Raw genomic sequence first — 57,671 nt, 5'->3', positions numbered from 1 at the left:
CGCTGCCGGTGACGATGGCGATCTTCTGGCCTGTTGCGGTGGTCATAATGGCTCCTTGCGTCCGATTGCTGTCCCGTTACAAAACTACCTGAAATAACCGGCCCTGTCGTGTGCATCGTCGGGCATCGTCGGGCCAACCGCCGATTGTGGCTGTCCGCTCGTAGGCCGCGCACCCGTTATGCGAGCACCCTCTGCGGCCGCTACTCCTCGGCGACCAGCTCGAGGTACGAGTCGTTCCACAGGTCCTCGTCACCGTCGGGCATGAGCAGCACGCGCTCGGGGTTGAGCGCCTCGACCGCGCCCTCATCGTGGGTGACGAGCACGATCGCGCCCTCGTATTTGGCGATGGCCTTGAGGATCTCCTCGCGCGAGGCCGGGTCGAGGTTGTTCGTGGGCTCGTCGAGCAGCAGCACGTTGGCACGCGAGGTCACCAGCGTGGCCAGCGCCAGACGGGTCTTCTCACCGCCGGAGAGCACCCGAGCCGGCTTCATCGCGTCGTCGCCGGAGAACAGGAACGAGCCGAGGATGGAACGGGCCTGCGTGTCGTTGAGCTCCGGCGCCACATGCGTGAGGTTCTCCAGCACGGTGGCGTTGAGGTCCAGCGTATCGTGCTCCTGCGCGAAGTAGCCGATCTTGCATCCGTGGCCGTAGTCCACCGAACCGGTGTCCGGCTCCTCGATATGCGCGAGCAGGCGCAGCGTGGTGGTCTTGCCGGCGCCGTTGTAGCCGAGGATGACCACGCGCGAGCCCTTGTCGATGGCGAGGTTCACGCCGGCGAACACGATGTTGGAGCCGTACGCCTTGGAGATGTCCTTGGCCATGATCGGCGTCTTGCCGCAGGGTGCGGGCTCCGGGAAGCGGATGTCCGCCACCTTCTCCTTCTTCTCGGCCGTCGAGGTGTTCTCAAGCAGCTTCTCGGCGCGGCGCATCATGTTCTGCGCAGCCACGGCCTTCGTGGCCTTGGCGTGCAGGCGGATGCCCTGCTTCATCAGGCGTTCGGCCTTCTTCTCGGCCACCTCGCGCTCGCGGCGGCGGCGCTCCTCGTCCACCACGCGCTGGTGCAGGTAGCCCTTCCATCCCAGGGAGTACATGTCGATCTGGCCGAGCTGCGCGTCCAGATGCCACACCTTGTTCACGGTCTCATCAAGCAGTTCGGTGGAGTGGGAGATCACAAGGAATCCGCCCTCGTACTTCTTGAGGAAGCCGCGCAGCCATTCGATGGAATCGGCGTCCAAGTGGTTGGTCGGCTCGTCGAGGATGAGCGTATCCGCGTCGGAGAACAGGATGCGCGCCAGCTCGATGCGTCGGCGCTGACCACCAGACAGGGTGCCGAGCTTCTGCTCCATGACCTCCTGCGGCAACCCCAGCGATGCCGCCATCGCGGTGGCCTCGGACTGGGCCGCGTAGCCGCCGGCCTTCTCGAAGTCCTGCATGGCCTTGTCGTAGCGGTTCATGGCCTTGCTCATCACGTCCGGGTCCGGGTCGGTCATCTCCTTCTCGGCCTTGCGCATGCGGCTGATGATGGTGGCGATGTCGCGTGCGCTCATCATGCGGTCGAGCGCGGACTGCTCCGGATCGGCGGCATGCGTGTCCTGCGGCAGGTAGCCGAGCTTGCCGGAGACGTGCACCTTGCCGGCCGTGGGCAGCATATCGCCGGTGATCACGCGCGTGAGCGTGGTCTTGCCGGCGCCGTTGCGCCCGACCAGACCGATCTTGTCGCCCTTCGCGACGTGGAAGTCGGTGGGATGCAGCAGCGTACGCGCGCCGATCTGAATCTCCAGACCTTGTGCATCAATCGCCATGCCTCACCTAACGCTTTCCTTGAATCATGAATCCCGAAATAAACCAACGCACCATGGTAGCGGAAGGCGTGAAGAATGGGCAAGACACCGCCATCCCGGCGCTCGGCGAGCCACTAGAATCGTCAAGGGAACATGTGTTTTTCGAAGGGGGTTGCCATGGAATACGCCGATGACGCCGATCGCCGCGAACTGCTGCTGCACAGCGCCTATGCCGCCGAGCAGGTGAGGGTCATGGAACGGCCGCTGTTGGACAGGGGCGTGCCGCTGATGCGCATGGCAGCCCAGGCCGTGGCCCATACGGCCGCCGGGATGCTGGATGACGAGGATCTGGCGCTTGAGGACACGTCGATCGTGCTGCTCGCCGGCGCCGGCGACAATGGCGGCGACGGTCTGTTCGCCGCCGCCGCACTGGCCCAGGAGGGTGCGGCCGTGACCGCCGTGGCCGTGGGACGCACGCTGCACGAGGAGGGGTTCGCCGCGTTCGTGCGTGCGGGAGGCAAGGTGCTGGTGCTCGACCCGGAGGCGGGGATTCCCGGATGCGCGTCCGGATTCTCCGCCGGCGAGGCAGGGGAACGGCTGCAGGCCGCCGTCTCCTTGGCGTCGAAGTCGCATCTCATCATCGACGCGATGACCGGCATCGGCATTCATGGCGTGCTGCGCGGCATCCCCGCGGCGCTGGCCTCCGCGTTGGGCCTCGATGGCGAGGTGCCGGACGAATCCGCACTGCCGGGCCGCGAATCGTCCGGCGACTTCCCGCTGGTGCTGGCCGTCGATACGCCATCCGGCGTGGGCGTGGACGATGGCTCGCTGCCGGGACCGTATCTGCCGGCGAATGTGACGGTGACGTTCGGCGCGATGAAGCCGTGCGCGGTGCTGCCGCCGGCCACGTTCGGCTCCGGACGCATCGAACTGGTCGATTTCGGTTTCGACATCGACGACGTGGAGCCGGCCGTGGAGGTGGTGGACAACACGTTCGCCTCCGATGCGGTGCGCCTGCCGCATGTCGATGACGGCAAGTATTCGCGCGGCGTGGTGGGCCTCGTGACCGGCTCCCAACGCTACCCGGGCGCCGCAGTGCTCACCGCCCGCGCCGCGGCCCGCGCGAACACCGGCATGGTGCGTTACCTCGGCCCCGAACGTGCACAGAACATGGTGCTTGCTGCCCTGCCCGAAGCGGTGCTGGGCAAGGGGCATGTGCAGTCCTGGGTGGTGGGTTCCGGCGTGCCGTCGGGCGACGCGGACGGCGCCGACGCCGACCTCCAGCGCCAGACCATCGCCGCGCTGCTCAGGCACTATGCGTTGGACGGCGAGCCGGCGGTGGACGACGCCGCCTACGACATGCCGCCGGTGGTCGTGGACGCCGGCGCGTTGGATCTGCTGCCTGACCGCGTGCCCGGTCAGGTGGTCATCACGCCGCACGCCGGTGAGATGGCGGCGCTGCTCAACCGGCTTGAGGCCGGTCGGGCCGGGACCCGGGCCGATGACGCGTCGCCGAAGGCCGGCGGCTACGCCGGAGCGGCTGATGCAGAGGATGCCCACGACACCGTCGGCTTCGATGGCAACGCGGATTCCGGCATCGACTCCGCCAGTACCGGTACGGGCACCGGCAGCCCTGAAACCGCTGAATCCAAGTCCGATGGGACTGAATCCAATACCGTCTCCTTCCCCACGGCCGACGAATCCGAGCCCGACGTCACCGGCGATTCCCGTGCCGCCTCCCCCGCGACCGATACGCCGTCATCATCCGTAACGCCGGACGAACCGGCTGCCGCCTTCACCGCGCGCGACGTGACCGCGTATCCGCTGGCTTGCGCGCGTCGTGCCCATGAGCTTACGGGTGCGACGGTGCTGCTCAAGGGCGCCGTGACCATCGTGGTGGATGAGGACCACACCTACGTCTCCGGCAGTGCGCCCGCATGGCTGGCCACGGCCGGTGCGGGCGATGTGCTGGCCGGTCTGGTCGGCGCCCTGTTGGCGCAGCAGGATGACGAGATCACCACGGCCGAAACGGTGGCCGCCGCCGCGTATCTGCACGGCATGGCCGCGGCGATCGCTTCGGAATCCGAACAGCAGGGGTGGCAGGAGCCCGATTTGGTCGGCCACGGCCGCCGTCAGCGGTTCATGACCCTGGGCCACCCCATCGTGGCCGGCGACGTGATTCGCGCCATCCCGGAGGCCATCGCCGACGTCGTCGCGTGACGCATCGGCCGGCGCGCAGGCCTTTTCCGTCTTCCGTCGCGACCGCATCGCCGTGGCAGAAGCACCACACAGGCTGGTTTGGGACGGTAAGTATGCGGCCCGACGATATGGCCGCGTACTTACCGTCCCAAACCAGCCTCAAACAGACGGTATGTACGCGGATACCTCGTCACGCCGCATACATACCGTCGAAAACGGCCGTCGAACGGCCTCCAAACGTACCGAAACGGACGATGTGTGCGTCCGGTCCGTCATGATGCGGCCAAACGAGGTACGGTGCGACGGACCAGACACGCACGCACCAGCGAAAACCCTCACACCTCGGGTTCGCCGTCGGTGTCGAGACGGTAGCCCATGCCGGTTTCGGTCTTGAGATACTTCGGGTGCGCGGGATCGGGCTCGATCTTCTTGCGCAGCTGCGAGATGTACAGACGCAGGTAGCCGGTGTCCTTGACGTGCTGCGACCCCCAGATCGAGGTGAGCAGATCCTGACGGGTCACCAGCTTGCCGGCGTTGCGCACCAGCACCTCGAGCACCTTCCATTCGGTGGGCGTCAGGCGCACACGCACCTCGCGTCCCTTGCCGCCGCGGAACACCGCGTGCGCGTTGAGGTCCACGGTCACGTCGCCGAAATGCACCAGCGGCGTCTCGCTTTCCGCCGCGTTCTCCTGCGTGACGCGACGCAGCAGGGCGCGGATGCGGGCCAGAAGCTCGTCGATGGAGACGGGCTTGGTCACGTAGTCGTCGGCGCCGGCATCCAGCGCGGCCACCTTCTCGCGCGCGTCGGTGCGGCCGGACACCACCAGAATGGGGGCCTCGGTCCATCCGCGCACGCCCTGGATCACGCCCATGCCGTCCATGCGCGGCATGCCGAGGTCCAGCACGAACAGATCGGGATGCTCCTCGACCGCCACCGTGATGCATTCGACGCCGTCACGCGCGGTGACGATGTCATACCCCTGTGAATGCAGGGTGATCTTCAGCGCCTTGAGGAACTGCGGATCATCGTCCGCCACCAGAATCTTCATCACCTTGCCTCCTCTCACGAATCCTGTGCCGAACCGTCACCGCCTGCGGCGGGCCGTCCGGCTCCATCGGCGTCATGACCGGTATGCCCGGCATGACCGTCGTCCTCGTCCGCACCGTTCACCGGGATGGGGACCGGCGCGACTATCTCGTCGTCATGATCGTCCACCGGCGACGGCTCCTCGGCGGAATGCGTCTGCCTCCCCGCTGCGTCGCCGTCCCGGTCCTTGCCGTCGGAGCTGGCGCCAGAACCCTTCCCGCCGTCGGCATCAGCGGCATCGTGGGCACCGGCCCCGGACTTCCGCCCGTCGGCCCTGTCAACGGCTGCGGACTCATCCTTCCCGCCCTTCATGATGCCGTAGGTGATGAACCGGTCAAGTCCGCGTTCATCGGACCGCCCACGCCCGGGCAGCGGCAGAATCACATCGGAGACGGCATCCGACACGTTGAGCGTGTCCTTCTCGAGGATGTCGGCCGGGTTCGGCCGTTCGGCGGGCGGGATCACCTGGCCGGCGAGCAGCTTCGAATCGGCCTCGCGCAGCGTGATCACGATGGTCAGACCGCCGCCGGGCGTGTCCTCGGGGCTGATCGAGCCACCCATCGATTCGACGAACCCCTTCGACAGGGCCATGCCGAGTCCGAGGCCGGTGGTGTTGTCGGTATCGCCCAGACGGTGGAACGGCAGGAAGATGTCGTCCTTGCGCGAGTCGGGCACGCCCGGTCCCTGATCGGCGACGCGGATTTCGACCACGCCGTTGAACGACGAGGCGGACAGGCGTACGCGCTTGTCCGACGGACTGAACCGCATGGCGTTGACCAGCACGTTGGACAGCGCGCGACGCAGCAGCGCCGGATCGGCCACCACCAGCGGCAGGTCGGGGGCGATGTCAAGGTCGATGGACCAGGGGCCGATGCCGAGTTCGTCGAACAGCGGGATGATCTCCTCGCCCACATCCGTGGCGACGAGCGACAGCGGCAGGGCGCCCTCGCGGATGCGCGAGACGTCCAACAGGTCGGTGACGAGCTTGGTGAGGTGCTTGAGGCCGTTGGAGGCCACGGCGAGCAGATCACGCCGGTCGCGTTCGCTCATCGTGTCGCCCATGCGCTGCAGGCCGGAGATGGCCGCGGTGGCGGAGGCGAGCGGCCTGCGCAGGTCGTGGCTGACCGCGTTGAGCAGACCGGTGCGCACCTTCTCGGCGGCGGCAAGAGGGCCGATCTCGCTGGCCTTGCGTTCCAGATCCTTGTGCTCGAGCACGGTCTGGATCTGGGAGAGGATGGCCAGCAGCATGCGCTGGTCGGAAGCCTCGATGGTCTTGCCGTAGAGTTTGAGCGACGGCCCATGGTCGGACAGCGAAATCGTCTCCGGCTCCTCGATGGGGGTGGTGATGTCGGTGCCGGTCTCCTCGCTCGCGCGGGTTCCCGGTTCGCCGTCGGAGATGATGACCCGGTTGTCCTGCACGACGCGCACGCAGGAGAAGCCGAAGGCCTCGCGCGTGCGGTGCACGATGGCCTGCAACGGGTCGTCGCTGCGCAGCACGGCCCCGGCCACGCTGGCCAGCGTCTCCGATTCGGCGCTGGCGCGCTTGGCCTGACGGGCGATGGTGTCGGCGCGGTCCACCACCGCGGAGACGATGATGGCCACCATCACGTACAACACGATGGTCACGAAATCCTGCACACGCACCACATGCAATGTGCCGATGGGCTCCGTATACAGGAAGTCGAGCAGCAGTCCGGAGAGCACGGCGGACAGCACCGCCGGCATGAGCCCGCCGATGACGGCCGAGACCACCACGATCAGCTGCAGCAGCAGGGCATCGCGCTGGGCGAACTGCACGTCGCTGAACAGGTACAGCAGCCATCCGGTAAGCGCCGCGGACAACACGGCGAATGCGAACCCGGCGGCACGTCGCGTCCAAGCCATCGGCGTATGGTTCGAGGAGGGCATGCGGATGCCCCGGTTGACGAACGAATGGGTGACGATGTGCACGTCGATGTCGCCGGACTTCTCGATGATGCCGTTGGGCGTCGAGGGCCGGCCGAGCCAGCGCGCAATGGCACCGCGCCGCGAGACGCCGACGATCACCTGCGTGGCGTTGTTGGCGCGCGCGTAGTCGAGCAGCGCCTCGGAGATGTCCTCGCCGACGATCTGATGGTAGGTGCCGCCAAGCTCCTCGACCAGCTCGCGCTGTTTGATGAGCAGCGCCGGGTTCGAGCCGGCGAGCCCGTCCTCGGGGGTGACGTGCACGGCGATGAGGTCGCCACCGCCGGATGCACGCGCCACGCGGGCGCCACGGCGCAGCAGCTGCTCGCCCTCGGGCCCACCGGACAGGGCGACGATCACACGCTCGCGCGTCTCCCACTTGGCCTTGATGTGGTGTTCCTCGCGGTAGGTCTTCAGCGCCTCGTCCACGCGGCCGGCGAGCCACAGCAGGGCCAGCTCACGCAGGGCGGTGAGGTTGCCCACGCGGAAGTAGTTGCTCAGGGCCGCGTCCACGCGGTCCGGCTTGTAGACGAAACCGGCGGCGAGGCGTTCGCGCAGGCCCTCGGGCGGCAGATCGACCAGCTCGACCTGCGAGGCGGAGCGCAGCACCTTGTCCGGCACGGTCTCCTTCTGCGTGCTGCCGGTAATCTCGCGCACCACGTCGTTGAGCGATTCGATGTGCTGGACGTTGATGGTGGTGATCACGTCGATGCCGGCGTCAAGCAGGTCCATGACGTCCTGCCAGCGCTTCTTGTGCACGGAGCCGGGCGCGTTGGTGTGCGCCAGCTCGTCGACGAGGGCCACCTGCGGGTGGCGTTCGATGATCTTGAACAGGTCCATCTCCTCGAGCCACATGCCGCGGTAGCGCACATGGCGGCGCGGCACCGTCTCGAGTCCTTCCGCGGCCTTAGCGGTGGCGGTGCGCCCATGCGTCTCGAGCAGGGCGATGACCACGTCCTTGCCATCCTCCTGCAGGCGATGCCCTTCTTTAAGCATCGCGCAGGTCTTGCCGACGCCCGGCGCCGCACCCAGCAGCACCCTGAACGTCCCTCTCGCCTCTGCCATACACTCTCCCCTGTTCGATTCGTCGACTGGTCGCCATCCGCGGCCATCGCGCGGACGTCCCTGTATACGACTGTATACGATAAACGCCATCAGGGGTGATGGCGCAGACACTTCACGCCATCACCCCCGATGAACGGTTGCAACTCGTTACTTGGTTGGTAACCGGTTACTTGAGCTCGTCAAGAGCCAGATTGAGCTTGACCACGTTGACCGTGGACTCGCCGATGAAGCCGAGGCCACGACCGGTCGTGTTCTCCTTGACCAGCTGCTCGACCTGCTCCTCCTTGAGGCCGCGCTCCTTGGCCACGCGCTTGACCTGGATGGCCGCGTACTCCGGGCTGATCTCCGGGTCGAGGCCGGAGGAGGAGGCGGACACGGCGTCGGCCGGGACGTCCTTGACACTCACACCCTCACGCTTGGCGATGGCCTCGCGCAGTTCGGTGGTGCTCTTGATGAGGTCCTCGTCCTGGTGGCCCTTGTTGGTGCCGGAGGAGGCGCCGCCGTAGTAGCCCTGGTTGTCCTCGTCCTTGTTCGGGTCGGAAGCGGCCGACGGACGGGACTGGAAGTACTGCGGCAGGGCGTCGCCGTTCTCATCCGTGAAGGACTGGCCAATCAGGGAGGAGCCGACGACCTCGCCCTGGGAGTTGGTGATCATCGAGCCGTTGGCCTTGTCGGGCATGCCGAGCTGGCCGATGCCGGCCATCACGAACGTGTAGACCACGACGATGACGGTGAAGACGATCACGGCCTTGAACCCGGCCCAATAGCTGCGCAGGTTCAATGAGATGGTGTTCTTCATAACATTCACTCTTTCCTAATGTCCGTAAGCGGGAATCAGAAGCCCGGGATCAGACGGACGAACAGGTCGATGATCCAGATGCCGATGAACGGCGCGATGATGCCGCCCAGACCGTAGACCTTGAGGTTGCGGCCCAGGATCTTCTCGCTCGCCTCGGCGCGGTACTTGACGCCCTTCAAGGCCAGCGGGATGAGCAGCACGATGATGATCGCGTTGAAGATGATCGCGGACAGCACGGCGGACAGCGAGCTGTGCAGGCCCATGATGTTGAGCACGCCGAGGCCCGGGAACTTCTCCATGAACATGGCCGGGATGATGGCGAAGTACTTGGCCACATCGTTGGCGATGGAGAAGGTGGTCAGGGCGCCACGGGTGATGAGCAGCTGCTTGCCGATGGCCACGATGTCGATCAACTTGGTCGGGTCGGAGTCGAGGTCGACCATGTTGCCGGCCTCCTTCGCGGCGGAGGTGCCGGAGTTCATGGCCACGCCGACATCGGACTGGGCGAGGGCAGGGGCGTCGTTCGTGCCGTCGCCGGTCATGGCGACGAGCTGGCCCTTGGCCTGCTCCTTCTTGATGTAGGCGAGCTTGTCCTCAGGCTTGGCCTCGGCGATGAAGTCGTCGACGCCGGCCTCTTGGGCGATGGCCTTGGCGGTGAGCGGGTTGTCGCCGGTGACCATGACGGTGCGAATGCCCATCTTGCGCAGATCGGCGAAGCGCTCCTTCAGGCCCTTCTTGACGACGTCCTTGAGCTGGACCACACCCAGCACCTTGACCTCGCCGTTCGCGTACTGCTCGGCGACGACCAGCGGCGTGCCGCCCTGGCCGGAGATGGCGTTGACCTTCTCGTGGAGGGCGTCGCGCACCTCCACGGGCATGGCGCCACCTTCCTTCTCGATCCACGCCTCGACGGCGGAGGTGGCACCCTTGCGGATGCGGTCGCCGTTCGGCAGGTCGAGGCCGGACATGCGGGTCTCGGCGGTGAAGGGCACATCGAGCGCGCCCGGCACCTCTTCGAGGTCGAAGCCCTCGGACTTGGCGAGGGCCACGATGGACTGGCCTTCGGGGGTGGAGTCGGCCAGCGAGCTCAGGGCCGCGGCCTTGGCCATCTCGTCGTGGTCCACACCGGGCAGGGCGTGGAATTCGGATGCCTGACGGTTGCCGTAGGTGATGGTGCCGGTCTTGTCGAGCAGCAGCGTGGTCACGTCGCCGGCGGCCTCGATGGCGCGGCCGGAGGTGGCGAGCACGTTGTGCTGGACCAGACGGTCCATGCCGGCGATGCCGATGGCGGAGAGCAGGGCGCCGATGGTGGTCGGGATGAGGCAGACGAGCAGGGCGATCAGGACCGTGAGGCTCACGGAGGTGTCGACCGAGGAGGCCTGCGGGTTGATGCACAGCACGACGACCAGGAAGATGATGGTCAGGGAGCTCAGGAGCACGTCCAGAGCGATCTCGTTCGGGGTCTTCTGGCGGTTGGCGCCTTCGACCAAGGCGATCATCTTGTCCACGAAGGACTCGCCGGGCTTCTGGGTGATGCGCACCACGATGCGATCGGAGAGCACGCGGGTGCCGCCGGTCACGGAGGAGCGGTCGCCGCCGGACTCGCGGATCACGGGGGCGGACTCACCGGTGATGGCGGATTCGTCCACGGAGGCGATGCCGGAGATGATGTCGCCGTCGCCGGGGATGAGCTCACCGGCGGAGACGATCACCACGTCGCCGAGCTTCAGGTCGGAGCTCGGAATCTCCTCGACGTAGGTCGGGCCCTCGCCGCGCTCCGGGGCGCGCACGTCCGGGTCGTTCTTCTCGTCATAGCCACGCACGATGCGGGCGGGCGTGGTGGTGCGGGTCTTGCGCAGCGCGTCGGCCTGCGCCTTGCCGCGCCCCTCGGCCACGGCCTCGGCGAGGTTGGCGAAGAGCACGGTGGCCCACAGCACGATGGCCACGATCCAGGTGAAGTACACCGGCTCGCCGTTGGCCAGGGCGGGGACGAACAGCTGGCAGATGCCCAGCAGGGTCAGGAACGCGGCGCCCACCCACACGATGAACATGACGGGGTTGTGCCACATGTTGCGGGGGTCGAACTTGCGGAACGCGTCCGGCAGGCTCTTGCCCAGCATGGCTCCAAGCGACTTGTTGTTGGAGTTCTTGACGTCGTTCGCGATGGAGCTCGCGTTGTTCGCGACGTCGTTCGCAGTTGCGGAAGTCATATCACGCCACCAAACCTTCTGCCAACGGTCCCAGAGCAAGCGTCGGGAAGAACGTCAGCGCGGAAATCAGGAAGATAACGAACACCAGGAGGACGACGAACAGGCCGTTGTCGGTCTTCATCGTGCCGGAGGTCACCGGCACCTTGTCCTGCTTGGCAAGGGAGCCGGCGAGTGCGATTACCAGCGCGATCGGCAGGAAGCGGCCGAGCAGCACGGCCAGACCCAGCGCGGTGTCGAGCCACGGGGTGTCGGCGGTGATGCCGGCGAACGCGGAACCGTTGTTGTTCGCGGCCGAGGTGAAGGCGTACACGACCTCGGAGAAGCCGTGGTTGCCGCTGTTGTTGAGCGAGGTGTCGAAAATCGACTGGCGGGCGAACGGCAGGGCGAAGCTCAGGGAGACGCCCACGACCACGGTGATCGGCATGACCAGGAAGTAGAGCGAGGCCATCTTCATCTCGCGAGGGCCGATCTTCTTGCCGAGGTATTCAGGAGTGCGGCCCACCATGAGGCCGGCGATGAACACGGCCACGACGGCCATCACGAGGATGCCGTACAGGCCGGCGCCCACGCCGCCCGGGCTGACCTCGCCGAGCATCATGTTGAGCATGTACATCATGCCGCCCAAGGCGGTGTACGAGTCATGCATCGAGTTGACGGCGCCCGTGGAGGTGGAGGTCGAGGTGGTGCCGAACAGGCCGGACCACACGATGCCGAAGCGGGTCTCCTTGCCTTCCATCGAGCCGCCGGTCAGGGCGGTGATCGGGTCGTTGGAGAAGGACTCGGCGGTCACCACGCAGAAGAAGCTGATGCCGAAGAGGATCACCATGGCGCCGAGCAGGGCGTAGCCCTGGCGGATGTCGCCGACCATGCGGCCGAAGGTGCGGGTCAGGGCCACCGGGATGCACAGCATGAGCAGGATCTCGATGATGTTGGTCCACATGTTCGGGTTCTCGTACGGGTGCGAGGAGTTGGCGTTGAAGAAGCCACCACCGTTGGTGCCGAGCTCCTTGATGACCTCCTGGGAGGCCACCGGGCCCTGCATGATGGTCTGGGTGCCGCCGGCGACGGTGTTCACCTGCACGAATCCGGCGAAGTTCTGCGCCACGCCGAGGGCCATGAGGATGATGCCCATGACGATGGCGATCGGCATGAGGATGCGCAGGGTGCAACGGGTGAGGTCGACCCAGAAGTTGCCGATGGTCTCGGACTTGCGCCAGGCGAAGCCGCGCACCAGCGCGATCGCCACGGCGATGCCGACGGCCGCGGACACGAAGTTCTGCACGGCCAGGCCGGCGAACTGCACGGTGTAGCCAAGGGTCACGTCAGGCGAGTAGGACTGCCAGTTGGTGTTGGTCACGAACGAGGCCGCGGTGTTGAACGCCAGCGGGCCCTCGACGTTCGGGAAGCCCAGCGAGAACGGCAGCCACTGCTGCACGCGCTGGAGCAGGTAGAGCACCAGCACGCTCAGGAGGGAGAAGCCGAGCACGCCGCGCAGGTATGCCTTCCAGGTCTGTCCCTTCTTGGAGTCCACGCCGATGATCTTGTAGATCCACTTCTCGAAGAAGAGATCCTTGTCGGTCGTGAACACGTTGTACATGTAGTCACCCAGCGGCTTGTAGATCGCCGCGAGGATGATGGCAATCAGCGCGAATGCCATGATCGCAAAAAGATATACCATGTGATGAACCTTTGATTCCTAAGATCTCTCAGTACAGTTCAGAACTTCTCGGGACGGCACAGGGAATAGAACATGTATGCGATTCCCGCGATACCCAGCACGACACCCAGCACAGTGAAGAACGTGGTCATAGCCTGTCCACCAGCTTTCCGAACAGGTCAACGAGAACGAAAAACGCCACTGTGCCCACAACGTAGGCAACATCTACCCACCAGGGCATGTCTTTCTCCTTATCATCGAACAAACCCGATGCCGCGTTCCGCCTCCCCTCTGGGGCTGCGCGACGACGTCATCGGGTCATTGCGATTCTTAATCGTATGGATTCGGTGCAGGAATTGTGACGGTTTTTACGGCTTGCATACGTACCTATGCGAAACTGGCGGCGATTTGCTAACACTTTGCTAACACCGCCGCTTTCGCGCCGGCAACTGTTGGTCAGACAGGTTGGTCAGACGGCCGCACATTGCCTGTTTTCTCCGCTTTTCGGCGGCGTGCAAATGCTTCTGTCTACCCGCAGTGCCACCCACACTGCCATCCCGCAGTACCACCCGCAGACACCCCGCAACCGCAATGGGACCACCAGCGCCCGCCGGATATCCGCCGCATCCGTACACTGGTTTGCGGACCACGATAGTCCCGGATACCCGGATATATAAGGAGCTTGTATGGCTGACTCCCCCACCACCATCACCGATGTCATCTTCGACTTCTGCGGCGTGCTGCTCGACTGGGACACCCGCGCGTGCCTGACCGGCCACTTCCCGGACGACGTGGTCGCCGCGATCTGCGCGCCCGACGATCCGCACGGCTTCTTCCGCTATGAGGACCGTATGGACGCCGGCGAGGACTTCGACAGCATCTACCCGGATGTGGTGCGCGAGCAGGGCGAGGACATCGCGGCGATCTTCCGCTATTACATCGAGCACTACGCGGATGCGCTGCCGCGCACGCTGCCGGGCATGACCGAACTGCTCGCCGATCTCAAGCGCCATGGATACGGCGTGTGGGGTCTGACGAACTGGTCGCACGAGACCTTCCATCTCGCCTTCGAGAAGTTCCCGCGCCTCGAGCAGCTGCTGGACGGCACGGTGGTCTCCGGCGTGGAGAAGATGCACAAGCCGAACGCCGACATCTACAACCTGACCATGGAACGCTTCGGCCTCACGCCCGAGCGGTGCGTCTTCTTCGACGACACCGCCAAGAACATCGTGGGCGCCAACGAGGTGGGCATCCACGGCATCCTCTTCTCGGGCGCCATCGCGGCGCGCGACTCCCTCGCCTCCCTCGGCGTGCGGCTGTAACGCTGCAACGATATAACGCTGCAACGCTGTAACGCTTTAGGCCGTGTCTACCGGCACGGCCCTTCCCCTCACCCCTTGAGCCCGGTGTACAGCGTGTAGTACCGCCCCTTCAAGGCGATGAGCTCGTCATGGGTGCCGCGCTCGATGATGCGCCCGGACTCGATGACCATGATGCAGTCGGCGTTGCGGATCGTCGAAAGGCGATGCGCGATAACGAACGTGGTGCGCCCCTTCATCAGCTCGTCCATGCCATGCTGGACCAGCGATTCGGTTCGGGTGTCGATTGACGAGGTCGCCTCGTCGAGGATCAGCGCGGGCGGATCGGCGACCGCGGCGCGCGCGATGGCGAGCAGCTGCCGCTGCCCCTGGCTCAGGGCCGCGCCATCGGCCGCAAGCTGCGTCTCATAGCCGTCGGGCAGCTTGGCGATGAAGGTGTCGGCGTTGGCGAGGCGCGCGGCGGCCTTCACCTCCTCGTCGGTGGCGTCAAGCCGTCCGAAGCGGATGTTGTCCATGATCGACCCGGAGAACAGGTGCGTATCCTGCAACACCATGCCCAGCGACCGGCGCAGATCGCCCTTGCGCATGTTCCGGATGTCGATGCCGTCGTAGGTGATCGAACCGGAGTCGATGTCGTAGAAGCGGGTGATGAGGTTGGTAATCGTCGTCTTGCCGGCGCCGGTCGAACCGACGAGCGCGATCTTCTGGCCGGGCTTGGCGAACATCGTCATGTCGTGGAGCACTTCCTTGCCCTTCACGTAGCTGAAGTTCACATGGTCGAGCCGGATATCGCCGCGCATCGGCGTGATATGCCCGTCGGACGGGTCCTTCCACCCCCAGTCGTCGGTGCGTTCCTGCGATTCGACCGTCCGTCCGGAGTCGTCGCGCGTGACGTTGACGAGCGTGACGCGGCCGTCGTCGCCCTCGGGCCGCTCGTCGAGCAGCGCGAAGACGCGCTCGGCGCCGGCCAGCGCCATGACGATGGAGTTGAGCTGCTGGGAGACCTGGGAGATCGGCATCGTGAAGCTCTTGACGAACGTCAGGAAGCTCACGAGCGCGCCCAGCGTGAGTCCCGTGGCACCGGTCATCGCGAGCGCCCCGCCGATGAGCGCGCACATCACATAGCCGATGTAGCCGAGCTGGTTGTTGATGGGCCCCAAGTATCCGGCGAACTTGTTCGCCTTGTTGGAGGCGTCGTACAGCTTCTCGTTGACTTCGCGGAAGTCGCGTTTGGCGGCCTCCTCGTGCGTGAACACCTTGACGACCTTCTGCCCGCTCATCATCTCCTCGACGAAGCCGTTGAGCTTGCCGACCGATTTCTGCTGCTGCGAGAAATGCGCGCCTGAGCGGCCGGTGAGCACCTTGGTGAGCAGCACCATGACCGCGGCGATGACGAGCATCACACCGGTCAGCGGCACGCTCAGGTAGATCATCGAGACCAGCACCATGGCGAGCTGAAGCACCGAGGTGAGGATCTGCGGGATGGACTGGGAGACCATCTGGCGCAACGTGTCGATGTCGTTGGTGTACAGGCTCATCACGTCGCCACGCGAGTTGGTGTCGGAATAGCCCAGCGGCAGCTTCTGCATGTGGCCGAACATGCGGTTGCGCAGCCGGCGCATGAATCCCTGGGTGACGAACGCCATGAGCACGGATTGCACCGCCGTCGCCGCGACGCCTACCGCATACAGGCCCGCGAGGCCGAGGATGGCCCCGAGCAGCGGGCCGAAGTCGCGTTCGGCGGGATTCGCGTGGACGAGCGGCATGATGTAGTCGTCGATGAGCCGTTGGATGAACAGGTTGCCACGCACGTTGGCGAACACGGTGGCGAGGATGCACGCCATGATGAGCGCGTATTGCACGCCGTAGTGCGAGAAGAGGTCGCCCATGAGACGCGTGAACGTGCGCCACGGGTGGCCCATCTTCAGGTAGTCCTTGGCTGCGGCCGCGTTCCTGCCCGCGTTGCCCCTTGGTCCCGGCATCACTTCACCTCCGATTCATTGTGCGATTCATCGTGCGATTCGTCATGGTCGCCCATCGCGGCTTCGTCGAAGTCGCCGCCGCCCTTGGTCTGCAGTTCGACGATGCTCGCGTAGATCTCGTCGCTCGCCACGAGTTCGGCGTGCGTGCCGACGCCGTGGATGCGCCCGTCGTCCATGACGACGATCATGTCGGCGTCCTGCACGCTGGAGACGCGCTGGGCGATGATGATCTTGGTGACCTCGGGCATCTCGGTGGCGAAGGCGCGCCGGATGCGCGCGTCGGTGGCGGTGTCTACCGCGGAGGTGGAGTCGTCGAGGATGAGCACCTTGGGGTGTTTGAGCAGGGCGCGGGCGATGCACAGGCGCTGCCGCTGGCCGCCCGACAGGTTCTGTCCACCCTGTTCGACCACGGTGTCGTAGCCGTCGGGCATCCGGTCGATGAACTCGTCGGCGCATGCGATATGGCAGGCGCGGCGCATGTCCTCGAGCGTCGCGTTCGGGTCGCCCCACTTGAGGTTGGAGGCGATGGTGCCGGAGAACAGCACGTTCTTCTGCAGGACGACGGCGACGTTGTCGCGCAGGGTGTCGAGGTCGTAGTCGCGCACATCGACGCCGCCGACCATGACCTCGCCGCCGGTCACATCGTAGAGGCGAGGGATGAGGTTGACGAGCGACGTCTTGGCCGAGCCGGTGCCGCCGATCACGCCGACGACCGCGCCGGAGGGGATGTGCAGGTCGATGTCGTCGAGCACGCGCTCGCGTCGTCTCGTGCCGGTGATCCTCGAGGCCATGTCGGCGCGACGTTTGGCGGTGGGGTCGTTTTCGGAGAGCGTGACCTCGGGGTAGCTGAAATCGACGTCGTTGAAGTCGATGGCCCCGTCCTTGACGACCATGACGGGATGCTCGGCCACGGGCATGTCGGCCCGTTCGGTGAGCACCTCGGCCACGCGGCGCGCGGAGGCGGACGACATCGTGATCATCACGATGGTCATCGACAGCATCACGAGGCTCATGAGGATGTTCATGCAGTACATGAGCAGGGAGGTCAGGTCGCCGGTAGTGAGGTCGCCCGCGACGATGAGGTTCGCGCCGAACCAGCTGATGAGCAGCATCGAGGCCCAGACGGTGAGCTGGATGACTGGGTTGACGGCGGCGAGGGTCAGTTCGGCCTTCATGAAGATGTCGTAGATGCGCTTGGAGATCGTGCGGAACAGCTCGTTCTGCATGTCGCCGCGGTCGAACGCCTTGACCACGCGGATGGCGGTGATGTTCTCCTCGGTGTTCTCGTTGAGCACGTCGTATTCGGGGAACGCGCGGCGGAAGAAGCGTGCGGCGATGTTCATGAGCACGCCCAGGACGATGCCGAGGAAGATCACGGCGCCGAGGTAGATGAGGGCCATGCGCCCGGAGACGACGAACGCCATGCACATCGCGACGATCAGCGAGCTTGCGGCGCGCGGAACCATCCTCATGATCATCATGAACGCGTTCTGGATGTTCATCACATCCGTGGTCAGGCGCGTGACGAGGCTCGGCGTGGAGAACCGGTCGATGTTGGTGAAGGAGAAGGTCTGGATGTTGTCGTACTGGTCCTGCCTGAGGTTCCTTGCGAAGCCGGCGGCGGCCTTCGAGCCGAACACCGAGCCGAGGCATCCGACCGTCAGGCCGCACAGCACGACCACGAGCATGATAAGGGACGTGCGCACGATGACGCCCATGTCCCCCTTCTCGACGCCGTCGTCGATGAGCGTGGCCATGAGCAGCGGCACGATCATCTCGCATATGACCTCGCCGATCATCACCAGCGGGGTCAGGATGGCATCCCGCCTGAATTCCCCGATGTGCCGCATCAGCACCTTGACGGTTTCCACCCGCTCCACCTTTCGCGTTTCCGTTGTCATCCGCGGCTTTCGGGCCTGTTTCCCCATGCCGCGGATTTCGACATCAACAGGTTAGCAGTCTCCCGGCATTCGGACCGTGTGAGTCGTCGCCATCCGGTATCCCAAAGCCGCTATCTCACAGGACAGACAGGAACATGGAAACAATTGGCTATAACCGCACCCATCGGCTAGTCCCACTGCTATAACCGTTTTTTATGACTCTGCTTCAGCTCAAATACATCGTCAAAATCGTCGAATGCGGCTCGATGAACGAGGCCTCGCATGCCCTGTACGTCTCCCAGCCCGCCCTGAGCTCCTCCGTGAAGGAACTGGAGAACGAGCTCGGCATCGAGATCTTCACCCGCTCCTCGCAGGGCATCGCCCTGACCGTGGACGGCGCGGAGTTCCTCACCTACGCCCGTCAGGTGCTCGACCAGGCCGACCTGCTCGAGGAGCGCTACAAGCATGCCAAGCCGCGCAAGCAGCTGTGCCAGGTCTCCACGCAGCACTACATGTTCGCCGTCGAGGCGTTCGTGGAGATGATCAACTCCATCAAGTCCGACGAGTACGAGTTCACCATCCGCGAGACCCGCACGCGCGACATCATCAACCAGGTCGCCAACATGCTCTCCGAGATCGGCATCATCTACCTGTCCGACTTCAACAAGGACGTGCTCGGCAAGCTCCTGCGCGAGAAGCACCTCGAGTTCCATCCGCTGTTCCGCGCGCCGCTGCATGTGTTCATCTCGCGTGACAACCCGCTGGCCGCCAAGAAGGTCATCACGATGGAGGATTTGAAGCCCTACCCGTTCCTGCAGTACGAGCAGGGCGAGGAGGGGTCGTTCTACTTCTACGAGGAGGCGGTCTGGCCGGAGTACTCCCCCAAGCAGATCAACGTGACCGACCGCGCCACGATCCTCAACTTCATCATCGGTCTCAACGGCTACACGGTGTGCACCGGCATCGACAACGGCGACCTCAATAACGAGAAGATCGTGACGGTCCCGCTCGATTCCGATGAGACGATGCTCGTGGGCTGGATCACCAACGAGCGCGCCAAGCTGTCCAAGGCCGCCGAGACCTATCTCACCAAGCTCAAGTCCGTGGTGGCCTCCCACGGCTACAAGCTCATCGACTGACGCACCGACCGGACGACATCCACACGAAGGCGGTTCTCCTCCCCTGTTCCGGGAGGAGAACCGCCTTCGTCGTATACGCCAGCCGTAATCCGCGCTATCGGACCTCCCACGGACTGTAAGTACGCGGCTCGACGAACCAGCCGCATACTTACAGTCCGTTCCGGGCCCCAAACCGACTGTATGTACGCGGCACCCTCGTTGAGCCGCATACTTACCGTCGCTCCAGGGTCGCAAACGGACTGTATGTACGCGGCATCCCCGTCAGAACGCGTACTTACCGTCCGTTCCCTCTATCCGGATGGGCTCATCGCCTATCTGGACGGGATGCCAATGGCTCAGAGCTGCTTGCTCATGACGTCGGCACCGTAGCGGCCGTAGTCGCTGCTGCCGTCAGTGGCGGTCACGCTCCAGTACGTGGGGGTCACCTTCAGGCCGCGCGGATCGAATTCGTCGAATAGCTTGATCTGGCAATCGGCGTTGGGCTCGCAAGTGGTCTCGCTTTCCCCAAGCGCGTATCCCGAATGGACCACGTTGCCATCGGCATCCGTGGCCTGCACGTAGACCTCGAAGAACGAATACGTCTTGTCGGTATTGTTGTGCACTGTCATCGGCGTTTCGAAGAAGATGTACGACTGCGACGTGTCGCCGATCGCGATCACGGTTAGGACCGGGGATTTGCTCTCCCGCTGTGCCTGCTGGACCTCCTCCACGATCTTGCCGTACTTCTCGCGGTCCTTCTTGGCCTGGTCGATGGCGTCGTTGGCTTCCTTGATCTGTTTCTCGCGGTTGGCGACGTCCTGCTTGGACTCCATCAGGTCCACGTTGGCCCACTTGAGCTTCTGACTGGCCTGCTGGTACTGTGGCGTGTCCGCGACCACCACGGACTGCCCGCCGAGCCGGTAACCGGTCGAGCCGGCCCACATCAGCACACCCACGCAAACCAAGGTCGCCGCCGCTTTGGCGACCCCCGCAAGCGGTCCTTTGACGATGTCCCAACGCGCGCGGTCGGCATCGCTGGCGTTGCCTGCGGACACCCGCGACGCGGCCCGTCCGGTCTGTCCCAGCCATGTGAACGCCTTGTCCAGAATCGAGAACACCCGATCGCCCACGGTCATGGTCTCATTCGTGGGCACCTTGGCGGTCACCGGCCCGCGATGATGCAGTTGATTGGATTCCTCTCCATGCGTTTTCGTCTCACGCAATCCCTTTTCGGAGGACGTCGCCGAAGGTGACCCCGATTCCGACCCCGCGGCCCTAGCTGCATCGGAAGCCACGGCAGGACCCTTGATGCCATGCCGTTCGTCATACTGCTCGTTGCCCAGCTTGTCGTGTTCGTGCTGTTCGTCACTCATGAAATCACCGCCGTCTTGACGTCCTTGCCGAATTCGTGGCTTTCCGTCGTGGTACCGTCGGAACCGCCGCTGCCGCTCGTGTCGGGGATGGTCAGATAGTATCCGGTGGGTTTCAGCGTGGCCCCGGAAAAGCCCGTGTCCTGAATCGTGCCTTTGCACACCGCGGTCTTGCCGGGATAGAGCACGATGTTGCTCGCATACGCCGAAGCGTCGCTTTTCAGCACGGTCCCGTCCTGTCCCACGATATCGATGCGCAGACTGATGCTGTAGACCACATGACCCGAGTTGTTACGCACGGTGATCTGCGGATAGTAGTACTTATCCGCACCGCTCGCAGTCCCGTACTGCTGGTAGAACGTGTCCGGCCTCTCGCTGATCGATTCGATGGTCAGCGGCTCGGCCCCGGCGGCCGTGTTGCCACCGAGTTCGCCGAAGACCTTCTTATTGTCCTCGACTTCCTTTTGGGCCTTGGCGGCCTGCTTGCGCAAATCGTTGCGCTGTTCGGTCAGCTCCTCGGTCTTCTTGCGATTGTCGGCCACCTGCTCCTCGACCTTGGCGGCCTTGGCCTCCACGTCGAGATAGCCCTGGCTTTTCGTCGGATCCTCGGTGAACCGGCCGACCGCGAACGCTGCGACGAACACGACTACGGCGACGAGCACCACCGCGATGATTGTGCGAATGGCGATGCCACGTCCGATAGCTTTGTTTGCCGAGGAATCGTCATTCCCCGGTCCGATGCCGATGTCTCCGCCGGCCCTGGCATCGCCGTTCTTTCCGGATTGTGTCTTCTTCGGCGCCGCTCCCCCATCAAACGGCACCTGCCCCTGCGCATCATCTCTCATACTTCCACTGTATTGATGAAGGCCCCGGTGCGCAGGCTATGTCACCGAAAGTTCATCTTCACGGTCGGATGGTTGCGGGATCGATGGAACCGAATCGGGGCAAGCGCTTCTTCGCGGCCCCGATGGACGCCGATGAAAAAACGCCCCCATCGAGGGGGCGCTTGGCGGGTCTGTGTGAAAGAAACCGTGCGAGGAACCGCACAAGGAATCAAGCAGCGGCCCCGGTAATCCGCCGCCGTCAGGCGCCGTACTGCTCGAGATAGGCCTCGGCACGCTGCTTGAGCTCGTGGCTGAGCAACGGGGTGCCGTCGGCGTTCTTCATCTTGGCGGCGGCGTCGAAGATCTCGCGCACGTTGGCGATGGCGAGCACCGGGAAGCCGAATTCAGCCTCCACGGCCTTGACGGCGGAGACGTCGGAATCCTTGGTCTTCTCCATGCGGTCCACGGAAAGCACGAGGCCAACGACCTCCACGTCCGCTTCGGCCTTGAGCTTCGGGATCACCTCGCGCACGGCGGTGCCGGCGGTCATCACGTCGTCCACGAGCAGCACCTTCATGCCGTCCTTGAGCGGGGTGCCGACCATCCAGCCGCCGTCGCCATGGTCCTTCTTCTCCTTGCGGTCGAAGGTGTAGCCCACGGTCATGTTATGGCGGGCGGTCAACGCGATCGAGGTGGAAACGGCCAGCGGGATGCCCTTGTAGGCCGGGCCGAACACGGTGTCGATGTCGCGCGGGATGGTGTTGTGCACGATCGCCTGGCTGATCTTCTCGGCGTAGAACGCGCCGAGCGCGGCGATCTTCTTGCCGTCGTCGAACGCGCCTGCGTTGATGAAGTACGGGCTCTGACGGCCCGACTTCAGCGTGAAATCGCCGAATTTCAGCGCGTTGGATTCCAGCAGGAATTCGGTGAAGCGGTGTGCGAGCGTTTCTGCCATAGTGACTACCTCCAAGTCTTGTATCCGGCTGCCCTCAGACGGCTTCGCCTCCGGTTCCCCCGTAAGCAGGGAACCGGAGGCGTGCCGGTTACCTCCAAGTTTTGCCTGCGGCCAGTTTAGCAGCGAGTTCGGGACGGCTGTCCAGCAAATCGTCCAGTTCGCGGGCGATGCGCAGCGGCGCCACCGGGTCGAAGAGCGCGGCCGCACCCACCTCCACGGCGTTCGCGCCGGCGTACAGGTATTCCAGCGCCTTCTCGCCGGAGTCGATGCCGCCGATGCCGATGATCGGGATCTCCGGCAGCGCGGTGCGCGTGCGGTAAACCGCCGCGATGCCAATCGGCAGGACGGCCGGACCGGAGACGCCGCCGGTCTTGTTGGCAATGATCGGCTCGCCGGTGCGGATGTCAAGGCGCATGCCCAGCACGGTATTGATCATGCTCAGAGCGTCCGCACCGTGTTCGACCGCGGCGCGCGCCGGCACGGTGATGTCGGTGACGTTCGGCGTGAGCTTGACGACCATCGGCTTATCGGTCATCGGGCGCAGCTTGTCCATCAGCGCGGCGAGGGCCACCGGGTCGGTGCCCACGCTCATGCCGCCGTGCGTGACGTTCGGGCAGCTCACGTTGATTTCAAGCATGTCCGCGTCGGAATCGGCGAGCTTGGCCACCACCTGCATATAGTCGTCGTCACAGTGACCGGCCACGTTGGCCACGACCAGAGCGCCCGCCTGTTTGAGCGCCGGCAGGTCGTGCGCGAGGTAATGGTCCACACCGGGGTTCTGCAGACCCACCGCGTTGAGGTTCGAGGCCGGACCTTCGGCGGTGCGCGGTCCGGGGTTGCCTTCCCACGGCACCGGCGAGCAGCCCTTCGTGCCCACGGCGCCGAGCTGGCTCACGTCATAGAACCAGCGGACGGCGGCGTACTGGAACGTGCCGGAGGCGGTGCCCACCGGATTCTTCCATTCGATGCCGGCCACCTTGGTGGGGTGCTTCCACTCATGTGCCTCGTAGATGTTGATGTGACGGTCGTTGACGTTCCGGTTCGCGCACATGGTCACTCCCCCCATCCAAGCTGTTCGCGGGTGAACACCGGGCCGTCCGAGCAGACCTTGAGTCGGCCGTCCACGGTATCGACGGTGCACAGCACGCAGGTGCCGTAGCCGCAGCCCATGCGCTGTTCCATGCTGAGCTGGGCCGGAATGTCGCGTTCGGCGGCCCACTCGGCCACGGCCTTCATCATCGGCAGCGGACCGCAGCTGAGGATGATCGGCTTGCGGTCGAACGCCTTGAGGGCATCGCCCTGTTCGAGCCGGTTGAGCAGGTCCACCACGTTGCCTTCGGCGTTGTCGATGCTCCACGACCAGTCGGCGTAGCGGGAGACGTATTCCTCGGCGAAATGCTCATCGCGGTAGCCGAAGACGGCGGTGGCGAAGGAGGCGTCGTTTTCGGCGAGCTTCTGCGCGGCGTAGATGAGCGGGGGCACGCCGAGGCCGCCGCCCACGAGAATGTAGTTGGCGTCCTGTTTCAGGTCGAAGCCGCGGCCGAGGGGGCCGAGCACGTCCACGCCGTCGCCGGCCTCGAGCTCGGCGAGCTGTTCGGTGCCGTGGCCGATGACGGCGAAGATCACGCTGACCTCGTCGTCTTCGACCTCGCTGACGCCGAACGGGCGGGGCATGAGCATGAAGTCGTCGTGGGTGAACAGGTTGACGAACTGGGCGGGCTTGGCGTGGGAGGCGATGAACGGGTCACGGAAGGTGAGCCGCACCACATGGTCGGCGAGCTCGCGCACGTCGGTGACCTCGACGGTGTGCCGGGGCGGGAAGTAGCCCGCGGCCTGCGCCTCCGCCACCACGTCGTAGGTGGATGTGAATGATGATGTCATTGGTGTTGTGCTGTCCTTAGTCAAGGTTCGTATGCAGAGGATACGTCTGCGGCTGACGATGAACGATGAACGGTCGATGCCGACCGATCGATGCCGGACGCCCTGCCCCATGACCGGCTTCCGGCACCGGCGAATCACCGGTAGACGGCCACGCGCAGCGCGTCGCGCATGTCGAGCGCGGCCTGACGCGCGCTTTCGGCCACGAGGTCGAGCGCGTCGTCGGCGCTCATGGATGCGTCGTACTTGCCGCTCTTCCTCCACGCGCCGATGATGCCGCGCGAGGAGTTGACGATCGCGCCACCGCCCCGCTCGTCGAACATGCCGGCCACATCCTGCACGGTGCCACCCTGGGCGCCGTAGCCGGGCACCAGGAAGAACGTATGCGGCATGCGGGCGCGCAGCGCACGGCCCTCCTCGGGATGGGTGGCGCCCACCACGGCTCCCACGCGGGAGTAGCCGTGCCGGCCGCGGGTTTCGGCGCCCCAGCCCTCCACGAGGTCGGCCACATGTTCGTAGACCTTCGTACCGTCGGCCAGATCGAGCATCTGCAGCTCGCTGGAGGACGGGTTGGAGGTGCGCACGAGCACGAAGATATCCTTGTCAGCGGCGGTCGCGGCTTCGACGAACGGGGTGATGCCGTCGGTGCCGAGGTACGGGTTGACGGTCACGGCGTCCTCGTGCCACGGGTCGAAGACGACGGATTCGCCGTTATCGGCGGCATCGTCGCCGGTCGCGGCATCCACGCCCGCGCCGGTGCCCACGCCGCTGAGATGATGCGCGTAGGCGGCAGCGGTGGAGCCGATGTCGCCGCGCTTGACGTCGCCGAGCACGTACAGTCCCTGCTGGGCCGCGTATTCGCAGGTCATCGTGTACACGTCCACGCCGGCGGGACCCAGCGCCTCGTACATGGCGATCTGCGGCTTGACCGCGGGCACGATATCGGCCACGGCGTCGATGATGGTGCGGTTGAACTCGAAATACGCCACCGCCAGTTGCGCGGCGGGCAGTTCCTCGGGGGTCTCGACCGAATCGCGCACCTCGTCGGCGAAGCTCGCTACCACCTGCGGCGGCACCAGCGCCTCGGTGGGGTCGAGGCCGACGACGGACGGGTTCTGTGTGTTCTCGATGGCTTCGATAAGACGGTCCATTGAAGTCCTTCTCTACTTGTGGGGTGCTCCTGTGGAGGGGAGCCAGTCAGCGGAGCGCGACTGAGGGGAGCCGCAAGACAGGTTGCCTACATGCGGCTGAACATGAACTGCGAGCCGATGATGGTGGCGAGCGGCCGACCGGTCACCTGCCATCCGCTGAACGGGGTGTTGCGGGCCTTGGAGTGGAATTGCTCGGGGTCCACGGTCCAGGCCTGATCGGTGGCGAGCACCGCCAGATCCACGTTGGCGGCGTCCTCCACGCGGCTCAGATCGAGCAGACGGTTCACGCCCTCTGAATCGTCGCCGGTGGGCGCGGGCTCGGCGTAGCCCTCGACGAGGGCGGCGATGTCCGTGGGCTCGTGGCCCAGCAGGCGCATCGGTTCGACGGCCATGAGCTCGATGAGCCGCTCGTCGGAGATGTGGCCGCCGTCCACCAGCACCTTGTGGCACACGCCGTACGCGCATTCGAGTCCGATGATGCCGTTGGGCGATTCAAGGAAGCCCAACGCCTTCTCCTCCATCGTGTGCGGGGCGTGGTCGGTGGCGAGTAGGTCCACCGTGCCGTCCTCGATGGCCGCGATGGTGGCCTTGCGGTCGGCCTCGGAGCGCAGCGGCGGGTTCATCTTGGCGAGCGTACCGTATTCGAGCAGCGCCTCGTCGCTCAGCGCCAGATAGTGCGGCGCGGTCTCGCAGGTGATCGGCAGGCCTTCGGCCTTGGCGGCGCGAATCGCCTCGAACGAGATCGCCGTGCTCACGTGCTGGAAGTGCACGTGGACGCCGGTGCGACGGGCGGCCTCGATGTCACGCGCCACGATCTTCAGCTCGGTGTCCTCCGGAATGCCGGGCACGCCGAGCTTGCGGGAGACCGGGCCGTCGTTCACCGCGCCAGTGTCGTGGTGCTCGCAATGCTCGATGAGGTACAGGTCGGACGCCTTGGCGTTGGCCAGCACTTGGTCGAGAATCGGCTCGGGCACGGCGGAACCGTCATCGCTGATCGCGGTGACGGGATGCGCGTTCATCGCCTCGGTCTTGGCGTCATCCTCAAATCCGGGCACGTACCTGAGCCAGTCGGCGGTGTCGCTGGCCTCGCGTCCGGCGCGGTCCTTGGATGCGCACACGCACAGGTCGTAACGGACCGGCAGCTTCACATCATGGGTGCGATCGTACTGCTGCAGGAAGTCGATGACGTTGGTCGCGCCGGCGTCCAGCACCTCGCGCGCACCGGGCTTGCCGGCCTCGGCGTCGAGCGCGGTGACGGTCTGGCCGTCGAGCGCGGGCAGCGTGTTCGGCATGATGAGCACGGTGGTGTATCCACCGGATGCCGAGGCGCGGCAACCGGAGACCATCGACTCCTTGTAGGTCTGGCCCGGGTCGCGGAAATGCACATGCGGGTCGGCAAAGCCGGGGGCCAGCGTCAGACCGGTGGCGTCGATGTCTGCGCCGTCACGGACGGTATCGGTGTCGGCGAAGTAGGCGTCGGCGAGGCCCGGCACCGTGAGGTCGATGATCTCGCCGGTGTTCCAGACCCTGATGTTGCGTAGTGTGATGCTCACAGTTTGGCTTCCTCATCGCAGTAGTCGCAGCGGTATTCGAGACGTTCGGAGTGCACGAGATGGAACATCTGCTTGATGCCGGGCTCGGTGGTGGTCACACAGCGCGGATTGACGCACTTGATGACGCCGACGATGTGCTCGGGCAGGTTCGGCTGCTTCTTCTCCACGATCGTGCCGCCGCGCACCACGTCCACAGTGGCCTGACGGGCCACGAAGCCGAGCACGTCGAGGTCGATGTCCTTGTCGTCCTCGATCTTGATGATGTCCTTCGAACCGTAGCGCTTGGACGTGGTGTTCATGATGAGCGCGAGCTTGGTCTTGGACGGGTCGATCTTCAGGTATTCGAGCACCTTGAGCGAGGTGCCTGCCGGCACATGGTCGATGATGATGCCGTTGACGATGCTGGTGACTTCCATCAGGCGCGTACCTCCTTGGATTCGAGCGGTTCGTAGCCGGGCAGGTCGTCGCCCACCACGGAGCTTTCAAGGGCCATGCGCATGAGCATGCCGTTCTTGACCTGTTCGAAGTAGGCGGCGCGCGGGTCGTCGTCCACCTCCACGGCGATCTCGTTGACGCGCGGCAGCGGGTGGAGCACGGCCATGTCCGGCTTGGCGAGGGAGAGCTTGTCCTCGTCGAGGATGTACGTGTCGCGCAGGCGCAGGTAGTCGTCCTCGTTGAAGAAGCGCTCCTTCTGCACGCGGGTCATGTACAGCACGTCGAGGTCGCCGATCACGGAGGCCAGGTCGCGCACCTCCACGTAGGAGCAGCTCGGCGTGGCGTTGATGCGGTCGATCACGTACTGCGGGGTCTTGAGCTCGTCCGGGCTGATGAGGATGAACCGCACGTTGCCGAAGCGGCACAGGGTCTCGATCAGGGAGTGCACGGTGCGGCCGAACATGAGGTCGCCGCACAGGCCCACGGTCAGGTCGTTGACGCGGCCGAAGCGCGACTGCAGCGTGGCGAGGTCGGCCAGCGTCTGCGTGGGGTGCATGTGGCCGCCGTCGCCGGCGTTGATGACCGGCACGGAGGCGGCGCGGGAGGCCACCAGCGCGGCACCCTCCTTCGGGTGGCGGATGGCGACGACGTCCACGTAGTTGGACACGGTCTTGAGCGTATCGGCGATGGACTCGCCCTTGGTGACGGATGCCAACTGCGCTCCGGCGAAGCCGATGACCTTGCCGCCGAGACGCAGCATCGCGGTCTCGAAGCTCAGGCGCGTGCGCGTGGAGGGCTCGTAGAAGAGCGTGGCCAGCACCCTGCCCTCGCAGGTGTGCGATACCTCCTTGCGATGCGCGTCGATGTACTGCGCCTTGTGCAGCAAATCCCGAATCTGTGCAATGGAGAGATCATCAAGCGAGATGACGCTTTTACCGATCATCGGCGTCTCCGCCGGCTCTTGTGGAGTTGACACGGCTCACCTTTCGTGCGTGAAGCGGATAAGGTGGCCACTAACGTGACCTCTCCGACTATAGACCATTTCCACGACGCGCGCCGCACTCCCCCGCCACCCGCGCGTCACCTCGCGTTCATGTTGCAAGTAGCGTTGGCATGGCTGGCATCCTGCACCAGAAGTTCGTTGATTATATTTTTGGCTCCCCTTGAATATAATCAACGAACTTCCGACGCGGGCCACTACCGCTGGGCGCGGCGACGGTTGGCGGCCAGACGCGGCGCGATGACGTGCATGCGCGGCTTTGCCGGTGCGACCGAACCGATCGGCCCGGCGCCGGCCCGTCCGACGCCCGCCGCGCCGACCTCCTCCTCGATCTGGCCGTAGAAGAGCCGCTGGCACACGTCGCGGCATTTGCGCATGACGCCCAGCAGATCGTTCTCGAAGTGCTGGCCACGATGTGCGCCGTAGCCGAGGTACACGGCGATGCCGCCGAGCGAGTAGATGTCGTCGGGCAGGATGTCGGCCTGATTGGCGCGGCCGGACCACAGGTAGTTGCCGTTGCGGGCCGCGGTGCACAGCGTCCAGGCCTTGCGCAGCTGGATGGCGTCCACCGCGCTGATGAGCTTCTTGGCCTCGAGCACCTCCAGCGCCTCGAGCGTGCCGTTGACGCGCAGGTCGCGGATGTCGCCGGCGTGCTGCAGCTGCAGGAGCTGCACGGTCCATTCCACGTCGGACAGCCCGCCCTTGCCGAGCTTGAGGTGGCGTTCGCGACGCACGCCGCGCGGTAGACGCTCGGCCTCCATGCGCGCCTTGAGCCGGCGGATGTCCTGCACCTCCGTGTCGGTCAGCGGCGTGGTCGGGTAGCGCAGCGGGTCGGCGATGTTGATGAGGAAGTCGCGGGCCAGTTCGGCGTCGCCGGCCGCGTACCGGGCGCGCAGCAGCGCTTGGCGCTCCCATGTGGAGGCCCAGGACTCGTAGTACTCCTCGCAGGAGGCGTAGGAGCGCACGATCGGCCCGTTCTTGCCTTCCGGGCGCAGGTCCAGATCGAGCTCGATCTTGGGTTCGAGCGTGGTGGGGCCCTGCAGGATGTTGCGCAGGTCCTCGACCACCTTCTTGGCGAAGGCGTTGGCCTCGGCGTCCCCGGCGTCGTCAGCGGGCCGGTAGATGAGGATTGCGTCCGCATCGGAGCTGAAGTTCACCTCGCGTCCACCGTACCGGCCCATCGCGATGACGGCGATGCCCGCCGGGGCCCTGTTCACGCCGAATTCGGCGGTCCTGTGGCGGATCGCCCATGTCAGCGAGGCGTCGATGATGGCGTCATAGACGTCGGTCATGGCCTTGAGGCTGGCGTCGTCGGTCATGACGCCGCTCATCCAGGCCAGTCCGATGCGTTCGATCTCGTGACGGCGCATGGCGCGCATGGAGTTGGCGAACTCGTTGATGCTCGTGCCGAACCGCTCCAGCGAGGAGTGGGTCTGCACGTCCAGGGCCTCGCGGGTGCGGGCCTTCAAGTCGTCGTCGTTGCCGAGCCAGCTGATCGATTCGACCGACTTGTTGAGCGCGTCGCCGAGGAACCTCGAGTTGGACAGCACATGGCACAGGCGCTGGGCGGCGGAGGTGGAGTCGCGCAGGAAGCCGAGGTAGCCGGATTCGGTGCCGAAGTTCTCCTCGAGTTTGCGCCAGTTGAGCAGGCCCATGTCCGGGTTCTGGCCTTCGCCGAGCCATTGCAGCACGGCCGGCAAGATGATGCGGTTGATCTTGGCGGCGCGGCCCACGCCGGCGGTGAGGGCCTGTACGTGGCGGATGGCGGCCTGCGGGTCGCCGAATCCGATGGAGGCGAAACGCTCCTGCGCGGCCTCGACGCTCAGGCCAATCTGGTCGTCCTCGAGCTGGGCGTTGACCGGCAGCATCGGACGGTAGTAGATGTCAAGGTGCAGGTGACGCACCTCGCGGCGCACGTCGTCGTACTTTTCGACCAACTCCTCCGGATGCATGCCGAACGCGCGGGCCAGACGGCGCAGCTCGGGGTTGCGGTTGAGCTCGTCCACGTCGATGTCGCGCTTGCGCTCCAGCCCGCCGACCGACGCGCGGCCGAGGTCCGGGAACAGGTGGGTGCGCTTGAGCGACCAGATCTGCTGGCGATGCTCCATCACCCGCTCGAACCGGTAGTCCTGGGACATGCGCACGGCCTGTTTGCGCGAGATGTACCCGCCCTCGGACAGGCGGTGCAGCGATTCGAGCGTGTCGCGTGTGCGCAGCGTCTCATCGGTGCGGCCGTGGACCAATTGCAGCATCTGCACGGTGAATTCCACGTCGCGCAGGCCGCCGCGGCCGAGTTTGATCTCGCGGTCCTTCAGGGGCGCGGGGATGAGGTCCTCGACGCGCTGGCGCATTTTCTGGCAGTCGTAGACGAAGTTCTTGCGCTTGGAGGCGCTCCAGACGAACGGACGGGTCATGTCCATGTACGCCTGGCCGAGCTCGGGGTCGCCCGCCACGGGACGGGCCTTGAGCAGCGCCTGGAACTCCCAGTTCTCCGCCCACTGCTCGTAGTAGGTCTTGTGCGAGTCGAGCACGCGCACCAGCTGGCCGTCCTTGCCTTCGGGGCGCAGTCCCCCGTCGATCTGCCACAGGGGCTGTTCGGCCACGCCCATGATGGCGGACTGGCAGACGCGCTGCAGCGTGGTGCCCATCTTGGTGCCCACGCGGATGAGGGTCTGGTGGTCGATTTCCTTGTCCGCCGGTTCGACCACGTAGATGAGGTCCACGTCGGATACGTAGTTCAGCTCCTGGGCGCCGAGCTTGCCCATGCCGATGACGGTGAAGCGCACATGCTCGCTGCCGTCCACCTCGTGCCGGGCGATGGCCAGCGCGCCTTCGAGGGCCGCGTCCGCGAGGTCCGACAGTTCGCGGCTGATGGTCGGCTGGATGGCGGTGGGGTCGTCGGCGACGGCGTCCTGGGCGATGATGGCCGCCAGCTGGCGACGATAGGCGGCGCGCAGGGCCGTCGCCGCCTCGGCGAGGTCCTTGGAGGCCGTGGGATGGGCGGCGTCGTCGGGATCGGCGCCCACCGCCTTGAGCAAGCGCGCGCGCCGCTGCGCATGGTTAAACAGGTGACTGTTGCATTCGTCGGTGGCCGCCGCGGCGACGAGGTCCGACCTGAAGCGCATGAACTTGCCCAGCGCGTCGGAGACGCCGAGCACGGTGACGAGACGTTTGAGGGCCGCACCATCGGGAATCACCTGTTCGAGGTCACGGCCCGAGGACTGCATGGCGTTGACGATGTCCACGAAATTGCTCAGCGCCACGTCCGGGTCGCCGGCGTGGGCCAGCACGCCCAGCAATTCGGCTCTACGATTGTCGGGGATGTCGTCCGCCTTGAGCTGGTCGAACAGCGAACGTGCCTTGTCGAGATCCTGCAGACCCGCCCTGATGAGGTCCATGGAGCCGGGATTGAACGTCGTCTTGAGTTCCATGGAATTCCACTATATACGCTTGGGGCCGTCATCCCCGGCGTTCTCCCAAACTCGCGTCGCACGGCACCATCTGCGGCGTCATCTGCGGCAGTGGCGGGCGGTGGTGGGCGACGTCCGCGGACGGGCCGTCGATGGACGGGGACGGGCCGTCAGACGGCGAACAGCGGCTCCACGTTGCGCCAGATGCGGCGGGTGGTGGCCGGGTGGTTCATCGAATACAGGTGGATGCCGTCCACGCCGTGTGCCACGAGGTCGGTGATCTGTTCGGAGGCGTAGGCGATGCCGGCCGCGCGCATGGCGTCGGCGTTGCCCTCCCAACGGTCGAGCATCACGGCCAGATGGTCGGGGATGCGCGAGGCGTTGCGTTCGGCCATGCGGCGCACGGACTTGGCGCCGCGCACCGGCATGATGCCCGCCTCGATGGGCACGTCAATGCCGGCCGCATGGGCCTTGTCGAGGAACCGGTAGAAGTCGTCGTTGTCGTAGAAGAGCTGGGAGATCAGGTGAGTGACGCCAGCATCCACCTTGGTCTTCAGGTTGGTGATGTCCTCGTCGAGCGAGGAGGACTGGTAGTGGCCTTCCGGATAGCATGCGCCGAACACCTTGAGCTCGGGCTTGCGTTCGCGGATGTAGGCGACGAGGTCGCTGGCGTGCTCGAAGACGCCGACCGGCTCCTCCCCCTCGATGTAGTCGCCGCGCAGGGCGAGCACGGCCTGGACGCCGGCCTGTTCGAACATGTCGAGCGCCTCGTCCACCTTGTCCCGGTCAGAATAGAGGGCGGTCAGATGGGCCACGGCCGGGATGCCGTATTCGTTGCGGATGGTGTTGGCGATGCGGGCGGTGGCGGTGCGGTCCGTATGGGTGCCATGCCCGTAGGTGACCGAGATGAAGTCCGGCTCGAGACCCTCGAGGCCGTCGAGCGTGTCATAGATGGTGCCGACCGGCGCATTGCGCTTCGGCGGGAATACCTCCAACGAAAACATCGGAGTATGCATATTGGCTTCCTTACAAGCATTACGGCTCCCCTCAGTGAGGGGAGCCATCACGAACCCCGGCGTGCGAACAACCAGCAGGAGCATGACTCCCCTCAGTGAGGGGAGCCGTCGCCATAGGCGACTGAGGGGAGAGCCCGATACTGAGTCAACGCCCCTCAGTCAGTTTCACTGACAGCTTCCCTCACTGAGGGGAGCCCAATAATGACTACTTCTCCAGCTTGGCGCGCACGGCCTTGGCCGCGGCGACCAGATGCTCGAGGCTCGGCCAGGTTTCGGCGTTGCCGCGGGTCTTCAGACCGCAGTCGGGGTTGATCCACACCTTCTCGACCTCCATCTTCTTGAGGATCTCGTAGATGCGGTCCTCGATCTCCTGCTCGGAGGGGATGCGCGGCGAGTGGATGTCGTAGACGCCCGGGCCGGCCTCGGTCTCGAAGTGGGCGTCGTGGATGGCGTCGAGCACCACCAGATCGCCACGGGACGCCTCGAAGGAGATCACGTCGGCATCCATCGCGTCGATGTCGCGGATGATGTCGTTGAACTCCGAGTAGCACATGTGCGTGTGGATCTGCGTGGTGGGCTTGACGGCGGAATGCACCAGACGGAAGGCGGGCACGGCCCAGTCAAGGTACTTGACGTGCCAGTCGCTCTTGCGCAGCGGCAGCTTCTCGCGCAGGGCGGCCTCATCGATCTGGATGACCTTGATGCCGGCGGCCTCGAGGTCGAGCACCTCGTCGCGGATGGCGAGGGCCAGCTGCTTGGTCTGCTCCTCATGGGTGATGTCCTCGCGCGGCCAGGACCAGTTGAGGATGGTCACCGGGCCGGTGAGCATGCCCTTCATCACATGGTTGGTGCGGGACTGCGCGTACGCGGACCATTCCACGGTGATCGGCTTGGCGCGGGAGACATCGCCCCAGACGATCGGGGGCTTGACGCAGCGGGTGCCGTAGGACTGCACCCAGGCGTTCTTGGTGAACAGGAAGCCGTTGAGGTTCTGGCCGAAGTACTCGACCATGTCGTTGCGTTCGAATTCGCCGTGGACCAGCACGTCGAGGCCGATCTCCTCCTGATGCTTGATGCAGGCGTCGATCTGACCCTTGATGAATTCGTCGTAGGCTTCCTTGGTGATCTCGCCCTTGCGGAACTTGGCGCGTTCGGCGCGCACCTCCTTGGTCTGCGGGAAGGAGCCGATGGTGGTGGTGGGCAGCAGAGGCAGGCCAAGGGCCTCGCGCTGCAGCTTCTGACGCTCCTCGCGGGCGGGCTGGCGCACGAAATCGTCGGCGGTCAGGCCGGCCACGCGCTGGGCGACCGCCGGATCGGAGGCCACGCGGGTGCCGTCGAACAGGGCCTGGTTGGCGGCGAGGGCGGCGGACGCCTTCTTCTCGTCCTCGGTGGCGTCGGCGAGGACCGCCACCTCCTTGAGCTCGCCGAGCTTCTCGACGGCGAACGCGAAGTGCTTGAGGTCGTCGGCCGGGATGCCGGTCTCGCCCTCGGTGCTGAACGGCACATGCAGCAGGGAGGATGCGGTGGAAACGGCCACGTTGGCGGTGACCTGCTTCAGGGCGTCCACGAGGCCGAGCGAGGTGGCATAGTTGTTGCGCCAGATGTTGCGGCCGTTGATCACGCCGGCGAAGAGGGTGGTTCCGGAGGCCACGCCGTACTTGGCCACGGCCTCGAGGTTCTCCTCGCGGCCTTCGTTGAGGTCCAGGCCGATGCCATCGAAGCCGAGCAGGTTCACGGTCTCGTACACGTCGGCGATGTGGCCGAAGTAGGTGTTGAGCAGCACCTTGACCGACGCCTTGGCGGCGAGGATCTTGGTGTAGAGGGTCTTGAAGAGCTCCACGTCGCCCGGCTCCTTGTCGAGCACGAGGTAGGGCTCGTCGAGCTGGAGCCACTGGGCGCCGAGCTCGTTGAACTTGGTGAGCACCTCGGCGTAGACGGCGGCCACGGCGTTGACCAGGCCCTTGTCGTAGTCGAGCTTTTGGGCGTTGGCACCACGGGCGAGCTTGAGGAAGGTGTAGGGGCCGATGAGCACCGGCTTGGTGAGGATGCCGAGCGTCTTGGCCTCGTTGAACTCGTCGAACGGCTTGGTGGAGTTGAGCTTGATCTCCTCGCCGGGCTCGATCTCGGGCACCAGATAGTGGTAGTTGGTGGTGAACCACTTCTTCATCGGCAGAGCGGTCACATCGCCCTTGTCGCCCTGATAGCCGCGGGCCATGGCGAAGAGCGTGTCCTCCGGGTCGGCGAAGGCCAGACGCTCGTAGCGCTTGGGGATCACGTTGAGGAGGATGGCGGTGTCCAGCAGCTGGTCGAAGTAGCTGAAGTCGTTGCTCGGAATCAGGTCGATGCCGGCGGCCTGCTGCAGCTTCCAGTGCTTGGCGCGCAGTTCGGCGGCGGTGGCCTTGACGGCGGCGAGGTCGTTGGCGCCCTTCCAATAGCCTTCGATGATCTTCTTCAGTTCGCGGTTCTGCCCGATGCGCGGGAAACCGGAGACGGAAGTCAAAGTGGACATGAATCCTCCAATGTATGCGTCAGTAACCCGATTAGGCTACCAAACCATTGGCTTTTCGGACCCATAAGAACGGTTTGAGTGTCGTTATAGACGGAGTTTATAGCGGTGCTTTCCGGAGCGCCTCACCGCGATGCGTCTCACGACGCATGTGCCTTGCCACGCATGCGCCCCGGTAACCCGGTAGCGATAACCCGCACGGCACGACCTCGCTCACCGCGGAAAATCAAGGACGCCCGCAAATCCGCAAGCCTGCAAGCCCTCAGGCAAAGAACCGAGCTCTCATAGCCCACCTTCGCCCGAGGTCAACAGGAACACTAGTCGAAGTCCTTCACGTTGATCACGGCGAGCAGATCGCCGCTGTGGACCTGCCACTCGTCGAACGGTTTGTCCGAACCGAGAATCACCACGGATGCCGGCGAGAGCCCGAGATTAAGCAGATCGAGGCATTCCGGGTCGGATTCGGCGGAGGACAGCCACTGCGCGCTGATCGAGATGGTCGGCTCGTGGCCCACCACCATGAAGACGCGCATCTTGGGCTTGACGTGGGACAGCTCGTCGAAGACGGACTGCACGCCGCCCTCGTACAGGCTGATACGGTAGTCCACAATCGGTTTGTCGCCGAAGGTCTTCATCATGCGGTCGAGGGTCTGACGGGTGCGGACGGCCGACGAACAGGAGATTTGGTCGGGCACCAGACCGAGCGCTTCGATGCCCTTGCCGACGGCTTTGGCCTGCTTCAGACCCTTGTCCGTAAGCTGGCGTTCCATGTCGCCCGTCCCGCCGAACGGCTCGGCCTTGGCATGCCGCATGATGATGAGGATGTGCTCATATTTCTTTGCGGCCTTGGCTACCTTGTTGAGCTTGATGCCCATGTCGTTCCTTCCCGAACCGGATGGCGCGATGTGCGCGAAACCGGCTGATTGTCACCAGTATAGGCGCGCGGACATGCGCCGGCCCGTATTATTCGGCCGGATGTTCCAGCGCACCCACCTGACGGTCGAGGTCGCGCAACACCTTACGTAGTTTGTGGTCGGAGATATCGCGCAGTTCCAGCTCCTCCAGGCGGGCCTCGCGCTGCTCGTCGGTCAGCGAGTCGACGTCGGTCTCGGTGTCCTTGGTCACGCGCTCGCGCTTCTTCAGCGCTTCGAAGCCGGGTGCCATCGCACGGGATACCACAAGGAATCCGGTATGGCCGATCATCTGATGATCGGGACGCACGGCAAGCCCCTGAGCCTTCCATGTGCGCTCGAGGGTCTCCTCGATCTGCGGCTCGGTCCAGCAGCCCGCGTCGCGCAGGGCCTCGGCCATACGGCTCATCTGCGTGGTGGTGGTTACGTAGCTGACGAGCACGCCGCCGGGGGCGATCACCCGGTACGCCTCGGCGAGTCGATTCCACGGGTCGAGCATGTCGAGCATGATGCGGTCGAACCAATGCTCCGGCAGGCCGGCGGCCACGCTGTCGAAATCGCCGGTCTTCAGATCCCACCAGCCGGGCTGCTCGCCATAGTAGAGCGTGGCGTTGGCCTGGGCCACGCGCGCGAAGTCGGGGCGCAGCTCGATGGTGGTCAGATGGCCTTCGGGGCCCACGGCGTCCAGCAGGTTCACGCTCATGGCGCCCGAGCCCGCGCCGGACTCGAGCACGCGCATGCCGTTGCGGATGTCGCCGAGCTGGATCACCTGGGCGATGTCCTTGGGATACATGATCTGCGCGCCGCGCGGCATGGAGAGCACGTAGTCGGCGAGTCGGGGGCGCATGGCCGCGTATTCCCATCCGCCGATCACACGCGACGACTTCCACGGCTTGTTCCGGTCGCGTTCGGGGTGGACCGCGTTGATCTGCGCCTCGCGCTTGGCATGCACGGTGGCGATGACCGTGCCCTCGAGGCTGCCGATCACCTCGTCATGGAGGATCAGCCCATGCTCGGTCTGCGTGGAACCGCCCGGTACCAGCTGGTCGGTAATCTTCTTGCCCTTGCGGTCGGTGAACTGCACCTTCTCCCCCGCCGCGAACGGCCCCCGCCTCGGATTCATGGGTCTCCTTCCCTGCAACATCTCGCGTCACGCCCATACGGCCGCGCTCAGGCGCAACCGACTCAAACCGTTTCAGTGTAATGCATGGAATCCCATCAGCGACACCCTCCGTGGGCATCGACCGTCGGCATCAGCCGTCGGACCGGTCGCGCTGGTAGACGACGGAGAACTCCCTGACCTTGCGCAACTGCTGCTGGCGCGTCATCGGATTCAACCATGAGGTGTCATACTGCTGGAAGATGTCGAGGCCGCGTCCGAGGATGACGATCCATCCCGTGTCGGTCACGATGGAACGGTCGTGAGCGGTGTCGCTGAACTCGTAGGTGACGATGATGCCCAGCTGTCCAAAGGCATCCCGCACCTCATCCAAGCTCGCAATCTGATTGTCGACATGCTGCTCATCCGTGTATCGGGTGACGAGATGGACGTGCACCTCCTCGGTCCGTTCCGTATAGGCGAGCACCGTTTCCAGGAATTCCGCGAAGTTGCGGATCTGCCAGGGAAGCCGGATGTATGGGTCCACGAGGGTGATGTCATGCGCCCCGGCCACGAACGCGCCGAACAGCCTGTTATAGGTGACTCCGCGCTGGTCCTCGGCAAAGGTGAGGCGGCCTTCCCGGGCGGCCGCGGCGGCGCGCTCGATGCGACTGAGCTTTGGCTGCGGGGCCGATGCGGCGGACGGTTGCGTTGAGGTCAACGGTCGTGACGCTACTGACGCCGCTTCGGCCGGCTGGGACTGGACAGACGCCCCGGACTGAGCGGGCGGCTCGGTTTGGGAGGATCGCTCGGTCTGTCCTGCCGGCCCGGCAACCGCGGACTCGCCGATCCGCCCGGCCGTCTCCACGGCAGACGACGACTCCTCGGCATCATCCAGCCGGTGATGCCCGTCCCGCCAATACAGTTCCGGGTACTCGACCTCCTCCAGCGTCTGCACGGCGATAGGCTCGGCATCCCCCACGCGCGTATACGAGAAGTCGACCTCGGCCATGGTGGAGTCGATGCGGCACAACTGGTCCTTGACCCGCTTGCGCCCTTCGATGGCGCAGCGCAGCAGCGGCTCCATCTCGTCCATCGTCGCCTCGCCGGAGGGATAGATGAGCTTCATGAGGCCCGAGAAGGTCTTGCGCACGCCGTCCTTGTCGCGCGTGGAAAGCGTGGGCGATAGCGTGAAATACCGCTCGAACGCCGAACCGTAGTCCACGTTGCGCAGGTTGTGCAGGATCTCGGCCAGATAGTCCACCACGAAGCCGTACCCCCGCGTGAACATCTCGGAGCGAATCTGCTCGAATTCCCAGCCGGGCAGGTAGTAGTGGATGCGGTCTAGGAAGGCCGGATCATGGTATTGCGCCGGCAGCTCCTCGAACAGATCGGAGTTCTTGAGCATGTAGGGCACGTTGTGGGACGTGTTGCCGACGAACACCATGGACGCCTCGGCCTGCATGGTGTTGCGTCCGCGCGAGAACGACTTGTTGGCCATGTAGTTCTTCATGATGTCCACGAGCGCGCGGTCGGCCTTCTTGGCCTTCCCGGCGAACTCGTCGAACGCCACGGTGTCCCAGTAGCCGACCAATCCGATCTGCCCGCTCGAATTGTTGACGAACAGCTTTGCTGCCGTCACCTCGCCGCCGGAGATGAGCATGCCGTGCGGGGAGAATTCCGAGTAGATATGCGATTTGCCGGTGCCCTTGGGACCGAGTTCGATGAGATTGTAGTTGCGCTCCACGAAGGGAATCATGCGCACGAGATGCAGCAGCTTCGCCCGCCTGCCGAACAGGTCTGGATTGAATCCGACCGACTGCATGAGCAGGTCGATCCACTCGTCTGAAGTGAACTTCTCGCGCATGGCAAGGTAGTTCTCGCGGTCGTCGTGCGACATCTGGACGGGCATGAGCCGCTGCAACCGCCACGGCACGTCCTTCGGGTCGCCGGAGTAGGCGTAGACCAGCGTGCACATGCACCAGATGCCGGTGACCATGAGCTTCGGATTGTTTTTGACGGTCTGTGAATCGACGACCACGCGGCTGATGCCGAGGTTCTCGAACGTGGCCTCGTACTGGTCAAGCCTCTCGTTGAGCGCCACCTGCACTTTGTCGATGACGCTGTACCGCCCCTTTTCGCGGATCTTCGACTGGATGAGGTTGGCCTCCTCGCGGTGCACGTAGTTGTCCGCGAGAATGGCCCGCACACGGTCCACGCCGACCTGCACGCTGCCCTCGTCGGTGGTGGTCGCGTATTTGCCGAGCAGGTATTCCAGCACGTACGAGGGCACGAGGGCATTGCCCTTGACCTTGCTGACCAGGTCCTTGCGAACCGTGTACCCGGAGAATTCAGCGGTCACCTTACGGTCGAGGTCGTTCATCACCGGAATGGCGTTCTCCGCAGTCTCCCTAGGCTCGCCCGAAGCTTGACCCAGCGTCTGTTCCATGTGCTCTTCGTCTGCCATGTTCCCACCTTACCTGTTCGCCTGATCCTCGGCTTCCCACTAGAAGTCGAATCCATCATCGATCACGAATCCGCGCTGCAACCGATACTCGGCCTTGATGTCCAGTCTGCGCATCTGGCTGGAGCCGGGAATCCGCTCGGTCAGACGCAGCTCGATCACGGTGTTGTTGAACCGGTCCGCCTCGCCGGCGAGCAGGAACGTGGCCGGAACGTGGCGGTCGGCTGCATCGTTGGATGTGGACGCGAACGCCAAAGGCACCTCATTGGAGATGAGCGTGGCCTTGCCGCCGGGCTCCACGCCCCACAGTCCCGCGAGCACGGTCCGTTCGGATATCTTGCCGCCCACGGGTTCGGTCTGCAGGAAGTCAACCGTGATCTGCCCGGTGGTGATGCGGTCGGTGTTCTGCAGGATGCGGAATTCCACCGCACGCGCGTCGCCAGCGGCCGACCGCCCTTTGTTGATGTGCACGACCGGCACCACGATCTCGGGCAACGCCGCGCCACCGTGCACATACCGCACGCCATCGCCCGAGATGCGCAGCCGATGGATGCCGTTGGGCACCTGAACGGTCACGCCCTCGTCTTCCGGGTCTCCCAGACCGACGCGAGCGGCGGGGAATATGGTGAACGCGGGCTTGGGAGCGAGATTCGAGCCGATGACGAACCGGCGCTTCTTCACCCAGACCGCGTCGCCGGAGGGGCCGACGCTCAGCCATTCGGCGTCCGCCACATCGTGGTCCTGATAGAGGAATCCGTGGTCCGCGGTGACGATCATGTTGGTCACGTTCGCATTGGCCAGCCGCTTGACGACGGCATCAAGCTCGTCGATCGCCCGCGCGCAGGCATCGAAGACGCCCGCTTCGCTGGCCGCCTTGTCACCGACGGCGTCGATGACGTTGTGGTAGACGTAGAGCACGTTGCAGGATTTCACCAGCTCGCGGTACTCGTCGCGCTTCATCTTGAGCAGGTCCTCAGCGTCCACCGCAGCACCGCCCACGGAAGCAAGGACCGCCTCGCGTGCAGCCAATCCCATAGTGGAGTCGCCGTCCGCCAGCACCCCGTAGTGGTCTGAGGGGTTCAGCGCCAGACTCGTGTGTGGCAATAGCGCAGCCATGCCGAGCTGCGTATAGGAGGGCAGCACGCCCAACTGGGCCTCAATCGTGGCGTTCCAGCGGCTCTGCGCATCCAGCCGTTCGCGGAATTCCTCGGCCACCTCGTAGCGCAGCGCATCGGAGATGATGACCGCGATCTTCCTCCCGGCATCGGTGACCTTCTTCACGTTGCGCGCGTAGAAGTCGGTCTGTGCGGGAACGCCGTCGATCGACCACTCGTCGAGCTTGTTGACCTGCGTCTGCCACTGCACGCCCAAATCGGCCTGATAGAGGCCGTATTCCTGTTCCAGGCTTTCGGCGACCATGTTGCCGCTGAACTGGCCTCCGACCTTCCATGCGGCGATGAACCGGCGGTAGCAGGCATCGACTTGGTACAGGTCGTTCGCATACAGGCGGAAGCCCTCCTGCGCGGACGACATGGATTCCATGACGGACCGCGCCGCGCGCAATCGGGCGCGTAGGGCGCTGGCCGAGGCGATGATGGCGTAGTCCTTGGCGAATTCGTCGTACCACAGACCGTATCGGCGTGAGGCGACTATGCGCTGCACGTCGTCATCGGTCACGCTCTCGTTGCCGAGACCCGTGTACAGCAGTTCCACGAGCTGTTCGTCGACCGCACGGAACAGGTCGTGCGACGCCAGTTCGTCAAGGCCCATGCCGATGATGTCGTCGGTGAGCGAGAGGTCCGCGAACGCATCCTCCGCCAAGGTGCGGACCACCGGGGCGAATCGGGGATCGTTGCGCCACAGATCGAAGTCACGGCGGATGTTCGCGTAGTAGTCCAAACCGTGTTCGGCGTCGGCGAATCCGTTCCATGCCAAACGGAACAGCCATAGCGCGAAGTCCTTCACCGTGGGGTGTTCCAGTTCGCGGGCCGCGTCGAACCGGTAGATGCCGCGGGTGCCGGACCAGTGGTAGTCAGCCAAGCCCATGGCCGCGATGTGCTCGATGCCGTCCGTATCATCCTGCGAGTATTGGGCGAGCAGCGCGCGCCAGATCGCCTGCAGGCTGTGCTCCCCCGCCGGCAGACCGAGCAGCACGGCGATCATCTTCGCCTGGAATGCCCGCTCATCGTCGTCCGCATGCAGTCGCTCGGCCAGCCCGGCCACCAGATCGTCGTCGTCGAAGAACGGCTTGGTGCGTTGCATGATGGCGAGCCAAGTGTCTCGTGTGGCGGCGGATGCCTCGCGCGGGAACAACTCGTTGACGATCATCGACAGGCGGTCGGCTGTGAACATCGGGCCGTACGCCAGTTCGAGGTCAAGCATCCAATTATCCTCGTCCGCGGGCAGTTTGCCGGTGAGGTACACGAGGAACTTCGTGGTCGGCCGCTCAAGGAGGATGCGGTGTTTGATGGCGAACGGGTTGCGTTCCAGCCGCACGACCTCCACGTCGCGCAATGCCTCGTCAGCGGCCTGCGGCCCTGCGATTTCATCCAGCAGATCGACGAATTCGCCGTGCTCGTCATGCCAGAACACCACGCGCCCCTCGCCATACACGGTGCCGTCGTAACCGGCGAACCGCGCCGCCAGCAACCGTCCAATCTGCTCAGCTGTGCTCATGCGAGTCCTTCTCTTTCTGTGGTATCCAACATGGATGACGTTGCGCTGACTTATGACAATAAGTCACTGGATAGTACCGTTTGGTCGTCGCGTAGCAGACAAGACAATAGCCTGTCGGAGATCTCCTCCATGACGGAATCCGGGGCCACGCCGACCTTCTGCGGCTCCCTCATGCTCAGATCAAGTGATTTGGTCTGTTCGACGGCTGCGTAACCGTTGATTAGCGCGTTTTCCTCGCCCATGATGAGCCCGACGTTGACATGCAACGGGTACCCGTTATCGGTGTGGGTGATGGGTGTGATGAAGGTGAGGTTGCACCGGCTGTTGAACCGGTCGTTGCCGACGACCACCACAGGCCGGCGCTTGTTCTGCTCATGCCCCAGCGAAGGGTCAAGGTTGACGTAGACGATGTCGCCGTAATGGAACATCAGATGATTTCCTCGCCTACCGGAGCGCCGGTGTTGAGCTCCTCGCCCCGGTATTCGCCGGAATACCCCTCGAACAGACGGTCCAGGTCACTGGATCGAACCTCTTTGCGCACGGGGGTAAGCACCAGTGAACCGTTCTCTATCTTCGGCGACAGCAGCGCTCCCTTCTGCACACCCAACTGGGCGAGCAGGGTCTTGTCCAATCTGATGGCGCAGCTATTCCCCCACTGGGATATCGTCACGGTCTGCATGCCGACCACCACCTTTCCGTATCTACAACGTATATCCTACTGTTGTGCAGAGTCGTCGGCAAGGACATACCGGGTTGAACGGGCCGCACCGACACGGCGCAATAGGCCGCGCCGCGTTAATTCCACCAGGATTATCTGCGCTCGACGTTCCTGAACATGCAAAAGGCTCTCTACTTCGGCAGTAGTGATACAGCCCTTCTCTTGCACATAATGAAGTACCTCTCTCTGCCCATCGGCTAGGACACCAGTATCCCGCACTCCAGACGGAGTATCCCGCACTTTTTGGGCAGTATCCCGCACTCCAGACGGAGTATCCCGCACTTTTTGGGCAGTATCCCGCACTCTTGCGCTATCAATCTGCGTATTCCACGGGACCGGCACTTGGGCTACGAACACGTCGCCTTCGGTCAGCGTGGGTGCTTTGCCGGAATACATGGCGGAGTATTTGGTGAGGTTGCGGGTACCGCTGCCCAGTTCGTCGGCCCTGCCGATTTGGTGGAAGAAGTCGGCGATGGTCGGGTTCTTGGGCGTCGGCTCGAAGTTGTCCAGCGTTATCGCGCCCGAGAACAGGGAACGGCTCGCGTTTTCGGTACGGATACCATTCCTGTCGATGATGAGCTTGGCGATGAACGGATGCGCGTATTCGCGGTGAATGAGCATGTTGGATACCAGTTCGCGGCAGATGATAGCGCGGGCGCTGACCGTCACGCCGTTCTCCAGAATGAACGGGTCGGGAAGATGCTGCGTGGCAAACGCCAACAGCTGGTCATAGGCATCGACAAGGTTGGTCTTCACGATGAGACGGTCGTCGTATCGGTCCACATTGCGCAGGCGCACGATGGCGTCGGTCTTGTATGCGGGGCACAGGTCGAAAATGAGTTCGTCCGTGCCAAGCAGCATGGCGGCGGCGAGGGTGAAACCCTTCTCACCGGTTGCATGGTCACGGCCATATAGTTTGGCAGAACGGAAGAACTCGCCATCATCCAATCCGAGCCACGGATGGTCCGGATTACGTGCCGCGATCAGGTCACGTACATGGGCAAGCACGTCAAAGCGCAGATCGTCCTTGGTGATGTACGGGTATATGCGTCGCTCAGAATAGGCGTTCTGTTTGCGCATGTACATCATGGAAATCTGTGCATCGTCGCGCACTTTGATGTCCGCATCCCCGCGACGGTCGTACACTTCGCCCTTGTACCGGTAGACGGATGGACCGACCGGCACCCACAGTTTGAGCACCAGACCGTCATCGGTCTGGATACGCTCGAATTCCGTGGCCGGAGTGGCGTTGAAGCTATTGGGATTACTGATGACGTTGACGATGTTGCGTTCGATTTCACGCACCAGCTTGGGGTTGACGCCCTCGACAGTCCCGTCGTCATTCACGCCGAGGAAGATGGTGCCACCCTGACGGTTCGCAAACGAGCACACCGTCTCAAACGTATCCCGCTCAGGCTGAGCCCCGCACCGCTTGAATTCCACCGATGCATCCTCACCCTGCGCTAATACGGCTTGAAGTTCCTGCGGAGTCATGGTCACTCCTTCTCCAGCGGGTTGGTGGGCCAGGTCCAGGATTGGACGGTTTTGCGCTTGGCTTCGATGGGCTTGATGGCGCGGACGGCTTGGCCCATGCGCAGGTAGTTGACCAGCACGCCGTCATCAAGGTCGATGGGGAGATTGGCGGTGGCGAGCGGGTAGAGGATGTCACGCTCGTAGCTGGTGCATTCGGTGATGGCGGTGCGCAGCTTTTCGCCCTTGCGGACTTCGGCCGGTTTGCCGGAGGCGAGCAGGGCTTCGGATTGGGCGTTGAGCTTGCCGGTGAACTCGCGCAGGTATTTCAGCACGGTGTTCGTGGTGGCGGGTGTGTACCGGTGCAGGTAGACGAGCGCCTTGAACGTGCCCTTGTTGTCGGTGCGGCTGGAGTACATCCAGTAGATTGGACGATTCTTGTACATCCTGACATGATCATCGTAGAAGTCGGTGGCGAAGTACTTGCGCAACGGCTTGCCGAGCACCTGTTCGATGTACGCGGTGTTCTCGTTCACATGCTGCTCGCCGAGCGCGACCGCAAGGAACGTGCGGAAGCGGACGGCGAGGTCGTCCTCGAACCATTCGTCGTCGGTAATGGGGATGACGTTGTCCGCGTCCGGCTCGAACGTGGGGTTCGGAATCTCACGCCGATAGTCGTCGATGGTTTCGCCTTGGGATGCGAGAATCAGGCCCGGCTTGTCAAGACTGTAGCGCCCGAACATGCAGCCGACCGCGTAGGAGATGATCTCCTTGACGACGTCCTCGGCCATCTTCGTGTCACGCTCGGCGGGTGTGGCCTTCGGATAAGCAAACGCCGGATTGCGCTTCAACGAGACGCGCTCGAGCGGCACATCGCACGGCACCTCGTCACGCACACCGTAAGCATCCGCCACCAGCTCGTTGTTCCTGATCTCACGCTGGCGCTGCTCTTCGGCGATCTGCTTGCAGTGGGCGATATACGCCGGAATCCTTGCACCCAGGCTCCCCTTGTCAGGGGAGCTGCCGGCGCAGCCGACTGAGGGGTAGTCCAGCACCTCCAAACCCTTGAAATCCCACGAGGTTTCGTAGGAGTCCCAGTCGGATTTGGAAGTATGAACCAAATTGCCTTCTACACACTCACATTCGTCATTACGTCCCAGCAAAAAAGGCAGACTAGCCAATTGCCCGACTTCAAAATTGGTCGTAGGTGAAAGAGCTCGCATAAGCGTAGATGCAGTTGTTGAGTTTAAGAAACTGTGTATCCGTTTCAGAGAATCGGTTTTAGAAATCGACACTGCCGCAGCATTTATTGAAAAACCGTTCTCATGGTATCTAAATGCGATTGAACCAGATATATATGTACAGGCAACACATGGCAAAAAGGTAATATCTCTGTTACGCGGTGTAGCACGAGGGAAAGTCATCAAATCTTTGCCATTATTACGCCAATCTACGATATATTCGTTATTCCCGAACCAACGACGATATTCTCCCCCCTTATCACAAGGGACCCAACGTCCAACCTGCTTTTCATCAAGATTGTTGCGATTGAAATCAATATCCGCTTGAGAACTTTCCCACCAAAGACGCAAGAATCTTGCATTGTCTCCAGTGGTGATGCCCTGAGCGACATCGCCGATGTCGCTCAGGGCATCACCACTGACGCCCTTAGCGATTTTTCTATTAAACACCTTCATTAAGGATTCCGGAAGCCAATACACAATCGGCGAGCCGGGAATCTGGGCGAAATCATGCTGGTTGACGGTGAAGAGCTTCAAGGATTCGCTCCCCTCAGTCGGCTTCGCCGACAGCTCCCCTCGAAGAGGGGAGCCAACTGCTTCCGCACATGCTGCCGCCTGATTATCATCGCCTTGCACGTCAACCAATCGCAGATACGTACCCTTGCCGCCGGAAACACTATTGCGAATGGTGAATGCCGTGGTAGAGACGACTTCGCCGCCGATGCTGTCGAATGCGCCGGCTCCAAGATGCGCCATCGTTTCGATGGAGTGCTTCGCGAGCAATCCCTTGCGTAGTTCCTCGAACGAGGAGAGGAACATCCAACTTTGCATCGTAATCATGCCGAGCAGTGCGTTCGGCTTGATGAGTTGCAGGTTGCGTAGGATGAACGCGGCGAACAGGTCAGACTTGCCGTCCTTATAGTGGTCCTGCACGTACTTCTTGAGCTCGTTGCCCATGTTGCTTGAACCCATATACGGCGGGTTGGCGACGACCGCAGCGTACTTGCGGGCAAGATAGGCGGTCTGGGTGAGTACTTGGTCGCCGCGGGCGATAAGGTGCTCGTCAAAGAGCATCGTCGTTTCGGCGTGGATGATGTTGTCGGACAATGTAGCCAGTTCGATGTCCGGCTGGATCAGCGAACCGTAGATGTCGGCATGCTGATAGGTGTTCCAGGTGTCAGCATCGAGGGTCACGTCGTACAGGTCATTGAGCTCCTGCACTTCCGTGTCGGTGAAGTATTCGGGCGTGATGCGCTGGATGTTCGGCTGCACCTGCTTACGGAAGAAACGACGGTAGCGGCCGCGCGCCTTCATGGTCAGCGCGAAAGCGGCGAGGTTGGCGGCGCGTTCGTCGATCTCCATGCCGAACAGGTTGTGCTTGAGAATCAGTCCGGGAATCTCGTTGGCTGAGTAGCCGGCCTCGTCGTAGATGTCGTAGAGCAGGTCGAACGCGTAGGTGAGCATGTGGCCGGAACCGCATGCGGGGTCGCAGACGGTGAGGTCTTCGGGTGAATAGATCCTGAGCACGCTCCCCTGCTCGCTCGCAGTCGAGCCGCTTTTGGCCGGCTCGATGTAGTATTCCCATGATTCATGCAAGCGTGATTCGGGATGGCTCTGCGCCCACAGGCGGCCGACCGTGTTCTGGACCAGGTATTTGACGATCCAGTCCGGCGTGAACAGCTGCGTGGCGGCGGGGATCTCGGCGGCGCCGGCCTTCTTCGACTTCTTGAAGCCGGCCATCACCTCGTCCTTGCGCTCGGCGATGTAGAACTGGTAGAGCCAGCCGATAATCTCCGCAGTGCCCTCGCCATCGTCACCAATGCAGTCGGCGACGGGCATCGCTTCCACGGCGCGGCGCAGCACGGAATCGGAGGCGAGCAGATCGGCGGGCAGCAACAGTTCGTCGGCCGCGCCGGATTCGTCGAACATGAACGGCATGAACCGATGCCAGTAGTCGCAGTAGGCGCGCAGCAGCAGACCGTAGGCGTCGCCCTGCGGGTCGTTGCTCGTCTTGGTGCCGTCCAGCAGCGCCTGGATGGTCGGCATCACCTTGGCTTTCGCGCCGACATTGCCGAACACGCTCTCATCGAACTCCCCGCGCTTGGCGGCCGACAGCACGCCCGGCAGCGCGTTCGGATTGTCCGCATCATCGCCGGACACCACATGCGGCATGGTGAACTCGTTCGCATCCATGTATCGCAGGGCGATGATCCGGTTGAACCAGCGGTAGGCATGCCGCTCGGCGGTTTTCGCACGACCTTCCTCGCCGCCGCCGTTGGCGCGGATCTCCTCCTCCAGTTTGGCGAATGCGCGAGGATTGTCCACGCGCGCCGCCGAATCCGGCTCCATCGCCGCATCCAGTTTCGCGCGCACCGCCTTGATGAGCTCCACGCGAGCCCCGGCCGCAAACGCCTGCAACTTACCCGTGTTCATCATTCCACTCCCTCTTGCAAGCCCTCACCGGTACGTGTGTATCCGGCCCGGGCGTTTTCCAGCGCCTTGCCATACCAATTAAGCCCGCCCGACAGCGCGACTTCGAAATGGTCGACCGCATGACGGTAATACCAGTGGGCGAGTTTCCTGTTCTCGTGATTCCCCTCGCCCCGCTCGCAGCATTCGGCAAGACGCAATTCAATGCTGGCCAGCACAGCGGCGTCCTGCGGAATGTCGGGATCGCATTCGTTGCCCGCGAAATACCCCGCCCTGCAATACAGTTCGACGGCCTTTTTGGGGTCGCGAGCGCATCCGCGTCCGGACCGATACAGATCGCCGAGCTTGTAGCAGCTTTCCGGATTATCCATCTCAGCACCGAGAGTAAACCAGTGGAAAGCCTGCGCGTCATCCACTGAGCCGATGCGGCCGTACAAATACACGTAACCGAGGTTCGTGGCCGCCTGCGCATTACCTATGTTCGCACTGCGCTCATACCATCGCGCCGCCTGTTGGAACAAACGCGCCCGTTCTCCGGGATCCTTCTCGCGCATGGCGGCGTCATAGTTCGCCGCGCCGATGTCCAGCGATATATCGCCGCCGAATACGATATCTGCGGTCTCGTCGTAATTATCGCTCGTCATTGTATCGGTCATATATTCTCCTCGTTGAGCAGCCAATCCAATGCATACACTTGTTCAATGCCCTCGTGCGAGGTCAGGCGTTCGTCGTCAAGCGTGATCAAGATCTTCGGATAATTGTCCCTGACCGCACGCAGTGACGACAATTCACGTTCCAACGTGTTCGGATCGCGAACAGATTCACTCACTTGGTAATATCGGCGTCCGCTGGCACCATTGGTGATGAAGTCGATCTCACCGCCCGAGCCTTGTCCGACGTATACGTCGCCTTCTCGGCGCATAAGCTCCAAAAACACCACGTTCTCCAAGAGACGCCCCGTGTCGCGTACGTTGTTGGAGCATAGGATGCGGCGGATGCCGAGGTCCACGGTATAGTACTTGCGCTCCTGACGTAGCGCACGCTTGCCTTTGATGTCGAATCGCTGCACCGGGTAGAAGATGAACGCAGCCGCAAGACCTTCCACATAATTGGATACTGTGGGCGGCGATATCTTCGTACCCATTGAGGTCATGGCATCCGCGATGGACTTGGGGTTGACGAGGTTACCGATGTTGTCGAACAGGTATCGGGTCACCGTCTCCAGCGTGGCGATGTTGGATACGCCAAGACGCGCCGCCACGTCCTTGAACAGAACCGTGCTGAGAATGCCGTCAAGGTAATCGTGCAACATGGTCTCATCGCCGGGAAATCCCACCGTTGCAGGAAGCGCGCCGTCGTGCAGATACTCCGACCATGCGCGCTGCAAGGTCAATCCCTCATTGGAACGAGCGCTCCAATACTCCGCGAAGGAGAGCGGCGTCATGGAGATCTCCACATACCGACCGGATATCAGGGTCGCCAGCGTGCCAGAAAGCAACATGGCATTCGAGCCGGTGATATACAGGTCAAGATCGCCCCTGGCCTGCAAACTATCGAGAGCCTTCTGAAAGTCTGGCACGTTCTGGATCTCATCGATCAGCACATAGCGGCGACCATATGTTGCCGTGTCCGCGAGCGCGCATCGGCGAAGAATTTCCTCGTGAAGCTTGTGATATTCGAGGAATTGCTCGTTCTCCAGTAGCTCAAGGTTGATGTGGATGACGGCTTCGGGTGCAATGCCATACCGTGCGATCAACCGCTGCTTCCAGAGCGTCATCAGCGTGGATTTGCCACATCGACGTACGCCGGTGATCACCTTGACCACGTCACGGTCTTTCCACGCGTCAAGTTTGCGCAGATACTGCGGCCTGTCGATCATCGGCGTGCCCTTTCAGAAGAATAAAATCGAGTTGCAATACCGCAAGTATATCACTGGATTTAAAATGCATTTTAAATCCGCGCGAAAACCGGCTCAAAGTAAAATGCGTTTTCCTTCTCGGATGGCGGCGATGAGCTCACGGCGGTAGGCGTCGAGGAATTCGTCCACGTCATCCTCCGTGCGAAGCATCGGCTTGGGATGGGGCGGCCTGACGCGAATCGTGCGAGCGGCAGGCTCAGCGGCTGCCGGAACGGGCTTCGGCATGTGTTTGGGGGCCGGCGTGACAGGCGCATCGTCCGTATCGTCCGAATCGTCCGAATCCGTCCCATGAGAGCCGCCCGGCGTCGGCGTAATCGTCACGCTCGGTTCGGTCTCTTCCGACCGAACCGGCTGCTCGGGCCGGGCCTTCGCGGCATCCAGCTGGTTGACCAGCGTCAGATACAGGCTGCCGCGCACGGTGTCGGCCGTCTGGCGGATGTCGGCGATGTACTTCGCTCCCCCGATTCTGGCCTCCGCATCCTGAAGCGAGCGCAGGGCGCTCCGCTGGGCATCCTCCCGGGCGTTGCGGTAGGAGTCGATGCCTGTGATGGAATCACGCACGTCGGCTACTACGCCACGGGCACGTTCGCGCTCCTCGCCCACCAGTTCGCCAAGATGCTGCTGCAACTCGGTCAGACGGGTCTTGAACAGATTGACCTTGTTGCCACGGAACAGGAGCGGGTCGTCCGCGATGGCGCGTACCCCGTCGCGTTCCCGCTGCAGGTCGGGGGCGGCAAGCGAGAAGTTGGAGTCGTTGGTCTTGATCCACTCCAGCCCGTCGGCGAGCACGTCGCGCTGCACGCCGTTGAGCACCCTGCGGATCGGGTCGATCACGTCCTCCTTGTCGTCGAGCAGCTGATCCGTGTTGTTGTCTTCATCACCACTCGGGAAGGATTCCAGAATCCACTCCTCGCCCATCGCGGCCATGGCCTTCATCCGTTCCAACGGCTCGTCGAGCTGGCCGACGAACGCGAACTGCCCGTTGGCGGCCTTGAGGTTCTCGAGGCGTTGCGCCTGGGTCGCAACCCCATCCCTGATGGCCCGGGCCATGTCTTCGGAGTCGCCGGGCAGCTTGTCGGCGGTCAGTCCCAGATACTCGTTGGCGAACTCGCGCAGCTCACGGAGCTTGGCGGCGTCGTAGCGCTTCGGAATCACCACGCGCACGTTTTCGGTCTTCTTCTGGTTGGTCAGATACTTGACCACATCGGTGTGCGACACCCGGTTGCTGTCAATCATGAGCCGGATGCGCTCGGTGCCGTACAGGTAGCACAGGCACGCCAGGGTATCGGGCAGCGGCCAACCGTACGGCACATCCTCGTAATGCTGAACCACGTCGCGCACGGTCGGTGTGAAACTGCGCCGGATCTGGCCGGCCACATAGTCGTAGATGTCCTGCGCCGGCAGATCCAGAAGCGTCCTCGCCGCATTGGTGCCGTCCAGCGAAGGCGTGGGATCCGACGCATCGGCGAGCACCACGGGTAGGTCCTTCTCGGTGTACGCGAGCCCCTCCACCATGCTGAAGTTGGTGTACAGGCGGCCGATCAGCGTCTGAATCGCCTCCGTGATGATGGCTGCCGCATCCTGACTGGCCTTCGTCGCCAGCTGTGAGCCGTTATAGGCGATGACCGCGGAACACACCGATTTGGCGACCGCAGCGCGCAGTTCCCGCTGCATGATGTCGAGGTCGCCGCGTTTGTCGTCGATGATGCGCTTGCGCGGCCCCTGCTCGTTGGAGTGCAGGCGCAGATACTTCTCGGTGCGTTCGACCATGGCCAGATCGCGCAGCAGAGCCTTGCCATCGTCGCCGAGAATCACGCGCAACTGCTCGCGCTCGCCGGACGAACGCAGGATCTTGGCATCCAGGGACGCGTCGTCCAGCGGGGTGACGACGTGCAGCGTGATAGGGCAGGAGCGCCCCTGCGCAATGCCGTCGATGGTCAGCCCACAACGGAAGTCCGCTTTCTGCCTGCCTTGGCCGTACTTCACATGCAGTGGCGACGACCCGAGGATATCACCGAGAATCTTGCCAAGCCGATCGCGAATACGCCCATCCTCGATGTCGAGGTTCTTGATCTCGCTTTCGACGGCCTGCTCGTCGTTGGTCAGATACTCGTATTCGTCGCCGGTGCGGTGCACGTAGTTCTGTCGTTCCAGAACATCGAGCGTCTCCTGGATGCGGTGTTCCAGCTCGGGCAGATTCTCGCCGAACCCGGCGAGCACGAGAATGCGCAGATTGCGCACGTTGGCCTTGAACCCCTTGACATGCTTGACCAGCAGCAGCGCCTTGAGCAGAGGCAGCGCCAGCTCGCGGGTCTGCGGGTCGAGCTCGCGTTCGGCCTCGTTGATGCGATGGTTCACCGAACTCCGGATGGTGCCGGCGATGCCGTCATACAGGGCACTGAACGGCACCAGTGCGCCGATGGCATCACTCTTGTGCTCCACCAGCGCGCTGCTGATGGTGGACAGCAGCGAGCGTTCGCCAACCGATCGATGCTGGCCCTCGAAGAAGTCGGCGTCGCTCATGCCGCGCATAGCCTCCTGGAACAGCGCGAACTCATAGTTGACGAACGGATAGGTGGCGGCGAAATCCTCCTGCGTACCGAACCGGAGATTCTTGAACTGGCGCGCGCCGCCTTCGCCTTGGAAAGTGAACAGGGCGTCGAGCTCGTCGCGATGCATGCGCCACAGTTCGTCGACCGCTGCTTCCCCCTGCTCGTTCTTGGTGAGCAGTCGTTTCTGGATGACCTCGATGGCGTCGGCGCTGGAGAGTTTCAGATTTACCGCGAACCGGCCTTTGATCTTCGTGAAATCAAGCCCCTGCCTTACCGTGCGGTCGCCGATGACCGCATCGATGTCCTCCTGGGAGGTGACGATCACCCACACGCGGCCGTTGGTGCGGGAGAACAGCTCCTCGGTCACGGTCTGCAGGTTGAGCATGAGATTGGCGTCGTCGCCAATGAACTGGCCGACCTCGTCCACGAAGAAGATCAGACGGTGGTTGGCGGGCTGAAGTTGCAGCCAAGCGTTCACATCATCGGCGAAATCGGCGATGGTCGGGTTGTACTGCTTCTGGTAGTCCTTGAGGATGTCGCGCACCTCGTCGCCGGTCGCGGCGGAAAACGCCCTGTCGATCTTGGGACCGGAGAACGCGGCCTGGGCGCGTCCTTTGGACCATGGCTTGCCGGCGACCTGCTCGAACTGGCGTATGAACTCGTCAAGGCAGCCGTTGGAGTCGAGGTCGCGTTCCATCTTCGCCACGTACTTGTTGGCGCCGTAGTAGCCGCGCGCCTCGTCGAACACACGGATGAAGGCATCCATGAGCACGGTCTTGCTGCCCTTCTGCGCCTTGCTGTCGATGTTGAACAGCAGGGACGTGGCGGGGATGCGCAGATTGGCTTCCAGCAGGCCCTCGAGCTCGTGGTTCTCGGCGTCCCGCGCCTTGGACTTCATGATGTCGATGACCTGCGCACGGTCCAGCGGCTCGGTGACGCCAGTGCGCGCGCCGGCTGGAATGTCGCCCAGAATGTGGGAGAGGATCTTCAACAGATGGGATTTACCGGAGCCGAAGAAGCCCGAAATCCAGACGCCGTTCGTATAGTCGGCGGACGGGTCGTTGTACGTGTCGAGGAATCGTTCGAGATTGGTCTGGATCTCGTTGGTCAGCACGTATTCGCGCACCTCATCGGCAAGGTGGCTGTCGTCGCTGGCCTTGATCACACCGTCGATCTTGTCGTCGATGTTCTTGACGAAGATGTCCCTGAGCTGCAATGCGCCCGCGCGTGCCGTGCCGTCGCTTCCGCCGCCTACGACATCGCCCATGATGACGTTCATGCCCTTACTCATGCCCTCGACCCTGTCCTCGCTCATGCGCCGGCTCCTTCCATAATCGCGGTGTTGAGGCTGAATGCCCGGTAGTAGTTGTCTGCGCCAAGCCGATCGAACAGACGCATGACCGACACGGTCGTGGCTGTCTTCTCGTAGGTTCCCGGGAAGAACACCACCACGGGGGTGCTGGAGGGAACCACGTCCTGGATGCAGTTGAGCAGCGCATGGGTGCGGATGTACGGATACACCTGTCCCATACCGGTGAGGAACACCATATCAGCCTCGCTGCTCGCCGCGGCCCGCTGGTAGCGCTCCCCCAACGCGTCCTTCAAGTCGTCGTTGTCGGGACCGAGCATGCCCGCGAGCGCCTGATAGAAGTCGTCCTCCTGCAGCGGGGGCCATGAGTCGGTCGTTCCATCGGCGGCGTCAATGGCGGCATTGATGTCATCGGCTCCCTGGCCGTCGCCGTGCATCTCGGGCTCCTGTTCGATGGCGGAGTCGAAGACGTCATTGTCCTTCATGATTCCTATGGCCATCTCGTACAGGTCGATGACCAGCACGGCGGGCGCGACATCATCGGCGTCCACGGGGTCCATGCCCTGCAAACGGTTGACCAGCATCGGAATGCGGCGCCTCACCTCCAGCTCCCTTTCCGGAGGATAGGCGTAGATGTAGTTCGCCGGCTCGCCGCCGGTGTTTTCGCCGTTGCGGAAGCGCCTGGAGCGCATGTACCGGAACAGTCCGTCGAAATCCTGCTCGATGCTGCGGGACTGCCGGGCCGAACCGACCGCGCTGTGCGAGCCAGACGCGCCCTGCACGTCATGCACGATCCGCATACCATGCATATTCCGCGTACCATGCACATCATTGGAGTCCATCGCGCCTCTGCCTCCTCTCACGGCCTCTGCGACTTTCACGACTTTCACGACGTTCGCGGCCCTCGCGGCCGTTGCGCTCCTCACGGACATATCCGTCTGATTGGCCTGCCGGCTTCAACCCCATTCGTCTTCACCCCTCGCTCATGGGGAAGAACCGGAACGATTCCGGCCTGCTCTCAAGGATACCGGCCACCGACCTGCCAAGCAGCGAGGGCAGCAGCGTGTCACTTCGTCTTTCCACCAAACCGGCCTCCGACATCGCCTTGAACACGTTCGAGCGCAACTTGTTCGACGTGGCCGGACTGAGCTCCTCAAGCTCTTCATGCCACATGGCCTTGCCTTGAATGAACCGGTCGTAGTCCTCACGGGTCACTGTCGGCAGACCCATGAGGTAGTGGTCGCGGACCACTTCGGTGGCGAACTCCCCGATCAGCGCATAGTAGCGGCACATAGCCACCCACATCAGCACTTGGCGGTCACTGGCCGAGGTGTTGGCGTCTGCCAGAAAACGGATCTCCTCCTCGGTGAGTGCGCTGAGGCGTTTGAGCACCTCGCTCACCACGCGGGCGTTCGCCGACTGCGTGCGGATGGACAGCACATTGTCGTCGATGGCCTGTCTGCGAACCCGCAATATGCGCTCCCCCAGCTCTCCCAGCCCGCCCAGCCCACCAGCGCCGACACCTTTGCCAGCCGAGGAGGCCGAATCCGCGCCCGACCACACGTCTCTTTCCGAACGGTCATCCCCCACAAACAACAGAGCGATGATCCGGCCCTGCGGAGCCAGAAGCCCGCCGACCGTGAACGACAGACGGTAGCGTCCATTGTGTAGGGTTTCGGAACCATATGAACCCGCCATCGCATCTCCTTGTGGTCCTTGTGGACTGTGGACTACGGTTGCAAGAATATTTCAGACTACCCCCGGGGAACGATATATACGCGATATACGCGCGGCCCAATTATGCGCTTGACCGACCATGATCGATCGCAACCAATTGCACCCGACCGTCAATGCATCCGCATCCGATTGCGGGCTCGACCAACTGCGCCTTCCGCCGCGATAGACTGAAGACGCAATTGCGGCGCACATCGGGTAGTCAAGCCGGCGCATCCGGGCCGATCAACCGTCCATGCCGCCGCGATGCATTCATGGCATCCCAAGACAAGAGGTGATGACGATGCGTCTTCGGTTCACTAGCGATCTCGAGACCTCCCCGGCCGGAGATGACCGGCTGTTTGTGATGTTCCACGGATACGGGAACGACGAGGGCGAAATGGTCCGCATCATCGACGCGGTGTATGCATGCGAAGACGGCCTTGGGCCCGACGCCACGCCGCATGCAGCGCAATCATCCGCGGCATCTCCAGCATCCGTAGTGTCTCCCGGCACGGCACCGGTTAGTGCCGCTCCCCTCGGCGCCACACCCAGCTATCTGTCGTTCCGAGGCACTTACGGCCGGCCTTACATGGGTGGCCATTACTGGTATCCGGACGGATGCGGCGTCGAGGAGCGCCAACGTGAATGTGCGTCGGTCGGCGAGGCGATAACGCAACTGCTTGCGGCACCGACATTCGCAAGCCGGCGCAATGTGCTGATTGGGTTTTCGCAGGGCGGCTATCTGTCCTACCGATTGGTCAAAGCATATCCGGACCTGTTCGATGCGGCGATACTGCTGAGCCCCTCGTTCAAGGGCGAGGAGAGTGCGACGCTCGAGTCACCGACGCGGTTCTTCCTGGCGTACGGCACCGAGGACCACACGATTCCTCTGGACGATCAGCGCAATGCACGTGCCGTGCTGGAAGACGCCGGCCACCTCACCTATCGGACGTACCCCGGCATGGGGCACGCCATCTGCACGCAGGAAATCGCCGACATCCGCGTTTTTCTGCGTGGATTGTAGTCACGCAGCAATCCGCCAGCAGCATTCGACATGCCGCTGGCGTCTATCTCGCTTGCAAGGGGTACATTCCGGGATCTCCGGACAGCTATCTGCGTTGCAAGGGGTACCTTATCGACGAAATGCCGAGTACAAACGTTGCGATATCGCCGTTCGTACTCGGGATATCCATCGTCATGTACCCCTTGCAACGCAGATAGCTGTCCGCACACGCCCATATGTACCCCTTGCAAGCCAGATACCCTGCTCGCAAAGTGTTCAACCACCGGCGGGCCCTGCAATCGTGCTTGTACGGACCGCGTTTCAGACCACCCGGATGACTATCTGCGTTACAAGAGGCTTTTCGACGGGGATTCTGAGTATGGATACCGATATATCGGCATCCATACTCGGGGCTTGCCCTGTTGGGGAGCCCCTCGTGACGCAACTAGTGGTCCATCTCTATAAATAATTGGCTCTTCGGGTGTTTGTGTGGGCGTGAGTCAGTGGTTGTTCCTACTGGTTATTGGTGTCCGGGGAGTGTGAGGTCGAGTCCGCCGCATTTGAGCATGACGAGGGCGATGAGGTTGTCGAGGTTGCGGTAGCCGTAGCCGATCTTGATGGTGGTCTTGATCTTGTTGTTCACGGCCTCCAGCCTGGCGTTGGACAGTCCGGAACGGATGGTCCGCACGATGTCCTCGCAGCGCCTGCCGATCTTCTCGCCGAGTCCGGTGAACGGGTCGATGCCGCTCGAGGCGGCCTTGCCGCTCCATCGCAGGAGCAGGACGCGGGCCTCGTCGGCCGGCTGCCGGAGGATCATGCGCAGTTCCTCCTTGAGCTTGTACGCCCTCCAGAGGGTCCCGTTCGTGCCGGCGATGTACTCCAGCCGGGCCTTCTGCCCGGCGGTCAGGTCGCTCTCGTTCTTCAGCAGGGCCCAGCGCGCGCCCTTGATCGGGTCCTTCGCGCCTTTCCTGGCCTCGCCAGTTCTCCGCGCTTCACGCCAGACCATGGTGCGTACCTTGTCGAGC

At 63.5% G+C, this 57,671-nt stretch carries 39 protein-coding genes (1 of these 39 running past the window's edge); 4 read left to right on the top strand and 35 right to left on the bottom strand.

The window, feature by feature from the left end:
• Positions 1-46: the 5' portion of an SDR family NAD(P)-dependent oxidoreductase gene (locus BMYO_RS10235; RefSeq protein WP_094668366.1), read on the bottom strand. 662 nt of this gene lie to the left of the window's left edge; the window shows 46 of its 708 coding nt (coding positions 1-46); its start codon is at positions 44-46; its stop codon lies off the left edge, out of view.
• 154 nt (positions 47-200) lie between these two features.
• A complete protein-coding gene (locus BMYO_RS10230; RefSeq protein ID WP_094668365.1) occupies positions 201-1,802 on the bottom strand; it encodes an ABC-F family ATP-binding cassette domain-containing protein in 1,602 nt (533 codons plus the stop codon).
• 156 nt (positions 1,803-1,958) lie between these two features.
• Between BMYO_RS10230 and BMYO_RS10225 the strand changes: the two genes are divergently transcribed.
• Positions 1,959-4,001 (top strand): bifunctional ADP-dependent NAD(P)H-hydrate dehydratase/NAD(P)H-hydrate epimerase, encoded by a 2,043-nt coding sequence (locus BMYO_RS10225; protein ID WP_094668364.1) that lies wholly within the window; start codon positions 1,959-1,961, stop codon positions 3,999-4,001.
• A 314-nt stretch (positions 4,002-4,315) separates the two neighbouring features.
• Here BMYO_RS10225 and BMYO_RS10220 read toward each other — a convergent pair whose 3' ends face one another.
• The 5 genes from BMYO_RS10220 to kdpA form a co-directional block, all read right to left on the bottom strand.
• On the bottom strand, positions 4,316-5,029 hold the full coding sequence (locus BMYO_RS10220; RefSeq protein ID WP_094668363.1) for a response regulator: 714 nt from the start codon (positions 5,027-5,029) through the stop codon (positions 4,316-4,318).
• 14 nt (positions 5,030-5,043) lie between these two features.
• Positions 5,044-8,076, bottom strand: a complete 3,033-nt coding sequence (locus BMYO_RS10215) for an ATP-binding protein (RefSeq protein WP_094668362.1) — start codon at positions 8,074-8,076, stop codon at positions 5,044-5,046.
• Between the two features lie 166 nt (positions 8,077-8,242).
• Positions 8,243-8,875: a K(+)-transporting ATPase subunit C gene (kdpC, locus tag BMYO_RS10210; protein ID WP_094668361.1), complete on the bottom strand. Its 633-nt coding sequence runs from the start codon at positions 8,873-8,875 to the stop codon at positions 8,243-8,245.
• A 35-nt stretch (positions 8,876-8,910) separates the two neighbouring features.
• Positions 8,911-11,085, bottom strand: coding sequence for a potassium-transporting ATPase subunit KdpB (gene kdpB, locus BMYO_RS10205; RefSeq protein ID WP_094668360.1), 2,175 nt, complete (start codon positions 11,083-11,085; stop codon positions 8,911-8,913).
• A 1-nt stretch (position 11,086) separates the two neighbouring features.
• Positions 11,087-12,763, bottom strand: coding sequence for a potassium-transporting ATPase subunit KdpA (kdpA, locus tag BMYO_RS10200; protein WP_094668359.1), 1,677 nt, complete (start codon positions 12,761-12,763; stop codon positions 11,087-11,089).
• A 665-nt stretch (positions 12,764-13,428) separates the two neighbouring features.
• On the opposite strand from kdpA, the gene BMYO_RS10195 reads away from it, so the two are divergent.
• Entirely contained in the window at positions 13,429-14,064 is a 636-nt protein-coding gene (locus BMYO_RS10195; RefSeq protein ID WP_094668358.1) for an HAD family hydrolase, read from the top strand.
• A 68-nt stretch (positions 14,065-14,132) separates the two neighbouring features.
• Here the strand turns inward: BMYO_RS10195 and BMYO_RS10190 are convergent, their stop codons facing one another.
• Both BMYO_RS10190 and BMYO_RS10185 read right to left on the bottom strand, forming a co-directional pair.
• Entirely contained in the window at positions 14,133-16,043 is a 1,911-nt protein-coding gene (locus BMYO_RS10190; protein ID WP_169834136.1) for an ABC transporter ATP-binding protein, read from the bottom strand.
• On the bottom strand, positions 16,043-17,914 hold the full coding sequence (locus BMYO_RS10185; protein ID WP_233428258.1) for an ABC transporter ATP-binding protein: 1,872 nt from the start codon (positions 17,912-17,914) through the stop codon (positions 16,043-16,045). Before BMYO_RS10185 ends, BMYO_RS10190 begins: the two co-directional genes overlap by 1 nt.
• A gap of 224 nt (positions 17,915-18,138) precedes the next feature.
• Between BMYO_RS10185 and BMYO_RS10180 the strand changes: the two genes are divergently transcribed.
• The gene (locus BMYO_RS10180; RefSeq protein WP_094668356.1) at positions 18,139-19,062 is read left to right on the top strand and encodes a LysR family transcriptional regulator; all 924 of its coding nucleotides are present in this window, start codon (positions 18,139-18,141) and stop codon (positions 19,060-19,062) included.
• Between the two features lie 335 nt (positions 19,063-19,397).
• On the opposite strand, the gene BMYO_RS10175 is transcribed toward BMYO_RS10180, so the two are convergent.
• The 25 genes from BMYO_RS10175 to BMYO_RS10055 all read right to left on the bottom strand — a co-directional run bounded on the left by BMYO_RS10175 (position 19,398) and on the right by BMYO_RS10055 (position 55,625).
• Complete coding sequence (locus BMYO_RS10175; RefSeq protein ID WP_094668355.1) at positions 19,398-20,414, bottom strand: hypothetical protein; 1,017 nt, start codon at positions 20,412-20,414, stop codon at positions 19,398-19,400.
• Entirely contained in the window at positions 20,411-21,256 is an 846-nt protein-coding gene (locus BMYO_RS10170; protein WP_094668354.1) for a hypothetical protein, read from the bottom strand. The genes BMYO_RS10175 and BMYO_RS10170 overlap by 4 nt, the downstream gene beginning before the upstream one ends.
• A 238-nt stretch (positions 21,257-21,494) precedes the next feature.
• Entirely contained in the window at positions 21,495-22,190 is a 696-nt protein-coding gene (pyrE, locus tag BMYO_RS10165; protein WP_094668353.1) for an orotate phosphoribosyltransferase, read from the bottom strand.
• Positions 22,191-22,278: 88 nt separating this feature from the next.
• Positions 22,279-23,256 carry a dihydroorotate dehydrogenase gene (locus BMYO_RS10160; protein ID WP_169834135.1) on the bottom strand — a complete coding sequence of 326 codons (978 nt, stop codon included), beginning with the start codon at positions 23,254-23,256 and terminating at the stop codon, positions 22,279-22,281.
• Positions 23,244-24,071 (bottom strand): dihydroorotate dehydrogenase electron transfer subunit, encoded by an 828-nt coding sequence (locus BMYO_RS10155; protein ID WP_094668351.1) that lies wholly within the window; start codon positions 24,069-24,071, stop codon positions 23,244-23,246. Before BMYO_RS10155 ends, BMYO_RS10160 begins: the two co-directional genes overlap by 13 nt.
• A gap of 134 nt (positions 24,072-24,205) precedes the next feature.
• Complete coding sequence (gene pyrF / locus BMYO_RS10150) at positions 24,206-25,219, bottom strand: orotidine-5'-phosphate decarboxylase (RefSeq protein ID WP_094668350.1); 1,014 nt, start codon at positions 25,217-25,219, stop codon at positions 24,206-24,208.
• Between the two features lie 86 nt (positions 25,220-25,305).
• Positions 25,306-26,772 (bottom strand): dihydroorotase, encoded by a 1,467-nt coding sequence (locus BMYO_RS10145; protein ID WP_094668349.1) that lies wholly within the window; start codon positions 26,770-26,772, stop codon positions 25,306-25,308.
• Positions 26,769-27,188 carry an aspartate carbamoyltransferase regulatory subunit gene (locus BMYO_RS10140; RefSeq protein WP_094668348.1) on the bottom strand — a complete coding sequence of 140 codons (420 nt, stop codon included), beginning with the start codon at positions 27,186-27,188 and terminating at the stop codon, positions 26,769-26,771. Before BMYO_RS10140 ends, BMYO_RS10145 begins: the two co-directional genes overlap by 4 nt.
• A complete protein-coding gene (gene pyrB, locus BMYO_RS10135; protein ID WP_094668347.1) occupies positions 27,188-28,150 on the bottom strand; it encodes an aspartate carbamoyltransferase in 963 nt (320 codons plus the stop codon). The genes BMYO_RS10140 and pyrB overlap by 1 nt, the downstream gene beginning before the upstream one ends.
• 254 nt (positions 28,151-28,404) lie before the next feature.
• Positions 28,405-31,638, bottom strand: coding sequence for a bifunctional [glutamine synthetase] adenylyltransferase/[glutamine synthetase]-adenylyl-L-tyrosine phosphorylase (locus BMYO_RS10130; protein ID WP_094668346.1), 3,234 nt, complete (start codon positions 31,636-31,638; stop codon positions 28,405-28,407).
• A 149-nt stretch (positions 31,639-31,787) separates the two neighbouring features.
• Positions 31,788-32,633, bottom strand: coding sequence for a methylenetetrahydrofolate reductase [NAD(P)H] (metF, locus tag BMYO_RS10125; protein WP_094668345.1), 846 nt, complete (start codon positions 32,631-32,633; stop codon positions 31,788-31,790).
• 205 nt (positions 32,634-32,838) lie between these two features.
• Positions 32,839-35,142, bottom strand: coding sequence for a 5-methyltetrahydropteroyltriglutamate--homocysteine S-methyltransferase (gene metE / locus BMYO_RS10120; protein WP_094668344.1), 2,304 nt, complete (start codon positions 35,140-35,142; stop codon positions 32,839-32,841).
• Positions 35,143-35,456: 314 nt separating this feature from the next.
• Positions 35,457-36,014 (bottom strand): SixA phosphatase family protein, encoded by a 558-nt coding sequence (locus BMYO_RS10115; RefSeq protein WP_094668343.1) that lies wholly within the window; start codon positions 36,012-36,014, stop codon positions 35,457-35,459.
• 88 nt (positions 36,015-36,102) lie between these two features.
• Complete coding sequence (locus BMYO_RS10110) at positions 36,103-37,173, bottom strand: tRNA (adenine-N1)-methyltransferase (RefSeq protein WP_094668342.1); 1,071 nt, start codon at positions 37,171-37,173, stop codon at positions 36,103-36,105.
• A 130-nt stretch (positions 37,174-37,303) separates the two neighbouring features.
• Positions 37,304-39,616 (bottom strand): BREX system Lon protease-like protein BrxL, encoded by a 2,313-nt coding sequence (brxL, locus tag BMYO_RS10105; protein WP_233428257.1) that lies wholly within the window; start codon positions 39,614-39,616, stop codon positions 37,304-37,306.
• Between the two features lie 39 nt (positions 39,617-39,655).
• Positions 39,656-42,289 (bottom strand): BREX-1 system phosphatase PglZ type A, encoded by a 2,634-nt coding sequence (gene pglZ / locus BMYO_RS10100; RefSeq protein WP_094668341.1) that lies wholly within the window; start codon positions 42,287-42,289, stop codon positions 39,656-39,658.
• A gap of 50 nt (positions 42,290-42,339) precedes the next feature.
• On the bottom strand, positions 42,340-42,717 hold the full coding sequence (locus BMYO_RS10095; protein ID WP_211276851.1) for a type II toxin-antitoxin system PemK/MazF family toxin: 378 nt from the start codon (positions 42,715-42,717) through the stop codon (positions 42,340-42,342).
• On the bottom strand, positions 42,717-42,968 hold the full coding sequence (locus tag BMYO_RS10090) for an AbrB/MazE/SpoVT family DNA-binding domain-containing protein (protein WP_143249170.1): 252 nt from the start codon (positions 42,966-42,968) through the stop codon (positions 42,717-42,719). The genes BMYO_RS10095 and BMYO_RS10090 overlap by 1 nt, the downstream gene beginning before the upstream one ends.
• A 36-nt stretch (positions 42,969-43,004) precedes the next feature.
• A complete protein-coding gene (locus tag BMYO_RS10085; RefSeq protein ID WP_094668338.1) occupies positions 43,005-44,501 on the bottom strand; it encodes an RNA-binding domain-containing protein in 1,497 nt (498 codons plus the stop codon).
• A 2-nt stretch (positions 44,502-44,503) separates the two neighbouring features.
• On the bottom strand, positions 44,504-48,151 hold the full coding sequence (gene pglX / locus BMYO_RS10080) for a BREX-1 system adenine-specific DNA-methyltransferase PglX (RefSeq protein ID WP_094668337.1): 3,648 nt from the start codon (positions 48,149-48,151) through the stop codon (positions 44,504-44,506).
• The gene (locus BMYO_RS10075) at positions 48,151-48,804 is read right to left on the bottom strand and encodes a tetratricopeptide repeat protein (RefSeq protein ID WP_094668336.1); all 654 of its coding nucleotides are present in this window, start codon (positions 48,802-48,804) and stop codon (positions 48,151-48,153) included. Before BMYO_RS10075 ends, pglX begins: the two co-directional genes overlap by 1 nt.
• Positions 48,801-50,027, bottom strand: a complete 1,227-nt coding sequence (locus BMYO_RS10070) for an ATP-binding protein (RefSeq protein ID WP_094668335.1) — start codon at positions 50,025-50,027, stop codon at positions 48,801-48,803. The genes BMYO_RS10075 and BMYO_RS10070 overlap by 4 nt, the downstream gene beginning before the upstream one ends.
• A gap of 93 nt (positions 50,028-50,120) precedes the next feature.
• On the bottom strand, positions 50,121-53,933 hold the full coding sequence (gene brxC, locus BMYO_RS10065; protein WP_094668334.1) for a BREX system P-loop protein BrxC: 3,813 nt from the start codon (positions 53,931-53,933) through the stop codon (positions 50,121-50,123).
• Complete coding sequence (locus tag BMYO_RS10060; RefSeq protein ID WP_158216988.1) at positions 53,930-54,727, bottom strand: BREX protein BrxB domain-containing protein; 798 nt, start codon at positions 54,725-54,727, stop codon at positions 53,930-53,932. Before BMYO_RS10060 ends, brxC begins: the two co-directional genes overlap by 4 nt.
• 172 nt (positions 54,728-54,899) lie before the next feature.
• On the bottom strand, positions 54,900-55,625 hold the full coding sequence (locus BMYO_RS10055) for a DUF1819 family protein (protein WP_094668332.1): 726 nt from the start codon (positions 55,623-55,625) through the stop codon (positions 54,900-54,902).
• 319 nt (positions 55,626-55,944) lie between these two features.
• On the opposite strand from BMYO_RS10055, the gene BMYO_RS10050 reads away from it, so the two are divergent.
• Positions 55,945-56,667 carry an alpha/beta hydrolase gene (locus BMYO_RS10050; RefSeq protein WP_094668395.1) on the top strand — a complete coding sequence of 241 codons (723 nt, stop codon included), beginning with the start codon at positions 55,945-55,947 and terminating at the stop codon, positions 56,665-56,667.
• A gap of 499 nt (positions 56,668-57,166) precedes the next feature.
• On the opposite strand, the gene BMYO_RS10045 is transcribed toward BMYO_RS10050, so the two are convergent.
• Positions 57,167-57,671: transposase (locus BMYO_RS10045; protein WP_143249169.1), on the bottom strand; the 505-nt coding region annotated here is incomplete at its 5' end.

The organism is Bifidobacterium myosotis (assembly GCF_002259745.1).
Classification (GTDB): Bacteria; Actinomycetota; Actinomycetes; order Actinomycetales; family Bifidobacteriaceae; genus Bifidobacterium; species Bifidobacterium myosotis.
The sequence above is the reverse complement of the archived record's forward strand: the minus strand, read 5'-3'. Positions and strand labels throughout refer to the sequence as shown.

Bases quoted from the DNA above. Each gene is read 5' to 3' on its own strand.
- BMYO_RS10190 (WP_169834136.1), bottom strand. From the start codon at position 16,043: ATGCCGGGACCAAGGGGCAACGCGGGCAGGAACGCGGCCGCAGCCAAG.
- BMYO_RS10155 (WP_094668351.1), bottom strand. From the start codon at position 24,071: ATGACATCATCATTCACATCCACCTACGACGTGGTGGCGGAGGCGCAG.
- BMYO_RS10230 (WP_094668365.1), bottom strand. From the start codon at position 1,802: ATGGCGATTGATGCACAAGGTCTGGAGATTCAGATCGGCGCGCGTACG.
- BMYO_RS10130 (WP_094668346.1), bottom strand. From the start codon at position 31,638: ATGGAACTCAAGACGACGTTCAATCCCGGCTCCATGGACCTCATCAGG.
- pyrE (WP_094668353.1), bottom strand. From the start codon at position 22,190: ATGGCAGAAACGCTCGCACACCGCTTCACCGAATTCCTGCTGGAATCC.
- brxL (WP_233428257.1), bottom strand. From the start codon at position 39,616: ATGGCAGACGAAGAGCACATGGAACAGACGCTGGGTCAAGCTTCGGGC.
- BMYO_RS10195 (WP_094668358.1), top strand. From the start codon at position 13,429: ATGGCTGACTCCCCCACCACCATCACCGATGTCATCTTCGACTTCTGC.
- BMYO_RS10220 (WP_094668363.1), bottom strand. From the start codon at position 5,029: ATGAAGATTCTGGTGGCGGACGATGATCCGCAGTTCCTCAAGGCGCTG.
- BMYO_RS10085 (WP_094668338.1), bottom strand. From the start codon at position 44,501: ATGACTCCGCAGGAACTTCAAGCCGTATTAGCGCAGGGTGAGGATGCA.
- BMYO_RS10115 (WP_094668343.1), bottom strand. From the start codon at position 36,014: ATGGGCATCAAGCTCAACAAGGTAGCCAAGGCCGCAAAGAAATATGAG.
- BMYO_RS10075 (WP_094668336.1), bottom strand. From the start codon at position 48,804: ATGACCGATACAATGACGAGCGATAATTACGACGAGACCGCAGATATC.
- BMYO_RS10060 (WP_158216988.1), bottom strand. From the start codon at position 54,727: ATGCGGATCGTGCATGACGTGCAGGGCGCGTCTGGCTCGCACAGCGCG.
- BMYO_RS10090 (WP_143249170.1), bottom strand. From the start codon at position 42,968: ATGCAGACCGTGACGATATCCCAGTGGGGGAATAGCTGCGCCATCAGA.
- BMYO_RS10110 (WP_094668342.1), bottom strand. From the start codon at position 37,173: ATGAATCCGAGGCGGGGGCCGTTCGCGGCGGGGGAGAAGGTGCAGTTC.
- pglZ (WP_094668341.1), bottom strand. From the start codon at position 42,289: ATGAGCACAGCTGAGCAGATTGGACGGTTGCTGGCGGCGCGGTTCGCC.
- kdpA (WP_094668359.1), bottom strand. From the start codon at position 12,763: ATGGTATATCTTTTTGCGATCATGGCATTCGCGCTGATTGCCATCATC.
- BMYO_RS10055 (WP_094668332.1), bottom strand. From the start codon at position 55,625: ATGGCGGGTTCATATGGTTCCGAAACCCTACACAATGGACGCTACCGT.
- pyrF (WP_094668350.1), bottom strand. From the start codon at position 25,219: ATGGACCGTCTTATCGAAGCCATCGAGAACACACAGAACCCGTCCGTC.
- BMYO_RS10225 (WP_094668364.1), top strand. From the start codon at position 1,959: ATGGAATACGCCGATGACGCCGATCGCCGCGAACTGCTGCTGCACAGC.
- metE (WP_094668344.1), bottom strand. From the start codon at position 35,142: ATGTCCACTTTGACTTCCGTCTCCGGTTTCCCGCGCATCGGGCAGAAC.
- brxC (WP_094668334.1), bottom strand. From the start codon at position 53,933: ATGAGCGAGGACAGGGTCGAGGGCATGAGTAAGGGCATGAACGTCATC.
- metF (WP_094668345.1), bottom strand. From the start codon at position 32,633: ATGCATACTCCGATGTTTTCGTTGGAGGTATTCCCGCCGAAGCGCAAT.
- kdpC (WP_094668361.1), bottom strand. From the start codon at position 8,875: ATGAAGAACACCATCTCATTGAACCTGCGCAGCTATTGGGCCGGGTTC.
- BMYO_RS10095 (WP_211276851.1), bottom strand. From the start codon at position 42,717: ATGTTCCATTACGGCGACATCGTCTACGTCAACCTTGACCCTTCGCTG.
- BMYO_RS10215 (WP_094668362.1), bottom strand. From the start codon at position 8,076: ATGGCAGAGGCGAGAGGGACGTTCAGGGTGCTGCTGGGTGCGGCGCCG.
- BMYO_RS10140 (WP_094668348.1), bottom strand. From the start codon at position 27,188: ATGGAAGTCACCAGCATCGTCAACGGCATCATCATCGACCATGTGCCG.
- pglX (WP_094668337.1), bottom strand. From the start codon at position 48,151: ATGAACACGGGTAAGTTGCAGGCGTTTGCGGCCGGGGCTCGCGTGGAG.
- BMYO_RS10180 (WP_094668356.1), top strand. From the start codon at position 18,139: ATGACTCTGCTTCAGCTCAAATACATCGTCAAAATCGTCGAATGCGGC.
- BMYO_RS10050 (WP_094668395.1), top strand. From the start codon at position 55,945: ATGCGTCTTCGGTTCACTAGCGATCTCGAGACCTCCCCGGCCGGAGAT.
- BMYO_RS10160 (WP_169834135.1), bottom strand. From the start codon at position 23,256: ATGGGGGGAGTGACCATGTGCGCGAACCGGAACGTCAACGACCGTCAC.
- BMYO_RS10170 (WP_094668354.1), bottom strand. From the start codon at position 21,256: ATGAGAGATGATGCGCAGGGGCAGGTGCCGTTTGATGGGGGAGCGGCG.
- BMYO_RS10175 (WP_094668355.1), bottom strand. From the start codon at position 20,414: ATGAGTGACGAACAGCACGAACACGACAAGCTGGGCAACGAGCAGTAT.
- BMYO_RS10070 (WP_094668335.1), bottom strand. From the start codon at position 50,027: ATGATCGACAGGCCGCAGTATCTGCGCAAACTTGACGCGTGGAAAGAC.
- kdpB (WP_094668360.1), bottom strand. From the start codon at position 11,085: ATGACTTCCGCAACTGCGAACGACGTCGCGAACAACGCGAGCTCCATC.
- pyrB (WP_094668347.1), bottom strand. From the start codon at position 28,150: ATGATCGGTAAAAGCGTCATCTCGCTTGATGATCTCTCCATTGCACAG.